This is a genomic window from Paenibacillus sp. J22R56 (assembly GCF_056269375.1).
Map to the genome: position 1 here is coordinate 346,030 of NZ_JBWDNV010000004.1, position 57,671 is coordinate 403,700.

47 protein-coding genes (1 of these 47 running past the window's edge) are annotated in these 57,671 nt (G+C 49.9%); 34 read left to right on the forward strand and 13 right to left on the reverse strand.

Annotated features, from left to right (window positions below):
- The 10 genes from AC0YNT_RS12275 to AC0YNT_RS12320 all read left to right on the forward strand — a co-directional run.
- Positions 1-33 carry the 3' end of a carbohydrate ABC transporter permease gene (locus AC0YNT_RS12275; protein WP_441893140.1) on the forward strand. Its footprint begins 849 nt before the window's first position, so the window shows 33 of its 882 coding nt (coding positions 850-882); the start codon falls outside the window, past its left edge; the stop codon is at positions 31-33.
- Between the two features lie 58 nt (positions 34-91).
- Positions 92-1,684 carry an extracellular solute-binding protein gene (locus tag AC0YNT_RS12280; protein ID WP_475804814.1) on the forward strand — a complete coding sequence of 531 codons (1,593 nt, stop codon included), beginning with the start codon at positions 92-94 and terminating at the stop codon, positions 1,682-1,684.
- A gap of 110 nt (positions 1,685-1,794) precedes the next feature.
- Positions 1,795-3,735 (forward strand): glycoside hydrolase family 2 TIM barrel-domain containing protein, encoded by a 1,941-nt coding sequence (locus tag AC0YNT_RS12285; protein WP_475804815.1) that lies wholly within the window; start codon positions 1,795-1,797, stop codon positions 3,733-3,735.
- Positions 3,736-3,753: 18 nt separating this feature from the next.
- Entirely contained in the window at positions 3,754-5,151 is a 1,398-nt protein-coding gene (locus tag AC0YNT_RS12290; RefSeq protein WP_475804816.1) for a glycoside hydrolase family 30 protein, read from the forward strand.
- A gap of 848 nt (positions 5,152-5,999) precedes the next feature.
- A complete protein-coding gene (locus AC0YNT_RS12295) occupies positions 6,000-6,161 on the forward strand; it encodes a hypothetical protein (RefSeq protein ID WP_475804817.1) in 162 nt (53 codons plus the stop codon).
- Positions 6,162-6,205: 44 nt separating this feature from the next.
- Complete coding sequence (locus AC0YNT_RS12300; protein WP_475804818.1) at positions 6,206-7,060, forward strand: hypothetical protein; 855 nt, start codon at positions 6,206-6,208, stop codon at positions 7,058-7,060.
- Between the two features lie 37 nt (positions 7,061-7,097).
- Positions 7,098-7,550: a flavodoxin gene (locus AC0YNT_RS12305; protein ID WP_475804819.1), complete on the forward strand. Its 453-nt coding sequence runs from the start codon at positions 7,098-7,100 to the stop codon at positions 7,548-7,550.
- 127 nt (positions 7,551-7,677) lie between these two features.
- Positions 7,678-8,355 (forward strand): hypothetical protein, encoded by a 678-nt coding sequence (locus AC0YNT_RS12310; RefSeq protein ID WP_475804820.1) that lies wholly within the window; start codon positions 7,678-7,680, stop codon positions 8,353-8,355.
- Positions 8,356-8,543: 188 nt separating this feature from the next.
- Positions 8,544-9,395 carry a helix-turn-helix domain-containing protein gene (locus AC0YNT_RS12315; protein WP_475804821.1) on the forward strand — a complete coding sequence of 284 codons (852 nt, stop codon included), beginning with the start codon at positions 8,544-8,546 and terminating at the stop codon, positions 9,393-9,395.
- A 70-nt stretch (positions 9,396-9,465) separates the two neighbouring features.
- Positions 9,466-10,137 carry an SOS response-associated peptidase gene (locus tag AC0YNT_RS12320; protein ID WP_167278475.1) on the forward strand — a complete coding sequence of 224 codons (672 nt, stop codon included), beginning with the start codon at positions 9,466-9,468 and terminating at the stop codon, positions 10,135-10,137.
- A gap of 336 nt (positions 10,138-10,473) precedes the next feature.
- Here AC0YNT_RS12320 and AC0YNT_RS12325 read toward each other — a convergent pair whose 3' ends face one another.
- Complete coding sequence (locus AC0YNT_RS12325; protein ID WP_475804822.1) at positions 10,474-11,454, reverse strand: electron transfer flavoprotein subunit alpha/FixB family protein; 981 nt, start codon at positions 11,452-11,454, stop codon at positions 10,474-10,476.
- Positions 11,455-12,795: 1,341 nt separating this feature from the next.
- Complete coding sequence (locus tag AC0YNT_RS12330) at positions 12,796-13,611, reverse strand: electron transfer flavoprotein subunit beta/FixA family protein (RefSeq protein ID WP_475804952.1); 816 nt, start codon at positions 13,609-13,611, stop codon at positions 12,796-12,798.
- Positions 13,612-13,875: 264 nt separating this feature from the next.
- Between AC0YNT_RS12330 and AC0YNT_RS12335 the strand changes: the two genes are divergently transcribed.
- From AC0YNT_RS12335 to AC0YNT_RS12395, 13 genes are all read left to right on the forward strand, one after another.
- Entirely contained in the window at positions 13,876-16,122 is a 2,247-nt protein-coding gene (locus tag AC0YNT_RS12335) for a (Fe-S)-binding protein (protein WP_475804953.1), read from the forward strand.
- Positions 16,123-16,256: 134 nt separating this feature from the next.
- Complete coding sequence (locus AC0YNT_RS12340; RefSeq protein ID WP_475804823.1) at positions 16,257-18,677, forward strand: 3-hydroxyacyl-CoA dehydrogenase/enoyl-CoA hydratase family protein; 2,421 nt, start codon at positions 16,257-16,259, stop codon at positions 18,675-18,677.
- A gap of 936 nt (positions 18,678-19,613) precedes the next feature.
- Entirely contained in the window at positions 19,614-20,825 is a 1,212-nt protein-coding gene (locus AC0YNT_RS12345) for an acetyl-CoA C-acyltransferase (protein ID WP_475804824.1), read from the forward strand.
- Between the two features lie 86 nt (positions 20,826-20,911).
- Positions 20,912-22,687, forward strand: coding sequence for an acyl-CoA dehydrogenase family protein (locus tag AC0YNT_RS12350; protein WP_475804825.1), 1,776 nt, complete (start codon positions 20,912-20,914; stop codon positions 22,685-22,687).
- Positions 22,688-22,702: 15 nt separating this feature from the next.
- Positions 22,703-24,961: a long-chain-fatty-acid--CoA ligase gene (locus AC0YNT_RS12355; RefSeq protein WP_475804826.1), complete on the forward strand. Its 2,259-nt coding sequence runs from the start codon at positions 22,703-22,705 to the stop codon at positions 24,959-24,961.
- A 22-nt stretch (positions 24,962-24,983) separates the two neighbouring features.
- Positions 24,984-25,415, forward strand: coding sequence for a PaaI family thioesterase (locus AC0YNT_RS12360; RefSeq protein WP_475804827.1), 432 nt, complete (start codon positions 24,984-24,986; stop codon positions 25,413-25,415).
- A gap of 147 nt (positions 25,416-25,562) precedes the next feature.
- Entirely contained in the window at positions 25,563-25,757 is a 195-nt protein-coding gene (locus AC0YNT_RS12365; protein WP_475804828.1) for a hypothetical protein, read from the forward strand.
- Positions 25,758-25,953: 196 nt separating this feature from the next.
- Positions 25,954-26,142 carry a hypothetical protein gene (locus AC0YNT_RS12370; RefSeq protein WP_012772497.1) on the forward strand — a complete coding sequence of 63 codons (189 nt, stop codon included), beginning with the start codon at positions 25,954-25,956 and terminating at the stop codon, positions 26,140-26,142.
- A 188-nt stretch (positions 26,143-26,330) separates the two neighbouring features.
- A complete protein-coding gene (locus AC0YNT_RS12375) occupies positions 26,331-26,477 on the forward strand; it encodes a hypothetical protein (protein ID WP_475804829.1) in 147 nt (48 codons plus the stop codon).
- A gap of 39 nt (positions 26,478-26,516) precedes the next feature.
- Positions 26,517-27,263: a response regulator transcription factor gene (locus tag AC0YNT_RS12380; RefSeq protein WP_475804830.1), complete on the forward strand. Its 747-nt coding sequence runs from the start codon at positions 26,517-26,519 to the stop codon at positions 27,261-27,263.
- Complete coding sequence (locus AC0YNT_RS12385; RefSeq protein WP_475804831.1) at positions 27,260-28,309, forward strand: sensor histidine kinase; 1,050 nt, start codon at positions 27,260-27,262, stop codon at positions 28,307-28,309. The genes AC0YNT_RS12380 and AC0YNT_RS12385 overlap by 4 nt, the downstream gene beginning before the upstream one ends.
- Before the next feature lie 12 nt (positions 28,310-28,321).
- Positions 28,322-29,572 carry a molybdopterin-dependent oxidoreductase gene (locus tag AC0YNT_RS12390; RefSeq protein ID WP_475804832.1) on the forward strand — a complete coding sequence of 417 codons (1,251 nt, stop codon included), beginning with the start codon at positions 28,322-28,324 and terminating at the stop codon, positions 29,570-29,572.
- Positions 29,573-29,701: 129 nt separating this feature from the next.
- Positions 29,702-30,694 carry a hypothetical protein gene (locus tag AC0YNT_RS12395; protein WP_475804833.1) on the forward strand — a complete coding sequence of 331 codons (993 nt, stop codon included), beginning with the start codon at positions 29,702-29,704 and terminating at the stop codon, positions 30,692-30,694.
- 62 nt (positions 30,695-30,756) lie between these two features.
- Here the strand turns inward: AC0YNT_RS12395 and AC0YNT_RS12400 are convergent, their stop codons facing one another.
- The 4 genes from AC0YNT_RS12400 to AC0YNT_RS12415 all read right to left on the reverse strand — a co-directional run bounded on the left by AC0YNT_RS12400 (position 30,757) and on the right by AC0YNT_RS12415 (position 33,169).
- A complete protein-coding gene (locus AC0YNT_RS12400) occupies positions 30,757-31,440 on the reverse strand; it encodes a DUF4386 domain-containing protein (protein WP_475804834.1) in 684 nt (227 codons plus the stop codon).
- Between the two features lie 2 nt (positions 31,441-31,442).
- A complete protein-coding gene (locus AC0YNT_RS12405; RefSeq protein ID WP_475804835.1) occupies positions 31,443-31,673 on the reverse strand; it encodes a helix-turn-helix transcriptional regulator in 231 nt (76 codons plus the stop codon).
- A 3-nt stretch (positions 31,674-31,676) separates the two neighbouring features.
- Positions 31,677-32,123 (reverse strand): hypothetical protein, encoded by a 447-nt coding sequence (locus tag AC0YNT_RS12410; protein WP_475804836.1) that lies wholly within the window; start codon positions 32,121-32,123, stop codon positions 31,677-31,679.
- Positions 32,124-32,305: 182 nt separating this feature from the next.
- A complete protein-coding gene (locus tag AC0YNT_RS12415; RefSeq protein ID WP_475804837.1) occupies positions 32,306-33,169 on the reverse strand; it encodes a hypothetical protein in 864 nt (287 codons plus the stop codon).
- Positions 33,170-33,354: 185 nt separating this feature from the next.
- Here AC0YNT_RS12415 and AC0YNT_RS12420 point away from each other — a divergent pair, with 185 nt between their 5' ends.
- Positions 33,355-34,209, forward strand: a complete 855-nt coding sequence (locus AC0YNT_RS12420) for a sulfurtransferase (RefSeq protein WP_475804838.1) — start codon at positions 33,355-33,357, stop codon at positions 34,207-34,209.
- Between the two features lie 353 nt (positions 34,210-34,562).
- Here AC0YNT_RS12420 and AC0YNT_RS12425 read toward each other — a convergent pair whose 3' ends face one another.
- On the reverse strand, positions 34,563-37,676 hold the full coding sequence (locus AC0YNT_RS12425; RefSeq protein WP_475804839.1) for an amidase family protein: 3,114 nt from the start codon (positions 37,674-37,676) through the stop codon (positions 34,563-34,565).
- A gap of 470 nt (positions 37,677-38,146) precedes the next feature.
- On the reverse strand, positions 38,147-38,980 hold the full coding sequence (locus tag AC0YNT_RS12430) for a phytanoyl-CoA dioxygenase family protein (RefSeq protein WP_475804840.1): 834 nt from the start codon (positions 38,978-38,980) through the stop codon (positions 38,147-38,149).
- A gap of 289 nt (positions 38,981-39,269) precedes the next feature.
- Between AC0YNT_RS12430 and AC0YNT_RS12435 the strand changes: the two genes are divergently transcribed.
- Together AC0YNT_RS12435 and AC0YNT_RS12440 are read left to right on the forward strand one after the other, a co-directional pair.
- Positions 39,270-40,169 carry a helix-turn-helix transcriptional regulator gene (locus AC0YNT_RS12435; protein ID WP_475804841.1) on the forward strand — a complete coding sequence of 300 codons (900 nt, stop codon included), beginning with the start codon at positions 39,270-39,272 and terminating at the stop codon, positions 40,167-40,169.
- Positions 40,170-40,395: 226 nt separating this feature from the next.
- A complete protein-coding gene (locus tag AC0YNT_RS12440) occupies positions 40,396-41,436 on the forward strand; it encodes an NADH:flavin oxidoreductase (RefSeq protein WP_475804842.1) in 1,041 nt (346 codons plus the stop codon).
- A gap of 79 nt (positions 41,437-41,515) precedes the next feature.
- Here AC0YNT_RS12440 and AC0YNT_RS12445 read toward each other — a convergent pair whose 3' ends face one another.
- Together AC0YNT_RS12445 and AC0YNT_RS12450 are read right to left on the reverse strand one after the other, a co-directional pair.
- Positions 41,516-42,427, reverse strand: coding sequence for a glycoside hydrolase family 43 protein (locus AC0YNT_RS12445; RefSeq protein ID WP_475804843.1), 912 nt, complete (start codon positions 42,425-42,427; stop codon positions 41,516-41,518).
- 168 nt (positions 42,428-42,595) lie between these two features.
- Positions 42,596-43,666, reverse strand: a complete 1,071-nt coding sequence (locus AC0YNT_RS12450) for a YheC/YheD family endospore coat-associated protein (RefSeq protein ID WP_475804844.1) — start codon at positions 43,664-43,666, stop codon at positions 42,596-42,598.
- A gap of 153 nt (positions 43,667-43,819) precedes the next feature.
- Between AC0YNT_RS12450 and AC0YNT_RS12455 the strand changes: the two genes are divergently transcribed.
- The 4 genes from AC0YNT_RS12455 (at position 43,820) to AC0YNT_RS12470 (ending at position 49,129) form a co-directional block, all read left to right on the forward strand.
- Complete coding sequence (locus AC0YNT_RS12455; protein WP_475804845.1) at positions 43,820-45,157, forward strand: YheC/YheD family endospore coat-associated protein; 1,338 nt, start codon at positions 43,820-43,822, stop codon at positions 45,155-45,157.
- 2 nt (positions 45,158-45,159) lie between these two features.
- On the forward strand, positions 45,160-46,518 hold the full coding sequence (locus AC0YNT_RS12460) for a YheC/YheD family endospore coat-associated protein (RefSeq protein ID WP_475804846.1): 1,359 nt from the start codon (positions 45,160-45,162) through the stop codon (positions 46,516-46,518).
- 134 nt (positions 46,519-46,652) lie between these two features.
- Positions 46,653-48,044 carry an MATE family efflux transporter gene (locus AC0YNT_RS12465; RefSeq protein ID WP_475804847.1) on the forward strand — a complete coding sequence of 464 codons (1,392 nt, stop codon included), beginning with the start codon at positions 46,653-46,655 and terminating at the stop codon, positions 48,042-48,044.
- A 461-nt stretch (positions 48,045-48,505) separates the two neighbouring features.
- A complete protein-coding gene (locus AC0YNT_RS12470) occupies positions 48,506-49,129 on the forward strand; it encodes a flavin reductase family protein (RefSeq protein ID WP_475804954.1) in 624 nt (207 codons plus the stop codon).
- 77 nt (positions 49,130-49,206) lie between these two features.
- Here AC0YNT_RS12470 and AC0YNT_RS12475 read toward each other — a convergent pair whose 3' ends face one another.
- Together AC0YNT_RS12475 and AC0YNT_RS12480 are read right to left on the reverse strand one after the other, a co-directional pair.
- A complete protein-coding gene (locus tag AC0YNT_RS12475; RefSeq protein ID WP_475804848.1) occupies positions 49,207-50,811 on the reverse strand; it encodes a hypothetical protein in 1,605 nt (534 codons plus the stop codon).
- Complete coding sequence (locus AC0YNT_RS12480; RefSeq protein WP_475804849.1) at positions 50,795-51,508, reverse strand: ABC transporter ATP-binding protein; 714 nt, start codon at positions 51,506-51,508, stop codon at positions 50,795-50,797. The genes AC0YNT_RS12475 and AC0YNT_RS12480 overlap by 17 nt, the downstream gene beginning before the upstream one ends.
- 186 nt (positions 51,509-51,694) lie before the next feature.
- On the opposite strand from AC0YNT_RS12480, the gene AC0YNT_RS12485 reads away from it, so the two are divergent.
- Together AC0YNT_RS12485 and AC0YNT_RS12490 are read left to right on the forward strand one after the other, a co-directional pair.
- Complete coding sequence (locus AC0YNT_RS12485; protein ID WP_475804850.1) at positions 51,695-53,803, forward strand: GMC family oxidoreductase; 2,109 nt, start codon at positions 51,695-51,697, stop codon at positions 53,801-53,803.
- Between the two features lie 59 nt (positions 53,804-53,862).
- A complete protein-coding gene (locus AC0YNT_RS12490; protein ID WP_475804851.1) occupies positions 53,863-55,077 on the forward strand; it encodes an RCC1 domain-containing protein in 1,215 nt (404 codons plus the stop codon).
- A gap of 49 nt (positions 55,078-55,126) precedes the next feature.
- Here AC0YNT_RS12490 and AC0YNT_RS12495 read toward each other — a convergent pair whose 3' ends face one another.
- Positions 55,127-55,459: a hypothetical protein gene (locus AC0YNT_RS12495; protein ID WP_475804852.1), complete on the reverse strand. Its 333-nt coding sequence runs from the start codon at positions 55,457-55,459 to the stop codon at positions 55,127-55,129.
- A gap of 139 nt (positions 55,460-55,598) precedes the next feature.
- Here AC0YNT_RS12495 and AC0YNT_RS12500 point away from each other — a divergent pair, with 139 nt between their 5' ends.
- Together AC0YNT_RS12500 and AC0YNT_RS12505 are read left to right on the forward strand one after the other, a co-directional pair.
- Entirely contained in the window at positions 55,599-56,558 is a 960-nt protein-coding gene (locus tag AC0YNT_RS12500; protein WP_475804955.1) for an MraY family glycosyltransferase, read from the forward strand.
- 199 nt (positions 56,559-56,757) lie between these two features.
- Complete coding sequence (locus tag AC0YNT_RS12505; RefSeq protein WP_475804853.1) at positions 56,758-57,414, forward strand: SDR family NAD(P)-dependent oxidoreductase; 657 nt, start codon at positions 56,758-56,760, stop codon at positions 57,412-57,414.
- Positions 57,415-57,671 lie beyond the last annotated feature (257 nt).

Below are 57,671 nucleotides of genomic sequence, written 5' to 3' on the forward strand. Positions count from 1 at the left end.
AAGGGCCTCACAATCGGCGCGGTAAAAGGTTAGTACCGGCTTTAAGCCGGCTGACATATAGGCGTACCAAATAAAAGGAGGAGTCATTACCATGAAAAAGATAAAAACGATGGGCACGCTGCTCGTATCGACAGCTGTGATGGCTAGCATGCTCGCAGCATGCGGTTCCAACAATTCCAACAACACGAATGCAAGTTCAAACACAGGTACAGAAGCAAGTGCAAACACGGGTTCCAACAAGGCTGATGCAAAAGCACCGGACACTTCGAAAAAGGTTGAATTAGTCTGGTATCTGCTCGGCGATCCTGCAAAAGATCAAGCAAAGGTTACTGCTGAGCTTAACAAAATGCTCGAGAAAGATCTGAACACAACGATTAAGCTGAACTTTACAACTTGGACAGACTGGCAGACGAAATACAACCTGCTTCTTGCTTCCGGAGAGAAAGTTGATATGCTCTTCGCATCCTCGTGGGCGGATTTCTATAAATTCGCGAACCAAGGTGCGTTCATGCCTCTGAATGATCTCTTGCCAACTTACGCTCCTACAACTTGGAGCAGTGTATCCGAGCAAGACTGGAAAGAAGCAACAGTTAACGATAAAATCTACGCGGTTCCAGCAACTTATCCGGAATATACACCAGATGGCCTTGTATACCGTGAGGACTGGAGAAAAGAGCTTGGTCTTCCTGAGATTAAAGACCTTGCTTCCATCGAGGCTTACCTCGAAGGCGTAAAGAAATCCAAGAACGTAACGCCAATCAATGGCAAAGCATACAACGAAATCTTTACCATGTTCAAATCTTATGAAGGCTTCCAACAAATCGGCGGCGACAGCGGCGTCATCGTATCGAAATCATATGATACTCCTCGTGATATCGTAGCTTATCCATTCACTCCAGAGTTTGAGGAGTGGGCGAAAACAATGAAAACTTGGGCACAAAAAGGCTTCTGGAAATCCGATACGCTGTCGGACCAAAAAGAAGCTGGTGACGCAATTAAAACAGGTCAAGGCGCTGCATACTGGCGTAATGCTCCAGGCGCAGGGGGCTTCATTACAGGTCTGCAATCTTCGAACCCTGAAATTACAATGGGCTACTTCCCGTTCAGCCGTTTCAAAAACCTGACAATGCCTACACTGTCGGTTAACAATGCAATGGCGATTCCGAAAAGCGCACCAAATGCAGAACGTTCCCTGATGGTATTGGACAAACTGCGTAACGATCCGAAGTACTATGACCTGATTAACTACGGTCTTGAAGGTACTCACTACTCGATGGACGCTGATGGCAAACACATCGTTACACCTCCTGCAGGCGTAGCTGCTAAAGGCTTTATCGGCTATGATATTGCAACTTGGGGCTTGCGCGTAGAGTCGATGGAACGTAAGAAACAAGCTGGCGGCTGGGAAGGCTTTGACGCTTTGCTGGAAGAATTCAAATCGCAAAGCAAACCAAACATCTTCGCTCAAGTTATCATGGACTACAATCCGGTTAAATCGCAGCAAGCTGCTGTAAACTCGGTTATCCAGCAGTACGGCATGCCTCTGATGATGGGTCTTGTTCCAGACGTGGATAAGGCGATCGCGACTTACCGCAAACAGCTTGAAGCGGCTGGCGTGAATGAGGTACTGAAATATGTTCAAGAGCAAGCAAACGCTTCTTTTGATGCACAAGGAATAAAGTAATAGGCTTTGTATGACCAAGGGGGATGTGTGACCTGTGCGTAGGGCGAGAAGTCCGTGCGCATTCGTCCTCATCCCCTTTTTATTTTGAGAATAGAGATAGGAGAGACATCATGCTGAAAACAACTTTAACGTTAGAAACGATTAACGGCGTGAACATTCCGTTCCAGAATGGGATGCCTGTGCCTTCCTTTGAACCACAAACAAGAGCGAAGATCGCTTTGAATGGGGAGTGGCTGAAACGCCGCCTGGCTATGGATCATGATTTCTCAATGGCACCACGTGGTGCTGACTGGCTGGCTGAGCTTGAACAGCGGGAAGGGGAGTATGTAGGCGAGGCTTCTACAGCGCAATGGCAGAAGCACGCAATACCTTCACCGGAAAATACCTTGACTGGATTGCCGGAAGCGAACGCAGCTGAAACGTATGAAGACGGCGTTTGGTACCGCAGAACGTTCACGGTTGCGAGTAAAAATGAAGGATATGCCTACACGCTCAAGGCGCTTGGTATTAGCTATGTTGCAGATATTTGGCTGAATGGGCAATGGATCGGCAATCACGAGGGCGGATTTACTCCGTTTGCCTTCGATATTACAAACTTGCTCCGCGCAGGTGATAACGAGATTCGGATTCGCGTTGATAACCCGCCATGGGGCAGCAGAGTCGATACCATTCCTGCCGTTGCGGGTACAGATTTCTTCAATTACACCGGTATTATTCATGATCTCTATATTGAGTTAACGCCTAATGCTGCGATTGTTCGGGCAGATATTATCCCGCAAGACGTGCAGGGCAAGTTGGACGTGAAGGTTGTCTTGCATAACCGTGGGAACGATGCGGTGCAGGTGGGACTAAACGGCAGCTTACTTGAAGCCGATCCGGAAGCACCGAATTTCCTTAGTTCGCCGCTGGCTTCCACGCTGACCGGCGTGACGGCGGTTACGGACCAGCCCATGACAAGTGAACTGCTGCTTCAGCCGGGCGAGGTGAGAGTTGTACGGTTCGAAGTAACGGTAGAGAACCCGAAGCTGTGGTCGGTATGGCAGCCGAATCTGTATGTTGCGACGTTTACATTGACGTCTGTTGGTACAAACCTGCTGGCACAGGATATGTTCAGCACCCAGTTTGGTATTCGGACGGTGGGTACGGATAAGACAAAAATTTTGCTGAATGAACAATCCATCTTCTTGGCTGGTATTGCTCGCCATGAAGAATGGCCGGATACAGGCCGGACAGCAGCGTGGAATCGGATCCGGGAAGACCTGGAACAGATCAGAGCTCTGAACGTCAACATGGTAAGAACGGGGCATTATCCGAACCATGTCTACACGTATTTGCTTCTGGACCGGATGGGACTGCTTGCGATGAGCGAAATTCCGCTATGGCAGTTCGAGACCGAGCATTACGAAGCACAGGCTGAGAAACGTCTCGCCGATCAAATGTGGCGGGAGATGGTATTTTCCCAGTACAACCGCCCATCCGTCATCATGTGGAGTACACAAAATGAATCGAAGGATGTATGGCTGCGCCTCGCTTATAACGAGCGTCTTGCAGCGGATCTGAGAGAGAACTACAACGATGGACGTCTGCTGACGCAAAGCTCGGCGGCCGATCAGCCAGGCCCGCATGATCCGTCGATGGCTCCGTTGGATGTAGCAGCATGGACAATGTACTTTGGTATTTTCCACGGCGGCACGTATTACGAAGGTACAAAGCAGTTCCTTGAAGAGGCTCATCGCATTTTCCCCGACAAGCCGATTCTGAATACGGAATTTGGGAACTGGTCCTCTGGCGGTAATGAAGGGGAGCAGGTTGTTACTTATGAAGAGACGATGCGAGCTTTGATGGAGCAAGGGACGGTCAATGCAGAAGGACAAGTGAATCCGGATGGTTATGTAGCGGGGATCGACTTCTGGATTGTGTATGACTGGTATGTGAACCACAATAACTGGATCGACACCTTTGGCATTATTCATATGGATCGCAAGACCGAGAAGCCGGTAGCTTCGCTCATACGCCGTGATTACGGAGTTATTACCCAGCAATATTTATAAGCTAGAGGAGGAAACGGAATGTCTACTTTAATCAAATCTGCCGTAACAACGCTTGAAGTTGAAGCATGGCTTAGTTCAGAAATGACTCCAGGGGACACCCGCTGGTTTGAAGGGCCTGCAGATCCTGCGTATGCTCTAAGTTTGCAGCCAAAGCTTAAGTTAACGGCACCTTCTGCATCGGATCTGCCAACCATTCTCGTCACGCCTGCCCACACTTATCAGCAAATGCTAGGGATTGGTACATCGGTAGAGGACACCACGATTAATAATCTATCGAAAATGGATGCGGCAACCCGTGCCAGCTTTATTCAGCAGCTCGCTGATAAGGAATCGGGTCTTGGCTTTAATCTATTCCGGATTACAATCGGGACGTCGGATTTTACGGCTCAGCCTTTCTATACGTACAATGATCTTCCTGAAGGAGAGACGGACTTCGATATGAAGCATTTCTCTATTCAGAAGGATGTTGACCTCTCTATTATAGAGACGGTGCAGGCACTGCTTCAGGCAGCGCCAAATGCGAAGATTTTTGCTTCGCCTTGGAGTCCGCCTGCCTGGATGAAGACAAACGGTGATTTGAAGCGAGGAAGCCTGAAGGAAGGCGCGGAGTATACGGCGGCATTGGCAAAGTATTACCGCCTTGCTATTCAAGCCTTTGAGGAGCAGGGGATTCCTGTTGGTGCGATGACGATGCAGAACGAGCCGCTTCTTGAGACCGATTATCCAAGCTGCTATATGTCGCCCGAACGTCAGCTTGAGCTGGCGATTGCACTGAAGCGTGAATTTGACGAGCATGGCCTATCGACAAAGCTGTGGATCTTCGATCATAACTTTGCAGATGCTATGTGTTATGTGACGCCGATTCTGAATGATTCGGAAGGATATAACGTGGTAGACGGGATCGCTCTGCATGATTATGATGGTTCGCCGGAAGTCATGAGCGAGATTCATGCCGCTTACCCAGAGAAGCCGATCTATTTGACTGAGCGCTCGCTGTGGGGTACAGCCGGAGCTGACCGTATGGCACAGTATTTCCGCAACTATGCCAGCAGCTACAACGCATGGGTGACGATGCTGGACAGTCAGATTGGCACTCACCAATGGCTGGGACAGCCGGGACCAACCATGTTCGTGCAGGATGCTGCCCAGCCTAACCGCTACTGGCGGACACCGGAGTTTAACTTGCTTGCCCAGTATTCCCGGTTTGTTGAACCAGGCGCATACCGGATCGGCAGCACCTACGGCTCAGTGGAGACCGTAACCAACGTTGCTTTCCGTAATCCGGACGGCAGCCTTGTAACAGTCGTGATCAACCAGACGCAAGAAGAGCAGTCGTTCCGCGTATTGTGCGATGGCCAACAGTTCATCGCAGCACTCCCAGCCGGCACAGTTGGCACGTACCGCTGGAATCAATAGAAGTTGTAAGCCGATCTTGAACCCCAGGTTCAAGATCGGCTTTTTTTGTATGTAATCACAGTAAGGAATAGGGAAAACACGATGCATGTCTTCCAATGCAGATTATTCATCGTTCATTACCTAACGCGTCACAAGACATTGCTTAACGCCTACCGCATACGGCTACACCACCATCCTACAAACACCACATACCGCAACTGCCACGCAGCCCACACTCATCACACGACGACTCTCCCTCAACCCTAATGGGCTGCATTGCATAAAATACAGTATATTCCGCCTCAAAAGTCATGTTTAAGCTAGTGCGTTGTATTTTTTACAGTATAATCTGCCCAAATGAGCGCTTTAGAGGTTCATGCGGCCAATTACACTGTATAAACTGCAATCAGGCTTACTCGGACAGTGCGATAGCGGAGATTATCCTGTATAAAATACAGCCTAGCTGACAAGTTATTTATGAAATTTGTCAGGAAGACAAATATTTTGGCGGGAGCGGGCATACATTGTAACATTACGCACAGCAACTGCGAGCGGGAGTAGTCACGCTATATGCATTGCTGCTTCTCGCGTCGAAATAATTGCAGATAGAATGCCTCTAATAATATTAAGCCAGCCACAGGAATAGGTACTTGGGTACAGTTGACAGTGCCATTGAGAATGGTTATCATGAATATAACGAAACTGATAATCATTATCAATAGCATATAATGGAAGTTTGGTCCCAGTGGATAGTCGGCAGAGATCAAGAGGACAAACTGGAGCGTTGCTAGACAGCATGCAGCTTGTAACTAATGCAGCAATTACTTATCGGGCAGAGGCCTAGGTGCAGCATAAAGGAGGTTCTGACATTGGGTTTGTTGTATGAAATGGTTGTGAAGAAAAGACAGTTGATGACGCAAAATAAGCCAAACCAAAGTAGAGAACATGAGGAGCGGGTAAGCAGCCCATGGACGGTGAAGTCGATCACGATTCATGCAGCTGATCAAGAACGGAAAGAACATAACAAGTAAGCCTAAACGATAGGGCATCACATAGCATTGGAGCTGGTTCAATAATGAAGGAAAGTCGATTTAACGCTAACGGGCAGCAGCCGGAGCAAACAGAAGAAGTGATTAATCACGAAGGGAAGCCATGGAACTGGATGCTGTTCCCCTTTTCCTCCGTGCGGGTGGGCCAGGAATCCATTCTTGCTGCCTCTGTTGGTTACGGAGTGTATGAGATCAGTGAATTTGGAGAGTGGAACAAGCTGGGTGCCGGGATGCCGGAGAATGCCACTGTGAACCGGCTCCAGCTGCACAGCGGTGTCCTGCATGCGTGCACGAGCGAAGGGCTGTATATGTTCGATGAGGAAGAATGGGTAGATACGGGACTAGCTGTCCCTTGCTCCCAGTATCGCCTGTTAGGCGGGACCGGTTATGCGGCGACGGAATATGGGCTATGGGCGGAGATTCGCGGAGAATGGCAAAAGTTCGCCTGCCCGGAAAAAAGGGTGTACGATTTTATGAATTTGCCGCAATATCTGGTTGTTGCTCATGAGAGCGGCATTGCGCTCTATGACCGGTTTATGGATGAATGGGCGGAGTTCGAACTGAATCGTGCGGTTACAAGTCTATCTGTATTTCGAGGGTACCTAATTGGAGCAAGCGATAAGGGAGAGCTGCTGGTCGGGGATAAAAGAGGCCGGTTCGACCGAATCCGCTTCAGCGGCAAGTTTATTTTCTCCGTCGTCTCTATTGGTATCGATACTTATGTGTGTACGGATCACGGTTTATTCCGGCTCAGCCAGATTCAAAGTCATTTCTCGCTGCTCTCGGTTAAGCTTGGAGTTCCTGTGACGGATGTAGAGCTTCATGATGGAAGGCTATATATGGCGACCTTATTTCAAGGCATTCAATATTTAGATATTTAAATTACTTTCTTACAGGGGAAATAGGAGGTACGGGAGATTGGCGAAAGTCATTGTACTTTATGCAAGTATGACGGGGAACACCGAAGAGATGGCAGGTGCGGTTGCCGTTGGGGCAAGAGAAGCAGGGGCTGAAGTTGTCCTGCGGGATGTTTTTGACGCGACAGCTTCTGAGCTTGTGAAATATGACGGCATTGCCATTGGAGCCTATACCTGGGGAGACGGCGAATTGCCTGATGAATTCCTTGATGTCTATGAAGCGATGAGCGCTCTTGATCTAAGCGGGCGAAAGGCTACTGTATTTGGCTCAGGAGACTCATCCTACCCGATCTTTTGCGGAGCGGTTGATACGATTGAGGAGAAGCTGAAGGAGCTGGGCGCGGAATTAGTAGCGGAGGGCGTGAAGGTAGAGTTCACCCCCTCGAAGGAAGAGTTGACGAAATGCCAAGCAGCTGGGCGACTGGTTGCAGGCGCTGTGCCGGCGTTGAATTAGATCCATCTGGAAGAGGTGACCGGCTATTAGCGCAATAGCAAAAGGAACGATCATCGAGGATTATAAGCTGGAAGAGTTATTAAAATGCCCTTACCGCTACATAAAACGGCAGGGTGCCGTACCGTCAATGAAGACGGAAGTGAACTGGATGCAGCTTTCTCAGCTTGCCGTCAGCCATGTGGTGAATGCTTTTTATTCGACGCCAGTGATGGAACGGCCCTGGTTCTCCATCCCGGCAACTTTGGAGCGCTGGTGGACGAACAAAATATCCAAGTTTGAGTCGGAAGAGCATTATTGGTCAATTAAGCAGCGCCTTCTCGATGGCCTTCATTTATTATTAATGGAAAATAAGAGCGACTCCCCCCTTATCCTGTTCGAACAGCATCAAGTATTCGTGCAGGAGCTTCAGGTGGAGCTGATGCACATTTTGCAGCTTGTGCTTAGAAGTGAGAATGGAGAACCGTCTGATTATATGGTGCGCAAATATATCGTTGATGAGGACGAAGATATGATTGCTTTGTTTCAGCATTTGACGACTTTTTTTTGCGCGAATGCATTTGGCAGGCTGCCACTTCAGATCGAGGTGTTGTCTGTACTAAGCGGCAATCGGGTCGTGACGAATCCATCGTCAGAATCGCTCCAAGGATCAATTGATTACATGAAGCTTGTTACAAGCTTAATGCCTGAGGCGGCTTCGGAGCCGATGCAAATTCGTAAAACACAAGGATCAGCAGAATGCCGCCGCTGTCCGTTTTTGGAAGAATGCATAAAACCGGCAGAGACAGCTGAAGCCGTTATGATGTAAAGATAATAGCCTTGCTCTTCTAATAGAGGAGCAGGGCTATTTTTTTCATAGAATGACAGGGATGAGGAGACTTCTAGAGCATCTGTCGAATATTGTAGACAAATAGGGTTGATTTATGTAACATGGCAATAGCTTTAGGGATTTTTTGCATACATACACACACAACTAGACAACGAGGAGAGGTTTTTGTGTCGGAGGAATTGCTGCTGACTTTTCGGTCGCCGCCGCTGCCGTTTTTCATAGAGTCAAATAGAAGAACCTATCACGCGGGGGAGGAGCATCCGAACCGGACGAATCTAGGCGTGTTTGATCTGTTATTTGTCCAGCAGGGGTCGCTTTATATCGCGGAGGAGGACAAACGGTGGACGCTGAATGCTGGGGATGTGCTCATTCTTCGGCCAGACCGCTGGCATCATTCCTTTAAGCCTTGCCAAGAGGATACGGTGTTTGACTGGGTACATTTTCAGACCGTTGGGGCCTGGGAGGAAACCGAGGGAAGTCAGCAAGGCTCGCTGCGCGGAGATTATTACACCTATGCCATCCGCCTGCCGAAAAAAATGCATTTATCGTTCCCGGACGAAGCTAAGCTTCTGTTCTCCCAGCTGCATGAAGCAGCGCAAAGCTCTTCGCATGGCGCTTTCTGGGAGCGTCAGCAGCGTTTTCTTCACTTGCTGCAGATGCTTGATGAGGGCTGGCGTTCGGATGCGGCAAAAGCTGGCGTCTCCGTCGCGGAGCGGGCTGCTGCTTATTTGAAAATGAACTATCGAAGCATCATTACGAATACGATGCTGAGCGAAGCGCTTCAGCTTCATACCAATTACATAACCCGTTGTATGACGGAGGTATTTGGATGTACGCCGCAGCAATATTTGCTGTATTACCGTCTAGACCAAGCGAAGCTGCTGCTGATCAAGACAGATTGGCCAATCGCAAGGGTAGCAGAGGAGACCGGATTCAGGCAGACGCCGCATTTCTCAAGACTTTTTGCTGCTCAGACCGGCATGCCGCCGCTTAAATTCCGCAAACGTTTTACGAATTAATGGGATATTAACGCATAATCGACCTGTGCTTAAGCAAATACTTGGTAAAAAGCACAGGGGGTTATATTGCATGATAGAACGTTATTCCATTACAGCAGATGTTGGAGATATGATTGAGTCTTTTAAGGTGGAACAGTTAATTAACTGTTATACGAACCGATTTAATGTGGCACCGACCCAAACGGTGTCGATCGTAATGACGGATCGCTGGGGCCTGCGCACGATGCATGATGCAAGATGGGGGCTGTTCCCGTTCTGGGCAAAAGATTCGGTGAATGCGGACAGCTCGATGCTGTCGAACAAGCCTTTCTTCGAGCGGATGCTTCGGAAGCAAAGATGTGTTGTACCTTGCAGCGGCTTCTTCGGCTGGCAGAAGGGTCAGAAGGAAAAGGATTCCCGTGCGATGCACATCGTCGTGCCGAATCAGGGATTGTTTGGTATCGCCGGCTTCTTCGATGTATGGCGGAATTACAGCGGACAAGAGGTGCGCGCTTTTACAATGATTACGGCGCCGGCTTCGGGTACGATGTCGCAATGGCAGCCTAATGTGCCGATTATTATGGACGAAGAGGGCATAGAGGACTGGCTGAATCCGCGTATTTCGGATTTCCGCTCGCTGCGCAAGCATCTCGAGCCGATGGACAGCTACCGGATGCGGGCTTATCCGGTGACGAATGCGGTTGGCGATGAAGCTTATGAGTCGCCGGATTGTATCCGGGAGATTCGTCCGGATTTTGCCTGATTGATGAAGAGGCGCGTTCCCAGGGGGGGACGCGCCTTTTTTGTGGGTGGTGGGCTGTGAAGGCTGTTAACCAGGCAGGCAGGCTAGGCCATCGGACTGGGCTGGCCGGCTAACGAATCCTGGTATCGTTATTTACCCGTTTGGGGCAGTTTTTGGAATCTAACGAATCCTCGTATCGCTATTTGGTGATTTAGGTGAATCTGGTGGGCATTATTACGAAAATAGCATTATTACGATTCGTTAGAATTCTGCGAGCGGCGTTTGAGGCGGAATAAGCGACTGAGGATTCGTTAGAGTTGGGTGATTAGCTTGTAGGATGATTAACTTACAGAATGATTAACCAGATTGCGTTCTCCGGAACTCATCTGTTAATAATGGAACAACCTCGAATAGATCACCGACGATGCCATAATCAGCGACGCTGAAGATGGGAGCGTCGGGGTCTTTGTTTATAGCGATGATCACGCGCGACTGGCTCATGCCGGCTAAATGCTGGATCGCGCCGCTGATGCCGCAGGCGATGTAGAGCTGCGGCGTGACGACCTTGCCGGTCTGCCCGATCTGCAGGGCATAACCGCAATAGCCGGCATCGCAGGCGCCGCGGGAGGCGCCAACTGCGCCGCCGAGCTGGCCCGCCAGCGCTTGCAGCGGCTCGAAGCCCGCTGCACTGCGCACGCCTCTGCCGCCGGAGATGACCACGTCGGCTTCGGCGAGATCGATCTGACCGCCGGCGCGGCGCACAAGCGAGCGCACGGCGGTCAGGAGCGGCGGCACCGTGAACGGCAGCGCCTGCACGGTGCCTTGGGCTTCGCCGGCGGTGGTCTCGGCCGGCTCGAAGTTGTTCGGCCGGACCGTGACGACCCACGCCTGGCCTGGGGTGAAGCTGCGCCGCTCGAACGCCTTGCCGGCGTAGATCGGCCGTGTAAATACGCCACCCTCTTCATCGATGGCGGTCACGTCTGCGACGTGGCCGGCGCCGCAGGCCGCGGCCACGCGGGGCGCGAGCTCGCGCCCCATAGCGGTATGGCCGAGCAGCAGCGCGTCCGGCCGAACCGCCTCCATCGCTGCGCGCAAGGCGGCGATGTACGCCTCGGGCGCGAAGGCGCGAAGGGCTGGGTCGTCCGCAACATGGACGACATCTGCCCCTCGCGCAGCCAGCTCGGCCGCTTCATCGGCCGCGCCGCCGGCTGTGGCGAGGACGGCATGGACCGAGCCGTCTCCGCCAGCGAGGCGCCGGGCTGCGCCAAGCGCCTCAAGCGCCACACGGCGCAGCTTGCCGTCCCTGCTCTCGGCGAAGACGAGTATTGTTCTTCCCATTCGTAATTCCTCCTTTGTTGCAGTTATAACTGCAGCTTCTCTCTGAACTCAAACGTTGCTAAAGTAACCTTTTGTTTAGTCACTCGCCTTCTAGGGGCAATAAGACCCTGCGAGGGTCTTATTGCCTCAGTTCGGGTAGTCGTTGTGTCGAATAAGACCCTCATAGGGTCTTATATCATTAGTTTCTTCTAGTATTCGATGTATTCTCGGCTGTTGCGGTCGAGATAAGACCCCGGCAGGGTCTTATCTGAGTGGAACTAGCAGAAGAATAGGGCGATAAGACCCTGGCAGGGCCTTATCACTATCTCTGGCATCGCAAGGTGGGACGCTTGACTAGTAGCCTGTTTCTGTGAGGTTAAGGTCCTTCAGGGACCTTAACTACCCGAATAAACGTGACGCGAGCCAGGTTAAGGTCCTTAGGGACCTTAACCATTGCCACAGCAGCAATATTACCGCCAAAGTGGTTTGTTCACCCGAGTATAGGGCCCTTCAGGAACCTTAACTAGCTGAAAAAGTGTTGCTCGAGCCATGTTAAGGTCCCTTAGGGATCTTAACCATTGCCACAGCAACAATATTGCCGCCAAAGTGGTTTGTTCACCCGAGCATAGGGTCCTTCAGAGACCTTAACTAGTTGAAAAAGTATTGCGCGAGCCAGGTTAAGATCCCTAAGGGACCTTAACCATTGCCACAGCAGCAATATTACCCCCAAAGTGGTTTGTTCACCCGAGCATAGGGGCCTTCAGGGACCTTAACTAGCTGAAAAAGCATTGCACGAGCCATGTTAAGGTCCCTTAGGGACCTTAACCATTGCCACAGCAGCAATATTGCCGCCAAAGTGGTCTGTTCACGCGAACATAGGGTCCTTCAGGGACCTTAACTAGCTGAAAAAGCATTGCACGAGCAATGTTAAGGTCCCTTAGGGACCTTAACCATTGCCACAGCAGCAATATTGCCGCCAAAGTGGTCAGTTCACGCGAACATAGGGTCCTTCAGGGACCCCAACTGCTGAAAAAGCGTTGTGCCAGCCATGTTAAGGTCCCTAAGGGACCTTAACCATTTGCCACAACAGCAACATTACCGCTCAAATGGTCTGTTCACGCGAGCATAGGGTCCTATGAGGACCTTAACTAGCTAAAAAAGCGTTGCACGAGCCGTGTTAAGGTCCCTAAGGGACCTTAACAATAGATGAAGGAGCAAAGCTGCCGCCGAAATGGTCTATTCCCGCAAACTTAATGCCGATTAATCGACTTAACTATTAACGGCGGCATTCACCAAGCGAGTGCTACAATCCCGTCACACCTACACCTACACCTACACCTACACCTACACCTACACCTACACCTACTGCGGCAGCTGCCCCTCCGCCTGTAGCAGGCGGACCAGCTCGAGCGCCTGCTCGCCAGGCGTTCCGGCGATACGCCGGCCCGCCGTGCGGGGCGCCGGCGGAAAGAGCTCAACGCGCGATGTTCTCGCGCCTTCGTCTGCGCTCGCGGCAGCCGCCACCCTGGCGAGTGGCTTGCGCTTCGCCTTCATAATGCCCGGCAGCGACGGATAGCGCGGCTCGTTCAAGCCTTGCTGCGCCGTAACTAGCGCGGGCAACGGAATAACGACCATCTCCGTGTCGCCTTCCACGTCGCGCTCCACGACAGCGAACCGTGCCGCCACCGCAGCTCCGGGCGGCAACTCGCCGGATGCCTTAGCCTCATCCGGCCCAACAATGCCTAGCTTCACCGCAGATGAAGCATGCGGCAGACCCAGCCGCTCTGCGACCTGGAGCGCAACGCTGCCGGAGCCGCTGTCGACGGCGAACAAGCCGGCCAGCAGCAGGTCCGGCTTGAGCGGCTCGATCACCTTCGCTAGTGCAGCAGCCAGCGCAAAGCTGTCATCTCCCGGCACAGAAGCAATATCCAGCCGAATAGCTTCATCCGCGCCCATCGCAAGCGCTGTACGCAGCGCCTCCTCCGACCGGTCTCCGCCGCAGGAGACAACACGCACCTCACCGCCATGCTGCTCGCGCTGGCGCAACGCTTCCTCGAGGGCATATTCGTCATAAGGATTAATGACGAGTTTGGCATCTGCCTCCGATATCGAGCCATCCTTTACCGCAATTTTTTCTTCCGTATCAAACGTCTGTTTTATTAGAACGACAATATTCAGCACCGCAGCATAACCTCCTCCAAAACTGTAATTCCAACCTCTCGATCCCTCTCCAAATCCCAAGACGTAAGGCTCGGCTTACCCAACTTCCATCAGTGCTACGATATGAGGCAACACGGCCAAATAGACCGTCCAAAGCGGCGAAAGGGGCGGCATGTTCATGCTAACGGGCTCATATACTGGAGCACCGCGGTATTTTGAAAGAAAGCGCTTATGAACTTGTCCGAATGAAGGGCTGCAAAAGGGGGCGAAGCGCGTATGGGCATGCTGGATTGGTGGTCGGCAGATGAGGTGACAACGGGAGTTCGATGGATATTTTTCGCTGTAGTAACAGGGCTGGCTGCAGTTACTTTTGCAACCGTTGTACTGCGCAGAGTCGGGTATATGAAGCTTGGCCGGGCGGCTCCGCTTGAAGAGATACCGGCCGATGAGCGACACAAGAAGAGAGGCCGTTCTTCCGTAGCAGGTCAAGTGCTTGGGCATCGCAAGCTGCTGCGCGATATTAGAAGCGGCATCATGCATTTCATTTACTTCTACGGCTTTATTATCCTGCAGTTTGGGGCGGCAGATCTGATCTGGAAAAAGCTCAGCGGTCACCCGATACCTTTTCCTTACTACGGACAGTTTGCCTGGTCTCAGGAGTTGACCGTTTCCCTAGTCTTCCTTGCTGTTTTATACGGGGCATTCCGCCGGTATGTCGAGCAGCTGCCAAGGCTGAAAAGAGGCTGGAAGCCTTCTCTTGTTCTATGGTTTATTGGCGGCTTGATGCTTACCGTTCTGCTGACCCTAACCTTCGAGCGGCTGTCGGGGGACGCTCATTCTGTAGCTGAACGTTACGCACCTGTCTCCTCCGTACTTGCGGACTGGATCGGGAAACTTGGCATGCCGACAGAAGGTATCGCAGCGGAAGCAGGCTATGAGCTGTTCTGGTGGATGCATTTACTTGTGCTGCTGTCTTTCCTTGTGTATGTGCCGCAGTCGAAGCATTTTCACCTCATAACGGCTCCCGTTAATTTGTGGCTGGGGCGGAACGCGCCAGTAGGTCGTCTTGTGCCGCTTAATTTGGAGGATGAGGATGCGGAGTCGTTTGGTGTGGGGAAGGTAGAGCATTTTACGCAAAAACAACTCCTCGATCTGTACGCCTGCGTCGAATGCGGCCGCTGCACGAATGTGTGCCCTGCCTCGAATACCGGAAAGCTGCTGTCGCCGATGCATCTGATGACGAAGCTTCGTGATCACCTGACGGAAAAAGGAGCCGCCATTACGTCGAAGTCACCTTGGATCCCGTCAGCTATGGGTGGGCAGTTGGCAGGAGCCCATGTGATGGGCGCGGTTATTCCGATTTGGGAAGAAAGCCCTGAAGGCAGTGTCACTTCCATTATTCCAACAATGACGGCGCAAAAGCAGGCCTGGGGTGTTCGGGAGACCACGAAGGTGGAAGAGTTGGAGCTGATTGGGGATGTGATGACGGAAGAGGAGCTGTGGGCTTGCACGACCTGCCGCAACTGTGAAGAGATGTGCCCTGTTGGCAATGAGCATGTCGACAAAATCATTGATATGCGCCGCTATCTCGTGCTGATGGAAGGACGGATGCCGTTCGACGGCCAGCGCGCCTTGCAAAATATTGAACGTCAAAGCAATCCATGGGGGCTGCCAAGAGCGGAACGTGCAGCATGGATCGATGATTGCGAGACCCGCACAGGCATCCGTGTCCGGACGATGCAGGAGATAAAAAAGCAAGGAGCCGCCAAGCCGGAGTTCCTCCTATGGGCAGGATCAATGGGCGCGTACGATACACGCAGCCGGCGTGTACTCTATGATTTCGTGCGGCTGCTGGACCGGGCGGGGGTGTCGTTTGCTACGCTAGGTCTGGAGGAACGGAGCTCGGGTGATACCGCAAGGCGGATTGGCAACGAGCTTTTATTCCAAGAGTTATGCCGCGAAAATATCGAGACCATCGCTCGTTACGGGGTAACCCGGATCGTTACGGCATGCCCGCATACGTACAATGCATTCCTTAAAGAATACCCGGACTTCGGTTTGCCAAAGAGCATCAAGATCGAGCATCATACGGAGCTGCTTGCCCGTCTCTTGAAGGAAGGTCATCTGAAGCCTGCGTATGTGTTGAAAGAACGGGTTACTTACCATGATTCCTGTTATTTAGGCCGGTATAACGGTGTCTATGATGCACCTCGGGAAGTGCTGAAGGCTATTCCTGGCGTTGAGCTTGAAGAAATGGCTCGTTCACGCGAGAACGGTATGTGCTGTGGTGCAGGCGGCGGGCTTATGTGGATGGAGGAACAAAGTGGTGTGCGCGTTAACAGGGCGAGAGTCTCGCAAGCGCTGGAGGTGCGTCCGACGATTATCGGTTCTGCGTGTCCGTACTGCTTAACGATGATGGAAGATGGATTAAAGCTGCTCGAAGCGGATGAAAAAACGTCAGCCAGGGATGTTGCAGAGCTGCTTGCAGCAAGCGTATTCGGCGGGGAGACTGTAATGCTTACGAAGTAAGAATTGCCAAAGCGGCTAGAGGTGGCAGCCATTAACGTGGTCATTCTTTAAGCTCATGCTTACGAAGTAAGAATATCCACAAATGGCCAAAAACGGCCATTAATGTGGCCATTCTTTTGAGGAGGTACTGTCGAATGTCGATGAATCGAACGGGTACAGTGAGGCGCGCGGCGGTAATCGGGTCTGGCGTTATGGGCGCCGGGATTGCTGCGCATTTGGCGAATGCCGGTATGCGTGTACTGCTGCTTGATGTCGTGCCGCAAACCCTTCTTCCAGAGGAGGAAAAACGAGGACTTACCCTCGCTTCCCCGCAGGTGCGGAGCCGTCTTGCACAAGCAGCAATCGGACGTATGGTGAAGGCGCAGCCTGCACCGCTGTATGAGCCGTCTTTTGCGGCGAGGATTACGGCAGGTAATCTGGAGGATCATCTCACCGCCTTGTCTGAGGTAGACTGGATTGTGGAAGCGGTAGTCGAGCGGCTGGATGTTAAGCGGAGTCTGTTTGAGAAAGTGGAGTCGGTATGGAAGCCGGGAACGCTTGTGACTTCGAATACGTCGGGCTTATCCGTGGCTGAGATGGTGGAAGGCAGGAGTGAGGCGTTTAGGCAGCATTTTGCAGTGACTCATTTCTTCAACCCGCCTCGCTATATGAAGCTGGTGGAGGTTGTGCCGACGGCAGATACCGATCCTGCGGTTACGGCTCTCTTGGCTGAGCTTTGCGAGGAGCGGCTTGGTAAAGGTGTTGTTGTAGCGAAGGATACGCCGAATTTTATCGCGAACCGGATTGGCACTTACGGCATGCTCGTAACGCTGGAGGAGGTTCTGAGGTACGGACTTACGGTGGAGGAAGCCGATGCGCTGACAGGTCCTGCCATGGGCCGTCCAAAGACGGCGACCTTCCGGATGCTTGATCTGGTTGGCCTTGATACACTGCTTCATGTCGTAGATAACGTCCGGGATAAAAGCTCAGATCCTGCGGAGCGCGAGACGTTCGCCAGACCTCCGCTGCTGGAACAGCTTGTAGCTGCAGGCAGGCTAGGGGAGAAGAGTGGAGGCGGCTTTTATCGGAAAATCAAGGGGCCAAAAGGCGGCAGTGAGATCGAATCATTAGATTTGCAATCGCTTGCTTATAGAGCTCGAAGCTCGGTTAAGGGGCCGATCATAGACGCAGCGAAGGCAGCGAAAGGAACGGGAGGAAAAGTGAAGGCGCTGCTGGGCACCGATCCGAACCATCGTTATGCCCAGTTTGCCTGGCAGACCATTAAGCGGACGCTGCTCTATTCGGCCAACCTTGTTGGAGTTATTGCCGATTCCATCTCGGATATCGACAAAGCGATGAAATGGGGCTTTAACTGGGAGCTTGGACCTTTTGAGTTGTGGGATGCGCTTGGGCTGCAGAAATCCGTTACCCGGATGAAGGCTGAAGGGGACGTGGTGCCGGAGTATGTGGAGCAATGGATTGCGGGAGGTCATAGCAGCTTTTACGCGGTGCAGGAAGGCAAGCGATTGGTTTACTCAGGTGCGAGCGGTAGTGGATATGCCATAGAGGAACAATCGCCGGATGAAATATCGCTTGGTGCTTTGAAGGAAGCGGGCAGGACGGTACTGCGCACCTCAGATGCCAGCTTAATCGATCTTGGCGATGACGTCGTCTGCCTCGAATTCCACTCGCAAAATAACGCCATCGGAGGAGAGATACTGACGGCCATCCGGCGGACAGCCGATGAGGTTAGCCGCAACTGGCGCGGACTGGTTATCGCTAACGATGGACGTAATTTCTGCGTAGGTGCCAACCTGCTGCTTCTGCTCATGGAGGCGCAAAACGGCGAATGGGATGAAGTCGAAGACATCATCCGGATGTTCCAGAGCAGCATGCTCTCGATAAAAAAATTAGACCGCCCCGTCGTCGCCGCCCCTCATCGGATGACGCTTGGCGGAGGCGTCGAGGCTTGTTTGCCGGCCGATCAGATTATTTTCTCGCCGGAGACATACTTTGGCCTCGTCGAGACCGGAGTCGGCCTGATCCCAGCGGGCGGCGGCTCGAAGGAAGCCGCCGTTATGGCAGCAGCGCGTGCTGGAGGCGGCGAAATTCAGCCGCATCTGAACGCACTGTTTGAGACGGTTGCGATGGCTCGCACCTCCACAAGCGGCTTCGATGTTGACCGCATTGGGCTGAAGCGTCCGCAGGACCGTGTCATTATGCGGCAGGATGCCCGCATTGCTGAAGCCAAGCGAGCGGTGCTAGAGCTTGACCGTGCGGGCTATACGCCGCAGCCGGAAACACGCGTCCGTGTTGCTGGCCGCGAGGGCAAAGCGGTGCTGCGCATGGGCGTGCATAGCCTGCTGCTTAGCGGCCAAATTAGCAAGCATGACGCGCTGATCGGTAATAAGCTCGCTCATGTGATGGCCGGCGGTGATGCCGCGCCAGGAGCAGAAGTGAGCGAGCAATATTTGCTCGATCTGGAATGCGAAGCCTTCCTCAGTCTCTGCGGAGAACGCAAGACGCAGGATCGCATGAGCCACATGCTCACCACCGGCAAGCCGCTGCGGAACTAGGCAGGTCGGCGCAGGACGTAGTGTGGCTGTTGCCTAGAGTCCATGCCCGACTCAGAGGTGCGTCGCATTCACACTCCTAGCAACATTCACACATACTCTCATACCTACTCTCGCACCTACATTCTTATCTACATCCAAACTTACATCTAAACTTACATCTAAACTTACATCTAAACTTACATCCACATTCCTATCAACACTCATATTCACACTCAAATCTGCACTCATCTATACGCTAACTTCAAAGCTCATTCCGCACCCAGACTGTATTTCGTACAGCCTAATGCCGCGCTATCAACAAGTAACTAGTCCTACAGTGGATTCCATCCAGCATAATCAGTAACTTCTCTGCGGGGATGGTATGAACGAGCGAATGTTACTGTAGAGAATCCAACGTAGGTGCGTCATACGAGCTTCTGCTGGACTTTTACTGGAGTAATTCCAACGTACATCCGAATCCAGGCAGTAAAGGGGAGAAAAGTGTTGGCTTCCAGATACTTAAGATCCTTCAGGGACCTTAAGTATCCTGAAGTTCACCGTTTGGAGCATGTTAAGGCCCCAGAGGGACCTTAAATCTCAGGATCCACGCTGAAAAGCAGCAGTAAACGCTCAAGTACTTAAGGCCCTTTAGGGGCCTTAAGTATTCAGTAGCTATTCATTTGAATAACGATAAGGTCCCTAAAGGACCTTATCTCTCAAGATCTAAGAAGATAGCTAGTCGAAAACGTGGGCCGAAGGGGCAAATAAGGCCCTGGGAGGGCCTTATCCTCCCGAACTCAAGCAGAAAGGTAGTCGAAAACGCGGGCTGTGGAGCGAATAAGGCCCTGCGAGGATCTTATCTGCAACGCACCAAGTTGTTCGGAGTGAATCGGCCGGTGAATGACACGGCGCTGCGCGTGAATGCCGCGCGCGGCGCCAAAAAGAAGGAGGACGCTTATGGGAGCAGCGGGCAAGTTTGTGGATAGTGACCGCGATGCCGTTATCGTATCCGCGGTACGCACCGCGGTTGGCAAGGCGAAGAAGGGGAGTCTGGCGGAGACGAGGGCCGAGGACCTTGGACGGGCCGTGCTGACAGCGGCGCTGGAGCGGGTACCGGGCTTGAATGCAGCAGATGTCGAGGATGTGATCATCGGCTGCGCGATGCCGGAGGGCGAGCAGGGGCTGAATATGGCGAGGATCATCTCGCTTTATTCAGGCTTCCCTGTGACAACGCCAGCCGTAACGGTCAACCGATTCTGTGCATCGGGGCTGCAGTCGATTGCTTATGCGGCGGAACGGATTCGCCTTGGCGAGGCCGACATCCTGGTGGCTGGCGGCGTGGAAAGCATGAGCCATGTGCCGATGACCGGCTTCAAGCTGTCGCCTCATCCGGGCATTGTAGATGCCATGCCTGAAGTGTACATGGGCATGGGTCATACCGCCGAGGAAGTGGCCCGCCGCTACAATGTCACGCGTGCCGCACAGGATGCATTCGCAGCATCGAGTCATCGCAAGGCGGCAGCGGCGATCCAGGAAGGACGCTTCAAGGATGAGATTGTACCGGTTACCGCTACACGATCCGATGTGAATGCAGCTGGACGTCCAATCGAAAAAACCTTCATCTTCGACACAGATGAAGGTGTCCGCACAGAAACCTCGCCGGAGACGCTTGCTCCGCTGAAGCCTTCTTTTGCAAGAGAAGGAACGGTAACAGCAGGTAACTCCTCACAGATGAGCGACGGCGCAGCCGCAGTCATTGTGATGAGCCGGGCAAAAGCAAGGGAGCTTGGGCTAACGCCTTTGGCTGCTTTCCGCACCTATCGTGTTGCAGGGGTCGCCCCGGAAGTGATGGGTATCGGCCCAATCGAGGCCGTGCCAAAAGCGCTTCAAGCTGCTAACTTAACGGTTAATGACGTTGATATTTTCGAGCTGAATGAAGCTTTTGCCGCCCAATGTGTACCGATTATTGAGCAGCTAGGCATCGACCCGGAGCGCGTAAATGTGAACGGCGGTGCGATTGCACTTGGCCATCCACTTGGCTGTACAGGGACGAAGCTGTCGGTATCACTCATTCATGAACTGAAGCGGCGCGGCGGCGGAATTGGTGTTGTCACAATGTGTGTCGGTGGAGGCATGGGAGCGGCAGGAGTGTTCGAAGTGTACGCATAACATAGCGCGATAGCCGGATAGCCCGATAGCCCGATAGAGCGAAGGTGGAGGAAGCAGGAAGGCCAACTGAAAGGAGAGCTTAAGGCATGGGGGAAAACATTCGTTTTGGCGGCAGATTCGTCATCGAAGACGCTTTGCCGTCGGCAACGGTGACGCCGGAGGATTTCAATGAGGAGCAGCGGATGATGGCGGATGCGGCACAGCAGTTTATGGAGGGAGAAATTTTCCCTGTTGATGAACGGCTTGAGGGCTTAGATTATGAACTAACCGTGAAGCTGATGCGCCAAGCAGGAGAACTTGGGCTGCTCGGAGCTGATGTACCTGAGGCCTATGGTGGACTTGGGCTCGATAAAGTAAGTACAACGCTGCTGTCGGAGACGCTTGCCCGCGCCTCCTCTTTCGCGCTGTCCGTAGGTGCACATACGGGGATCGGCACGCTGCCGATCGTCTTTTTCGGGACAGCTGCGCAGAAACGCAAATACTTGCCGAAGCTTGCTACCGGTGAGTTAATCGCAGCCTATTGCTTGACGGAGCCGGCCTCCGGATCGGACGCCTTAGGTGCCAGAACAACAGCACGGCTGTCGCCTGACGGCAGTCATTACTTGTTGAATGGCTCCAAGCTTTACATCACAAACGCGGGATTCGCGGATGTGTTTATCGTGTATGCGAAGGTGGATGGAGAAGCTTTCACCGCGTTTATCGTGGAGCGGGATATGCCGGGGTTCAGTGTTGGTCCCGAAGAGCACAAGATGGGGATCAAAGGCTCATCGACTCGTCCGCTATTTTTCGAAGATGTGGCTGTTCCCGTAGATCATGTGCTTGGCGAGATTGGGCAGGGACATAAGATTGCCTTTAACATTCTGAATATCGGACGGTTCAAGCTTGGAGCAGGCTGCCTTGGCGGGTCGAAAGAAACGATTGAACTAGCCTCCAAATACGCCAACACGCGAAAACAATTCGGCCGCGCCATCTCCTCCTATCCGTTGATCGGCGCTAAGCTCGCGGATATGAATATCCAGACGTATGTGCTCGAAAGTATGGTGTATCGTACCGCTGGCTGGATTGATGCGATGCTCAGCGCAGAAGGAGCAGGCGCTGATGCGCCGGATTCTGGCGTGCGGGCTGCGAAAGCGATTAGTGAGTATGCGCTGGAATGCTCAATTATTAAGGTGTTTGCGTCGGAGACGCTGGATTTTGTGGCGGATGAAGGCGTGCAAATTCATGGCGGTTACGGCTATATCAAGGAGTACAAGGTCGAGCGTATTTACCGGGATTCGCGGATTAACCGGATTTTCGAAGGGACCAACGAGATTAACCGGATGCTGATCCCAGGAACGCTGCTTAAAAAAGCAATGAAAGGCGAGCTTCCACTCCTCGAAAAAGCGCAAGCCCTGCAGGCGGAGCTGCTTCAACCGATGCCGGTGCCGCCGTTTGACGAGCCGCTGAGTCGTGAGGCGTACCGCGTTGCACAGGGGAAAAAAGCATTTCTTGCAGTCGGTGGCCTCGCCGTGCAAAAGCTTGGAACTCGTCTGGATCAGGAGCAGGAAGTGCTCTGCTCGCTATCAGATATCATGATCCAGCTGTTCGCTGCCGAAAGCGCGCTGCTGCGTACACAAAAGCTCATGCAAAGCGGAGCAGAAGCGAAGAACCCAATTCAAATGACTGAAATATTTGTTCAGGAGGCTCTGGAGAAGATCGAATCGATTGCGAAGATTGCTCTTGCAGCACTCGCCAAGGGGGATGCCCTGCAAATGCAACTTTCTGTCTTGAAGAAGCTGATGCGTGCTCCGCTGGTGGATACGATTGCCGCCAAAAGAGAGGTTGCCGCACGCGTCATTCGCGGGGAGCAATATATTGTGTAGGAGGGGGAACGCCTTATGGATCCGTCAAATCCGGAACGCCCGCTTGTACCCGAGGATCGGCAAGAGCCGACCAATTCCACACCTATCGAAACGTCACTTCCGCCACAGCAGGAGGAAGCCGCAGCCTCGCAGCTCGTAGATGCAGCACAGCCAGAAGCAGAGTTATCTGTAATGTTGGAAACAGAAGATCAGCCTGGGCAAGATACCGTACTAGCAGAGGAAACTTCAGACGAGGAGCCTGCTGAAGCAGGTTTCGAGCAGACTGTCGAGGAGGCTGCCCCAATTGGGGAGCCTCTCGTTGCTGCTCTTAATGCCGAGGCTGAACCGCCGTCCGACACAACCGCTGAAGCTGTTTCATCTGATGAACCGCAAGAAGCGGAGCCTGCTCCGCACACCGAGGCAAACTCACTCGATGAAACTCCTGCCGCCCAGCCTGAACTGTCGTCACAACCGCAATCCGACTCAACCGCCGAAGCATCCTCTCTCGAGGATTCCTCTGCGGAAGCCCCAGCAGAAGAAGTCGTCGCTTCCGCGGCTTCGCCTACGGATGAGCCCGCCGCTGCAGCGGAAATCCCAAAACCATGGCTGCGCCATTATCCGCTGGAAATTCCGGCTACTCTTGATTATCCGAACTATGGCATCCCTCAATTTCTGATCAATGCCGTAGAGAAGTATCCGGCTAATGAAGCTGTTCATTTTCTAGGCAAATCCATCACTTACCGCGAGTTATATGATCATACCTGCCGCATGGCGAACGGTCTTATCACCCTTGGTGTGAAGCGGGGAGACCGCGTCGCCATCATGCTGCCGAACTGTCCGCAGGCGGTTATCTCCTACTATGCTGCTCTAATGGTGGGAGCTGTTGTTGTACAGACGAATCCGCTGTATGTCGAGCGGGAGATCGAGCATCAGCTGTCCGACAGCGGTGCTACGACTATTATTACCGTGGATCTGTTCTATGAGCGTCTCGCACGCGTTCGTGGTGATTTCCCTGAGGCAGGTCCTCTGCCAAATCTTAAGAACGTGATCATTACGTCACTTAAGGATGGACTTCCTTTTCCGAAAAACCTGCTTTACCCGCTCAAACAACGCAAAGAAGGCTTCAAAGCAGATATTCCTTATGGCCGCCAAGGTGTTGTGTCTTACAAAAAGCTGCTTTCCTCCAGCTCTAACCTGCCTGTCATCACGGACATTCACGGCAGCGATCTTGCGCAGCTTCAATATACAGGTGGTACGACGGGAACGCCGAAAGGGGTGATGCTGACACACCGGAACCTTGTTGCCAATACGATGCAAATTGCGGCCTGGTGCTACAAAGCAAAGGATGGCTACGAAAGATTTCTAGCGGCACTGCCGTTATTCCACGTATTTGGTTTGACCGTCATCATGAATTTCTCGGTGCTGCGCGCATCTTCGCTTATCCTGCTGCCGCGCTTCGAGACCGAGACTGTGCTGGAGACAATCAGCCGGCAGCAGCCCACTATATTTCCCGGTGCTCCAACGATGTATATTGCTCTTATTAATCATAAGAACGCAGCAAGCACAGACCTTTCCTCCATTGAAATATGTGTAAGCGGATCTGCGGCTCTGCCGCTTGAGGTACAGGAGCAGTTCGAGAAGATGACGGGTGGCAAGCTGATTGAAGGTTATGGTCTGACGGAGGCTTCACCTGTCACGCATAGTAATCTGCTCTGGGGCAAACGCAAAATCGGTACGATTGGCTTTCCGTTCCCGGACACGGAAGCAGCAATCTTCAGCCCGGAAGGCAAGCCTCTCCCTATACGGGAGGTTGGGGAGATTGTTGTAAGGGGACCGCAGGTGATGAAAGGCTATTGGAACAATCCCGAGGAAACCGCCATTGTGCTGCGCGACGGCTGGCTGCATACGGGCGATCTTGGTTATATGGATGAGGATGGTTTTTTTACAATCGTAGATCGCATTAAAGATATCATTATCGCAGGCGGCTTCAACATTTATCCGCGTGAGATTGAAGAAGTGCTGTATGAGCATCCGGCGGTGATGGAAGCCTCTGTTCTGGGAGTCAAAGATCCCTATCGGGGCGAGACCGTGAAAGCGTACATTGTGCTGAAAAAAGGCTCCTACATCTCGGCTGCTCAGCTGGATGTGTGGTGCAGACAACGGCTTGCTGCGTTTAAGGTGCCACACCTGTATGAATTCAGGGAGTCGCTTCCGAAGACAATGATCGGCAAAGTATTAAGGCGAAAGCTGCTTGAAGAGCTGGAGAAGGAAAAGGAACAGGAACAGGAAAAGTAATAGTAAAGGCGGTGAGCGAGGCGTGTCGGAGGATTTTGTCGTGAAGCAGGTGGACATCGAGGAGCACTTGGCAAGACTGGAGGAGCTGGCTCGTGGAACCTTCTGGAGTGAGCTTGGCTGTGAAGTCGTATATGCGAATGCTGAAAAAGCGGCGATCCGTCTGCACGCAGAGCAGCGTCATCTGAATTTGATTGGGATCGTGCATGGCGGAGTGTTAATGTCTATGCTGGATAATGCGATGGGGCTGGTCGTAATGGTCGCTTGTCGGGAGAAAACGGTAACCGCCCAGCTCAATACGCATTTTTTGGAGAGTTCAAGAAGTGGAATTCTGGTGTGTGAAGCCGAGATTATACATCGTATCGGCAGGACCATTACGCTTCAGGCAACGGTGAAAGATGAGGACGAAAAATTTATCGCATGGGGCAGCGGTTCTTACCGAATTGTATCGAGGTAACACGGAAATAGTCTGATGGTCCGAGTTGCTGCCCGGCCGCTGCTTCGATATAATATATCCTATATATGGAAGAAAATTTTATGGGCGAATGAACTGTAACGAAAGCATCGATTTGCCGATAAATATAAGAAGAGAGGAGGCGGGAAAATGGTCGACGGTTGGATTACGGCAGTAGTGTTGATATTCGGTATTGCAGTTGCATTGATCGGTGTTTTTGCTTATTTACGAATGTTTAATAGAAACGAGACGCATCATTCACCTACAGACATCCCGCCTCCACCCGTGAAACCGGCTCCTACAGAGGAAGTAGTCCCTGCTGTGAAGCCGCCCGGGGAGAGCTAAGGTAAGGATTGGATTAATATTTGTTTATTTTACAATCTTGCCCGAAATGTTATAATAGTAAGAAAAATGCAAACATTGTGACTCATTGACCATGGAGTTGCCTGCACCGAATGGGGGTAATTGCGGTGTAAGTGCCGCATCCGTTCTCGGATTTGTTGTTTAGGACGACCATCCAACGTATAGGGGAGGAGATTTCATGGCGAAGCATAGCCAGAATGAGGTCAAGGAAAGCCTGAAGGAACTCACGAGAATTTTTCAACCTAAGGACCCGCGTAAGTTTGTAAAGGATTATATCCGGAAGTACAGAATTACGGGTGGTTACGAGGATGAATTAACAATTTTAGTGGAAGACGAGATGGGTAAGATCAACTCCTCGGTCAGTTGAGTGACGTAAAGATGGCTTTGCATCTGTGGCATACAGATGCAAAGCCTTTTTTGTGCTTGGAAAATGTAATTCTTTTGTAAGGATTTGATAATGCTTTTGCAAGGACCTCGTTCTTGGATGGTTAGTTTTGTCCGCTAAGCTATGTCTCGTAGGCAAGTTGAGGGCGAAACAAACCATTCGAGGGAAAGATGATGATGAAGAAAACACTATGGAGTACCTTAATTATCGGAGGAATGCTGCTGATCAGTGCAGCATACAAGTCCTTCGCCTTGCTTGGCGAGGGATTGTTCTGCATTCAGGAGGAAAGTCGTATCTGGGATGAACAGGCCGTATAATAGAAGCAACTAGTACTACTTTTGACGGGAGGACATAAAATGGGCGCATGTATTGTTGTCGCGGACGATGAACGGAATATAACGGACGTGTGCCGACGGTATCTTGAGCGGGAGGGCAATACGGTATGGGTTGCTGAGAACGGGGAAGAAGCACTCCGATTATGGCGAGAGCATCGCCCGGACTTGCTTGTCCTCGACCTGATGATGCCGAAGGTTGACGGACTTGAAGTCTGTGACACGATCCGGCAGACAGACGATACGCCTATTATTATGCTGACAGCCCGCGGAGAGGAAGCGGACCGGCTGCTTGGTCTGACAATGGGCGCCGACGATTATATGACAAAGCCTTTTAGCCCGAGAGAGCTTGTGCTTCGGGTCAATAATATTTTACGAAGAATGGGCTGGAAGAACGACGCTGCGGTCGGTGAACGGGATGTTGGCAGCAAAGCTTTGGAAGAGGACGATGGCGAAAAGGCTATCCATTATGAAGGATTATCGATCTTTCCGCAGGAGAGAAGAGTCACTGTGCAGCAAGTGGATATTGAGCTGACAGTAACGGAGTTTGACCTTCTCTATTTACTAGCTACATATCCGGGAAAAGTATTCTCGCGCAGCCAGCTGCTGAACCAGGTGTGGGACATCGCCTATGACGGCGATACGACGACCGTGACCGTTCATGTCCGACGTCTGCGGGAGAAGATTGAACCAAATCCTTCTGATCCGAGATGGATTAAGACGGTGTGGGGCATCGGGTACAAGCTCGATAGTAAGGGGAGTACTACATGAAGCTCCGCTCCTATTTGCTGCTAGCGAACACGATTAGTATCGCTTTTATTATTATTCTGCTGCTTGTTTTCTTTCAATATATGCTCGTTACGCGGGAACAGCTGATTTGGCTTGGCATTGCGACAGTTGGGGCAGGTATCGTCTCGTCGCTGTTGTTCTTCCTTCTCGTGCGACCTCTTGAGGCATCTGTTCGCAGAGTGAGTGAGGGGGCAGCAAGGATTGCTGCAGGTGATTTGGAAGCAAGAGTTGAGAATACCGGCTTGACGGAGTTTAAGCTGCTTGCTGACCAGTTCAATACAATGGGAACCAATCTGGAGCAAAGCTTTCGTCAGGTGAAAACTGCAGAAGCGGCTCAACGTGAGCTTGTTGCAAATATGGCGCATGATCTACGTACGCCGCTAGCTTCCATGCAGTCTTACGCAGAGGCGCTGGAGGATGGTGTGATCCAGGACGAATCAACCTATCGCCGTTATGTGACGACAATTCGTTCGGAGACAGTAAGGCTCAGCGAGCTTATACAAGATTTGTTTGAGCTCTCGACGCTCGATGCGGGGGCGCAAAGCAGAGAGGAAAGCCAGCCGGCGGTAGTAGAGGATGTGCTGCTAGAGCTGCATCCGAGATTTTCGCTTCAGCTTGAGGCGAAAGAGCTTCAACTGCGGGTGAGGTTGCCTGACCGCTCGCTGCGAGTGAATATGCTGGCTAGACATCTTCAACGTGTACTGCAAAATTTAATCGAAAATGCGGTTCGTTATTCCCCTCAGGAAGGGCTTATCGTCATTGCAGCTGAGGAGCTTGAGGGAGAACTCATCCGAATATCCGTCATCGACGAAGGAGCGGGTATTGCGGAAGCGGAACGCGAACGGATCTTTGAACGATTTTATCGAACGGATCGTTCTCGAAGTCGTCAAGGCGGCGGGGCTGGAATCGGGTTGTCGATTGCCAAGCTGCTGGTCGAGCAATATGGCGGACGTATTGGTGTAGAGCAGGCGGAAGGGCAAGGAAGTCGGTTCTGGTTCACCGTGCAGGAAGTGAAGATGGTCCAATAAGGAGGAAGATGAGTGGGCGAGTTGTTGAAGCGGCTGCGTAAAGGGTTTGGCAGGAAGCTGGTTGTACTACACACGATAAACGGCTGGATTGTCGTAATCCTGGCATTGTCCGGAGTCATGCTGTTCATGAATTACTGGCGGGGTACGCTTGGAGAAGGCCGGGTGTGGTTGAAGGAGCTGCATATTATTGTTGGGCTGCTCTCTCTTGCACCGGTCATCTTCTATCTCCTGCTCGCGGCCAAGCACTGGAAGCAGCTGAGGGGTAAGCCTTGGCAGAAGTTTAATGTATTTGTCGTGCTGGGTCTTCTGGTTGGATGGTTGATCTCAGGCTTACTGCTGTGGCAGTTCCGTACAGTAGGTCCATGGTGGTCCAACCATGCCCTGACGGTTCATGATCTATTGACCTGGGTCGGGCTTCCTTACATCATCTATCATTCGATTACGAGAGCGAAGTGGCTGAAGGAACCAAACCGCCGGACGGTGCGGACAGAGCGAGAGTTAAAAGAAGGTGGGACAGTCATTCATCCTGCTGCAAGTCCGCAATCGTATTTATCCCGGAGAGCCTTTGTAAAATGGGCAGTGGGCGGGGGCATTGCGATAGCGGTAGGGCCGTCTTTCCTCAAATGGACCGTGAATACGCTTGGGGTTAGCATCGGCAGCCCGTCCTATGAGGAAATCGTGACGAGGGATGGCAATCAAATGGTTCCTCTTCCGCAGCCAATGCCAGCATCTGCCCCACCTGTGGGTGGGGGAGCGAAAGGGGATTTCCGCATCTATTCGGTGACGCCAATTCCTTCGTTCTCGAATGCGACTTGGTCCTTTAAGATCGACGGCCTTGTCGATAAGCCAATGTCATGGAACTGGGAGCAGTTCGTGAAGCTGACCCGGAAGGTACAGGTGAGTGATTTTCACTGTGTAACGGGCTGGTCCGTATACAAAAACACGTGGGAAGGCATTCCGCTGAAGCAGTTCCTTCAAGAGGCGGGAGTTAAAACTAACGCGAAGACAGTTAAGTTTTATTCCGGAGATGGCGTATATACCGATTCGCTCACGCTCGAGCAGGCGCAGATGGACGATATTATGGTCGCGGTGCTGCATGACGGCAACCTGATTCCGAATGATCTTGGCGGACCAGTCCGGTTAATCGTACCGAAGATGTACGCGTACAAGTCGGTGAAGTGGCTGAACCGGATCGAGCTGATCGACAAGGATCATGTGGGGTATTGGGAAGAGCGCGGCTATGATATTGATGCTTGGGTGTAAGAATATCTTGAAACAAGGTGTACTAAAATAGACGCTTTGCTCAGGGGCAAATATCGTGCCATGACGGTTGACCATCCAATACACTGTTAACCAGGGTAGGTAAGTTTGGATGGCAGGAGGAATGGAACTTTGGCTAGAAGAAAAAGGCTCACCATTGAACAACGGGTCAGCAAATTGGAGCTACCCATAACCGCAAGAAGAATTGCTCCAAGAGCAATAACGACCACTAAATTAGCAAGAAATGCGGTTACTTCAAGCAAAATTTCTGCAAACGTCGTACCGGCTTTGATTGCGAGCCCAAGTTTTAACCGATCGATCGTCTCCGCTTTACCGGAGGTGTTAGCAACTCCTGCATTCGATAGGGTCGTTCGTACGGTTCTGCCGCAAGTGATTGCCCATCCCGTATTTGATAACGCTGTTCGGTCTGTGCTGCCCACGCTTGTATCAACCCCGGCATTCGTGCAAGCCATTCAAGCGGCGAATATAAGAGGGACTGCGGTGGCTTCAGATATTTCCGGTGCACAAGTAGAAGCGGGAGTGCAGGGAACACAAGGTGCACAGGGAGCTCAAGGCGCTCAAGGATCGCAAGGTGCGCAGGGCGTGCAAGGTGTGCAAGGCGTTCAGGGCGCGGTCGGAGTACAGGGGGCAACAGGTGCAGATGGGCAGCAAGGTGTGCAGGGTCTATCTGGTCCTCCAGGTATTGTGGATATCCGGTTCGCCGGCAGCAATACACCGATTCCTCTAGTAAATAACCAGGTCACGGTGGAGTTAACCTTAACGCCTATCGTTCTTGGAGCTAACCAGGTCGTGAAGCTGGATGCTATTACAAACGTTGATTTTACCTTTGTCCAAAGCTATTCCGTTAACAGCTTCCTGTCCAGAAACCCGGCGGATGTTATTACTACTAATAACGAAGCTATTATGCAGCAAGCGAATCAGACGGACTTCTCTCAAGCTGCCGTATCGACTAGTCTAAGTTGGGTAGACAATCCGGGTCCAGGAACGTATACCTACTCTCTTACAGTAACGGGTCTTGCCACATCACAAGTGCAATTAGCCGGAGGGGCAATTAATAGCCGGGGCCTTACAGCTACGGTCATCAATACGAATGGAACCTTATGAGCTAAAAAGCCAAATATATAATCGAGGCCGGGATCCCTAGTGGAATTCCGGCCTTTCTCGGGTCAGAGTACAGACTTATTATTAAATCCTCTTGCAATAAGCCATACAGCTAGAATCATTTCATTCGCCGCAACGGGAACAGCGAGCAGGGCACCCCACACGGAAAGTTGAGGGAATACACCAAACATTTCTAATATGGATGCGATGAAAATGAGGGTAGCGCCAGTCATACCTAGAATAGCGATTGGCCGCGGTACGAGACCGGAACGATAGAAAATGTAACTGTACAGCATAGTATTAAGGCCAAGCATGAAGTTGGGGCCAAGCAGGAAGGTCCAGTCGTGGATCGCTTTTAGTACGGTGCCGGAAGCCTGGAATATCGCTATATCTGGGGAGCTTGCTGCGGTGAATTCCTGACCTAAAGTTAGCAGGGACAATACACTGAGGATACCAACGGTAATAATTATGGCTTCAAGAAAACGAAAACAGACATGCCCTAGTGCAAGGGTTTCATTGTATTTGCGTAAGTGTGGAAACATCGTAATAGATGTACCAACCGCAGATATGACAAGAATTAATTCCATTAATGCTCCGGTAATCACCTGATTGGCATGTGAAGCGCCGTTTACCAGGTAATCAGAACCGTTAAGGATGGGGTCGTACAACAGAAGTCCAATAATGGAAGAAACCGCCGCAAGGATAAATAGTACACCTGTCACTTTCCCTGTTGATATAGCTGATCTCATAGTTAACCTCCCAAATTAGATTCATCCCCGTAAAAGAATACCTCCTCAAGTGGTAAGCCAAAGGCGTGTGAAATGCGGAAGGCCAATTCGAGAGACGGGGAATAATTGCCCTTTTCCAACGCTACAATCGTTTGTCTCGTTACGCCAACCTTGTCAGCCAATTGCTGCTGTGTCATTTCATTATGATTGAATCGTAATTTGCGGATGTGATTGCCGACAAGATTTTTGCTCATAGCTTAGACTCCTCTCCTGTAGTGATAAAGTTTTGTGATAGATCCGGTAACATCGGATAGGAAGCCGGAAGCGATAAGAATGACGAACATGACAGATAGCGGCTGATCGGTGACCAGTGATCCCATGGCAAGCAGAAAGCCGAGGATAAAGAGGAAGAAAGAGTTCCGGTGTGCTTTTAACTCAATTAATTTATCCAGTTCATCGGCGAAGGTGGGTTCCTTCTCCCCAGTGGTGATCCGGAAAATGATGTTAAAGATGATGCTGATGATGATATGAGCCACGATGGATACCAACGTCAAGACAAGGACGAAGGAGCCCCAATAACGGAAGCTTTCTTCGAGCTCGAGCCCCTCCTCGGGGTACTGCAGATACATGTACAAACAATAGGATGCGAAAATAAGTACGGCGCTGATTAGTGTCGTGATGCTCTTCTTCTCCTGGTAGGTCAAGCTTGCACCTCCTTAAATGGTAAAAATAGTTAAGTTCTACATACAAAATGTAATTCAAACTATACTTTATGTCAAGTAAACTTTACACGTTGGTGAGCCTAAATTAAAAAACAGCCTTCCTTCGCTTAATAGCTAAGCAGAGGAAAGCTGTTTGACAGGTTGACAGGCGATAATTCATTAGATTAATAACGATCCATAATTAACTGCGTTTTCAACGAATCCTGAGCCAGGAACCAGCCTTTGCTTTGCAGGTAAGTGACGAGCTCATCATGTTTAGTTGAAGCAGTTGTGGCGCTGGTTGTTTTGAAGGAAGCCTCAACCACATATTCCGTGCCAGTGCCTGCAGCGTTCTTGATCGGCCATACTTCGATATAAATCTGCAAGCCGCTCCATGTACCGATGGAACGTTTGGCAAGTACCGGACCGAAATAACGGGAGGATTGCAATTTGTTCGTACCCCAATCATTAGACAGCCAATCATTAAATTTGTCTGGTGCGTTGTTAATCATCAGGCTGCGGGAGTCACTAATCGATGGGAGATCCATGCCGCTGTAACCGGATTTGCTGCCGCTTTTGGTCCGAGTGATGCTGAGTGTTTTCTTCTGGTAGCCCCATTCCACTTGAGCCTCATAGTTGGTATCGCCGGAGTTAAAGCCATCATTGTTTGCCTGCGTTAGAGCTGCATTAATATCGTTATTGGTGATGGTGTAGCGCTTCTTGTAAGACAATTCGAAGTCATCTTCGCCTTCTGTCTTGCGGATTCGAGTGCTCCATCCGTTGTTGTAGATGTCTTTGGTGTTGGTGTCCAGGAAAGCTACGTTCATCTTCGTAACGGTTGTTGGCATCGCGAAGGCACTTAATACGGAGCTTGTCAGCTTATAATCCGAGCCCAGTGTGGTGCTTGGATTCATAAGCAGCTTCACTTCATAATCCGGAACCATGTTGCTAGCCGCATGAGCTGGCGATGGCGCAACCCCGGCTTCCGTAACGAGCGCTGCACCTAGTGCGATAATAACGGCCGCCGTACCGATGACACGTTTAAACATAAATTCATCTCCTTTGATAAAATGTTGGACAAACCTGTCCAAAGAAGATTTTATCTATGAAGTATTTCTACATGATTATGGAAATATGCGATATTTGTAAACGGAAACCACCTTGGTTAGAAGATAGGGGGAGGATTCATGTATAATGCACATATAGCATACATACGAAAGGCGGTTATTCCTAAATGAACAATATCGTATCGTTGAAATGGCTTCTTGCCCGCTTATATGAGACAGACATCGTAATCGTAGACTGCCGGTTCCAGCTTGGCAAACCGGACTTTGGCCGCGAAGCTTATGAAGCTTCCCACATTGCAGGTGCTGTATTTCTTGACTTGGAAAAAGATCTGTCCGCTCCGGTTGAAGAGCATGGCGGACGCCATCCATTGCCGGACATTACGGCGTTGACCGTTGCACTTAGCAAAGTTGGCATCAGCAATGAAACCCGCGTTATCGCTTACGACGATCAAGGCGGAGCGTTCGCTTCGCGTCTGTGGTGGCTGCTGAAATATTTGGGCCATGAACAAGTATTTGTTCTGGATGAAGGCTATACGGCTTGGCAAAACGCCGGCTTCCCAGTGAATGCCGAGCAGAAAGTGCTGATCCCAGCACGCTTCCTTGCAACAGTGCAGCATAACATGCTGGTAGAGATGGACGAAGTCCATGAGAAGCTTGGCAATGAGAACGTTACGCTCATCGACTCCCGAGATGGTGCACGCTACCGCGGCGAGGTAGAACCGCTGGACAAAAAAGCAGGTCATATTCCAGGCGCTATTAACCGCCTCTGGTCAGAAGCCAAGGGAGAAGAAGGTAAGTGGAAAAACGCGGACGAGCAGGCTACTCGGTTCGAAGGATTAGATAAAGATCGTGAGACAATCGTCTACTGCGGCTCCGGAGTAACCGCTTGTCCGAATGTACTGGCTTTGCAGGATGCTGGCTTTACGAAGGTAAGGCTGTATGCAGGAAGTTGGAGTGATTGGATCTCCTACGAGGAGAATCCGATTGCGGTTGGGGAGAAAGAAGAACGGAAAAACGGATAGCAGTACATCGATTTTAGGTACAGAGCATGGTGAGCTAATTGCCATGGCTCTGTATTTTTTTATAGCTCCGTGTCAACACGGAGTCAACAAGCGGTTCTTGAATAAGCCATGAAAGCATATACACCACCTAGGGACGCTGTGGCTCGATCAACATTCGGATAAGAATAAACCTCCCGTTCACTTTGAATACATCGCCATGCGGTCAATGTGACATGGCCGCTCCTATCTTCACAGTGCCCTGTACAGACGTAAAAAGGGCCGGGTACGCCCAACCATTAAGGTGAACTCCCCGGCCTGTCTTACATAAGTTAACAATATTAATTTCTGATGAAGAAGGCGCCTGTTTCTATTGTCTAGCGTTGCAGTACTCTGGCTATAATTGTGGCAAATTCAGCTCTGGTTATTTCTTGAGCAGGGCGGAATGTACCATCAGCATATCCCTCGACGATCTTATTGGCTGTCAGGGCGTTGATATAGGTGTATGACCAGGAGCTTGCCTGGACATCCGAGAATGAAACAGCAGCACTGCCGCTTAGTTTGAATGCTCTGGCAACCAGGGCAGCCATCTCTTCCCGATTAATTCTGTCGTCCGGCCGGAATGTGCCGTCAGTATATCCGGTCATGAGGCCTGACTTTTCTGCTGCTCCGAGATAGCCTGCAGCCCAGTGCCCAGCAGGCACATCGGTGAAGCTGCTCGTTTGCGGCTCTAAGCCAAGCTGAGTTACTAACACCTTCACGGCTTCGGCGCGTGTAGTGCCAAGGTCAGGACGGAAGGTTCCATCCGGGAAACCGGACAGCAATTTTTTCTGAACCAGGAAGTCAATGCTATTCTTGGCCCAGTGTCCTTTCGTGTCGGCAAACGAAATCACTTCCGGGGACTGCTCTCCGTCATTGCTGTTATCTGGCGTGGACGGTCCGTTACCCGGTGTGGATGGGCCATTGCCTGGATTTGTTGGTCCGGTGTTATCTGGCTGATAGCTCAGCGCTGGCGCAAAGGTTGTTACACTGCGAGCCAAAGTGTGCTGCTCCAGTGCGTAGCCCATGCCCAGAATGTTGGCATCATCCCATGCCTTGCCTACAAGCTGCATGGAAATGGAATAGCCATCTGGATTTGTGCCTACAGGTACGACAACAGTTGGCAGTCCGACATTAGATGTCAGTACGCCGGTACCTCTGTCCGAGCTCAGCTGAGAGGCGGCGCTGTCGTTATTGTACATGTCGCTGATAAAGCCAGCATAAACGACGCTGTCTACATCGTACTGATCCATCCAGTCTGCAATAATCTTCTTGTAGTTCGTTCTATAAGCAATGTAGTTCTGTACTTGGCTTTCAGTCATTCGAGGGCGCACTTGTAAGCTTCCTTGATTGTATAACAGTACCTTAGGCGAGGCGAGCAGTTCGTCGCCGGTGGCGTAAGGGAAATCTTCATGCAGCTCGATGTAGCGTGCCCAGCCCTCGGAACCGGCATTTCCCGAGGGTCTTGTTCCGCCCCCAGGGGGTGCGCTCATCTCAACCATGGTAGCTCCTGCTTCCACCAGATCTTCAAAATGTTGCATGACGGCTTGTCCCGTGCCGTCATCGGCGTATGAGGAAACGAATGAGGATGGAATATAGCCGATACGCTTGCCTTGCAGGGCATTGCGATCGAGAGCTTCCGTCCAGTCGCTAGGCCTTCTTGCATCTGCTTCCTGTGTCAGCATATCCTGCGGATCGGTGCCTGTCGTTGCATTAAGCAAATAAGATAGGTCGGTGACGGTGCGGGCGATGGGTCCTGCATAGTCTTGTCCCCATGTGAGCGGCATAACACCGCGCGTGCTTGCCATGCCGTCCGTGCCACGGAAAGCCGTCAGACTAGCGCCTGTAGACGGTGCGTAAAGCGATACACCAGTTTGTGTACCCATGGCTGCTGCTGCAAAACTTGTTGCAACGGATACTGCTGGGCCGCCGCTGGAACCAAACGAGGTTTTGGACGGATAGAGCGCATTCCAGGTTTGCATCCAGCCGCTGTCGCTGAAGCTGCCACTATTGGCAAATTCTGAAGTATTGGCTTTGCCGATAATGATGGCTCCTGCTTCCCTCAGTTTCTGAATCTGGTAAGCGTCAGATTTGGGCTGCCAGCCTTCAAGCGCTTTGGTACCGCCGGTGGTCGGCATATCCTTGGTGTCATAGAGATCCTTGACAGCAATTGGAATACCAAGTAATTGGCCTGTCTTCCCCTCCTTGCGCGCTTGGTCTGCTGCCTTGGCCTGCTGGATAGCCGTTTCAGAGACGTGAAGGAAGGAATGGAAGCCTAACTGTCCGAAATCATACGCTGTAATGCGATCCAGATAAGCTTTTGTGATGGCTTCGGAAGTAGTGATGCCTTTCTCCATATCATCCTGCATTTGCTCAATGCTTTTGTTAATTACATCGTAATTGGAGGTTGTCACCATAGGTGGTACTGCCGGAGCCGCCGGAATGTCAAGGCTGGTAACGTCTGCGCATGCAGCAGAATCAAAATCAGTGAGGCTGGATAAGTCCCAGTTGCTAATTGTGCATACCTGCGCTGGAGTCAGCTGCGTAAGATCAGGCTTCTTCGCCAGTTGATCCAGCGAATCGGCGGTTTGGGTTAGTCCGGCTTCGCCTGTTTCCCCGGCCAGCACATATCTGGCAAGCGATTTGGTGTGGCCAGGCTCAATCGTCAGGTGGTGGATAAAGCCGTAGAAGTTTGCGTCATTGCCGGAAGTGGCGAGCGGGGTAGTGAAAGGGTCTTCTTGCTGGTTGCCGGTGCCTTGCAGCCCTCCTTCAAACGGAGCAGGCGAACCAAGAACGACACCAATGGGGCGGTCTGTTGCTTTCGTATTACCTATCAACGCCCATGAATCGTCGGTAGCGATGGCAGTGTCTCCGCTAGAGGTCATTTTTACAGCGCCGTAATTTTCGGCAGTGCCGTAGCCGAGCGATCCGCCGAAAGATACATTGACCGAGACGGGCGAAGAGGCAGTGTTGGTAAAGGTGTCAAAAAATCTTGTTCGGTTGTTTTTGCTATCAAAGTAAATATCGCGTGTAATAAGAACATTGCCCAAATTAACGGATTGCGTAGTAGCAAATGTATTATTGCCGTCGAATACAAGTCCAAAGCCCCGCATCATTTGATCGTTCATCCGAGGTGCCGGCGTGGTGGACACTTGTACAAAAATATTGCCAAAGCCTTGCGCGGGCGTATTGCTTGCTCTGCGAATACTGCCTGAATCGAGGTTAGGTGCGAAGGAGTCGTGGAATTCCCATTCCGTCCCGGCTTCCGATGTCAGCTTAGTTAACGCGTATGCGCTATTGGACGGGGCTACTCCTGCGATGATAATGGAAAAAGCGAGGATTGCTGCAAATGTCGACTTTTTGCTCTTGGTGTGCTTTACAGCTTGTGAGGCGGGTAAATCTAAAGCAGATTGATCTTTACTGAGCTTTAAAATATTCCTGATCTTAAACAAAGTGCTTCAACTCCCTCTAGTGAATATGGTAGAGACTCTATCATTATGAAAATATAGAGTCAAGTATAGTTTCATATTATGTTAGATAAATTAACGTAAAATATAAAATAATGATATAAAAGGACGGAAAATAATCGGCATGGTATTGATATGTTAAGTTTTTATTAAGATTATGTAAATATTAATCACACTAAAATGATCCTTCTTGAGCAGGTTAACTTATCAATCTTCCAAATGAATGTTGCTCTGTAATTTTTATGTTTCGTTGTCAATACCAGTTCAACAGGCGGCATTTAGAAAGTGAGTACAACATGACTTTGTATGATCTCCTGCAGCACCAGCAATGGTGCAAACAACAATCGTTTCTTGGTGAACATCCATACCTGTTTGTTTCTATACACCATACGAGCCGGATATGCGCCACAAAACAAAAGAGCCGCGCAGTCAGCGCGGCTCCCACATAAAAATCGTTAAACCTTTACTCCCTGCTTCCGGTACACCTCTGGAAAATGATCACCCACAAGCAGCTCGCCCGGCTTTACGTTGACGTAGGAGAGCATGACGTGCTCACCCACAGGCTCGTAGCGGGTGTGGCCCGGCATGTAGTGTACGGCGATGGCGCGGCGCTTCATCTCGGAGCGGTTGTGCGGGCTGCCATGCCAAGTCAGGCAGTGGTGGTACCCCACTTGGCCCTTCTTGATCTCGAAAGGCACGGCATTTACTACTGCGTTGTTCGGCAGCATCTCCGGCTGCTTATGGTACGGCATGAAGTCCTGCGTGTTCGCCAGATAGCGCTGATGATTGCCCCACTTGTGGCTGCCCGGCACCATCCACATGCAGCCGTTTTCGATGACGGCGTCGTCAAGCGCGACCCATGCACTGACGAGGTCGGCAGGCTGGATGATCGGCCATAGTGGATGATCTTGGTGCCAGTGCGTAGGTCCACCTGTAATAGGCGGCTTATATTGCACTTGGTCGTGCCAGATGCGAAGTGAATTGGAATGGCATAGCTGGGCAATTTCCTCGCAGATGACCGGATGCGCGGCGTGCTGGAGGAAACGATCGCTGGCGAGCCAGATATTAACGATCTGGACGACACTCTCGCTCGCGATCATTTTCATATTGTCATACGGGGAATCCGAACTTAGCATGTTATGATTTAAGGCAGGTTTATTGACGGTCTCGCCGTTCATCACCTTGTCGAGCTCCTCGCGAAGCTCATCTACCTCGGCCTCGCTCAGTACAACCCCACCTTTTAGAAAACCGTTGTTTTCAAACTCCGCGATTTGTGCTTGACTTAACATAGAAACCATTCCTCCTAAAAAGAATTGTCACCCAAACAGCCGTATGGCTGTTCTTGATGATTCTTACTTCGAAAGCATAAGCTCAAAAGAATTGTCACCCAAACAGCCGTATGGCTGTTCTTGATGATTCTTACTTCGAAAGCATAAGCTTAATAATCAGTGGATTTTGCGTTATTGCTTGATGTGCTAAGCATAGCGGAGTTTGTAAGCGGTGTATTTACAGATACGAAACAGGTCTTTGCACTTTTCAAATATCCTTTATCATTCCTGCCATGAGGTGATTTGCCTTATGTTCCAAGACCCGCCGCATCCACCGTATTCAAATCCGGATATCGTCCTGGGCGCGATCGATGATCTTCAGCCAACGGTTAACTTTGCGAGCCAGGCCGAAGTGCCTGCCTTCGAGCAATGGGGGCCTCGCATCATCCCGGACTATCAGCTGTTCTGCCTGCTCTCGGGCGAAGCCGAAATAAGGATCGGCCAGGAGCAATATACTCTAACAGCAGGAGACAGCGCGCTGTACGGACCCCATTGTCCGCACCGGATCATCACACGAACGGGTGCCGTCTTCATCGGCATCCATTTTGCATATCGGCAGTCATCGCTAGAGCCTGTCCACCCCGCATTCTCGATCGAAGCATGCAGCGAGGAGAAGCTTAAAGCCAGTATCCGCCCTAGTTACAAGCTTGAGCTCCACAACAAAGAGCTGCTGGAGCTGCCGCCTTACTTTACCAAGCCCGACCTCAAGCCGATCTTGATGCGTATTGTAAAAGAATATATGAACGAGCAGCCGGGCTACCGCATCGTGCTGCGTTCATTAATGACAGAGCTGATCGCCACCATTGTTCGCAATCAGCTGACGAAGCGGCCGAGGTCGCCGGAACAGGGCAAGATTGATCCTGCCCTCCAGGCAATTAACCAACAGCCGGAGAAGAATTGGACCGTGAATGAGCTCGCTGCGCTGTGCGGCTATCACGTCATCTATTTCTCATCGCTATTTCGCAAATGTACCGGCGATAGTCCGAAGCAATATCTCATCAACGAACGTATCCGTAAAGCGAAATATTACCTGCTGAGCGGCGAGAAGATGGAAGTGATCGCAGAGCGGCTTGGTTACGCCAGCGTTCATTATTTCTCCCGAAATTTTAAAGAGGAGACCGGTTTGACGCCTACGGAATTCAGAAATTGATTTCCAGCTGGAGCGATTGGAGTAGCTATGAGGGGAATCCGATTGCGGTGGGGGAAGAGTAAGGACTGGAGTTTATAACAGCATTATGTGAAAATGAATACAGAGCACGGCTAGCGAGATGCCGATGTGCTCTGTATTTTTTTATGTACTGAAGTCAACAAGTGGCTTCCAGCACCTGCCTTTGCTAATTTTAATGACATCCAACTCTTGATCGGAGGTAAACACATTGTCAACTTCAACAGCAGTACAATCCTTGTTCCGTCCGTTTACTCTTGGACAACTTACACTGGCCAATCGCATTGTGATGGCGCCTATGACGCGAGCTATGTCTCCGGATGGGGTACCTGGAGCAGACGTGGCCGCTTATTACCGCCGGAGAGCCGAGAATAATGTGGGCCTTATCATAACTGAAGGAACGGTGGTGAACCATCCCGATTCCTCGAACTCTAAGGATGTGCCTCACTTTTACGGTGAAGAAGCTTTAAAAGGCTGGGCTAAGGTCGTAGCCGAGGTTCATGCTGCAGGAGGAAAAATCATGCCTCAAATCTGGCATATGGGTACGAAGAAGCAGGTGAATGACTATATCGAAGCCGAGATCGCCGCTATCGTACAAGCATTCGCCGACTCGGCCTTTGAAGCAAAGCGGCTCGGCTTCGACGGCATAGAGATCCACGGAGCGCATGGTTATCTGATCGACCAGTTCTTCTGGGAGAAAAGCAATCAGCGTACGGACCGCTACGGGGGCAGTCTGGTTGCCCGTACCCGGTTCGCCGAGGAGGTCGTACGGGCTTGCCGCGAATCTGTGGGGCCGGACTTCCCAATTGTGCTGCGGATTTCGCAGTGGAAAGAAAGGGAATACAACGTGAAGCTGGCTTATAATCCTGAAGAGCTGGAACAATTTTTACAACCGCTGGTGGATGCAGGCGTGGATATTTTCCATTGCTCGACCCGCCGGTACTGGGAGCCTGAATTTGCCGGATCGGATTTGAATCTGGCGGGCTGGGTGAAGCGGATCACTGGCAAACCAACGATTACGGTCGGCTCGGTTGGACTCGACAGTGATTTCATGACTTTCTTCACCGAAGGAAAAAGCTCTGCCAATACAGGAATTGAAGGGCTTGTGCAAAAGCTCGAAAATGATGAGTTTGATCTGGTAGCGATCGGCAGGGCACTGCTAGTTGATCCAGCATGGGCCTGCAAAATCCGTGATGGTAAATTGGATGAATTGGTGCCTTTCACGCCTGAAGCGCTCAAGAAACTATTCTAATGTAAAGTAAAAAACACATCGTCACATGTGACGATGTGTTTTTTATGCTCCATATGAACACGAACGGAACGCTAACACGTTATTTCAGAACTCTTTCGGGAGCTCCCTCGAACGTAAGCTTAACAGGCGCTATCGTACCATCCTCGTTGAACGTCATCTTGTCGATGCAGGTCACTCGGTGATTAGCATCTGTTTCTTCAAGAGGCCTCCGGTGATAGACGATCCAATATTCGTCCGTTCCCGGTATCTGAAGAAAGCCATGGTGACCTGCGCCGGTCGCCACGTCATCCTGCTTGGCGAGCACGACACCAAGCCGCTCGAAAGGCCCCAGCGGATTATCCGATATGGCGTAGGCGACGCAATAATTCGGACCGCCCCAGCCGCCCTCTGACCACATGAAATAATACTTTCCGTCTTTCTTGATCATGCACGGACCTTCGACATAGTTTGCCGGAGTAACCTCTTTGAATGTCTCGCCGTCTTCGAATGTTCCAAGGCTAATCATGTCCTCGTTTAGTTTTGCGACGACGCAATGGCCCCATCCGCCGAAATAAAGATAGGCCGTTCCATCTTCGTCAATGAACGCATGCGGATCAATTGGCTGCGCGTTGTGTTGGAATCTATCGATCAACGGCTTGCCTAGTGGATCGAGGAATGGGCCTTCCGGCTGGTCAGCCACCGCCACGCCGATTCCGCCTAGTTCATTGTTGCTTTGAATGTCGTTGGCGCAAAAATAGAAATAGAATTTGCCGTCTCGTTCAATTGGCGAAGGTGCCCACACGGCGCGCTTAGCCCAAGTGACCGTCGAACGGTCCAATACTTTTTCGACTTTATGCCATTCGACGAGGTCTTTTGAGTAGAATGCATCAAAAAACGTTTGTTCATCGTATGGAGCAGAATAAGTCGGATACACCCAATAGGTATTATTAAACACGCGGGCTTCTGGATCAGCATACCATCCTGGAAAAATCGGGTTACCTGAATTTTTCATCGTATTGTTCCTCCGAAAATAAAATATGAGAGATATGTACCTCCTGAATAGTACCATAAAAAAGCGTCTTGAAAACGCTCACAGACAGGAATAGGGCATAGGGCATAAGAAAAGAGCCCCGGAAGGAAGCATTTCCAAGGCTCTTCTAACTTTCTTACTCATTGTTATTCATGGCTTGCGCCGCGTTTTTCCTCCCGATAGCCTTGTATGCAGGAAGCCTGCATAATAAATCGGAAGCTGCAGGCTTTGTTTGAACACTTTTGGAGTAGCTGCCCGCTTAAACACCTCTTTGCCAGGTATGGCGTTAGCTTCGATGATCCAGATATGGGACTGGCGATCAATCCCGAAATCAAGTCCAAGCTCTACCAGCCGTTTGTGATAGGACCGTTCTAATTGTACGGCAATTTCAAAGGCAAGCTCTCGAAGCTTTTGCTCAAGCCTTAATGCCCTCGTATGACCAAATTGTTGGGATAAGAAAGAGATAATTTCCTTCGCTGTGCCTTCCGTAGCTAGATTTGAAGTAATATTGCCTGCTTTCCCTAAACGCACACCCATCCCGGTAAGATACCATCGTCCAAGTGCATTTTTCTGAATAAGCACGCGAATATCGTAGACTCTATTCGTAGAGTCGGTTATATCTACCCATTGTTGAACAAGATAGTTCCTTTTGCTGCGCAACTGAGCAAGCTTCCCCTGTAATCCCTCTTTAGATAAGTGGATTTTCTTCTTTTTATTTTCCTCTATCACATATTTCCCATTCATATAGGACAGCTTCAATATGCCGGTTCCTTTATGGGTGCCAAGAGGTTTAATAATGAGTTTTCTATATTTACGCAGCATCGTATGCACGGCTTGATTATGGTTTAACAGCAAAGTAGGGATAAGATAGGGACGGAGCCTGCTATTTACCGAGAGCTTTTTATGAATGTTCCATTTATCATTCTCCAGCCAATCCCCTGCAAATGGAATTCCCGTGTTTACTTTCACTTGTCTAGCTTCCCGGAGCATTCGGCCGCTATAGATGCCGCGGTCATAGATGATAGCAGGATACGGGGATCTTGGCTCATAGCGCCAATGATTATTCTCATATACCCATCCGGCAATGGTTCGATATCTTCGATCGACATGGTCAGGCTTAAACAATAATAACTTGTCAAACCCAGCTGCCTGAATGGCCTTGGCCTGCCATTTAAAAACTCCCCTGTTCATTCGATCCCACATGATTCCGAGAGTTGCCACAAAAAAAGCCTCCCCTCCTTGATTTAATTTCAGTGTATGAATGTATGAGCAAAAGGACACAAAGCCCATTTATGATCAACCAAGTAACACTGCAGAACACGAATAATAGACTAATGCATAGCTGATTTTTAATGGAAGGAAAGGTTCCTAACCATGATCAAAATTCGCAGTCGAACCTCTCTACCGTCCGATACGGTCCTGGTCGCCCCAGCATTCCTGAAGAAATGGAATTTATCTCGAAATCAAAGTCTCCTTCTCCAATTCGGCATTACGACCATTCCAATCAAATTGACGACTTCAGAGAAGGTAGCGCAAGGCCAATTGCTCGTCTCTGATGCATGTATGAACAAATTAAAGACACCGGCAGAAGGACAATTTCAAGTACGCAAGGATGGAAATACGCTGATCGTGGGTCCTTATATCGGCATTCTTGTTGATAAGATAAAAGGCAGGCTCCCATTTCAGAATTTAATCCATTACACGAAGATGTACCGTCACATAAACGGAGCACTATTAGCTTTTTCTCCTGAGGATGTTAATCTTCGGGCGAAGACGATTCGCGGGTTTATGTATTCGCCTGCAAAGAAGACATGGATATCCGGTCAATACCAATATCCTTCGTCTATATTCAATAAATCGTTGACCAGTCATCCATTAATGAGCCATTTTCAACACAACCTTGGGAAAACCATATTTAATGACTTTCGGCTGGATAAATGGAGCATGCACAGGCTTCTCTCCCGGAATGTAAGCGTCAGAAACCATCTGCCTAGAACCATTCTGTATCAGAGGCCGCAGGATATTACCCGAATGCTTGAACACAGTGAAGAGTTATATATGAAACCTGTCCAAGGATCATTTGGGAGTCATATTCTCAAGCTGTCCAAACAAAATAATAAAATAACGGTTACGCATAAAGGCTCGTTGAAGAAGCATTTTCACAATGTGCAGGAGCTGGGCTATTTTCTTCAGAGACAAACCCATCAATCCGGCTATTTAATTCAAGAGAGAATAAAGCTGGTCTCTTCCAAGGAGCGTCTAATCGATTTCCGGTTAATCCTGGTGAAAGACGGGCGTGGGAAATGGAGGCGGATGGGGATTATCGCAAGGCTTGGACCTCGCAGATCAATTGTAAGCAACATATCCAAAGGCGGAACGGCAATAGAAGGGAAACGAACGCTTCGAAGAATCCTGCATAGGGGAGAAGCCCAAGCTGGAGCTACTTGTCTCAGGATGGAAAAGATCGCTCGTAATATTGCTAAGCAGCTGGCGTCATCGGGCTATCATGCCGCTAATTTGGGCTTTGACTTTGCTCTAGATACACAGAACAAATTATGGATTATCGAGGTTAATCATAATGATCCCAATCCTACCATCGCTTTGGACGCAGGGGAGAAACAAATGTTCCACCAAACGATTAAAGCCAATATGCAGTACGCAAAAAAACTAGCCGGCTTCGGCACAAGCCATCCATTGAAAGGAAGGCAATGATTATGGCTATGTATGTTAAAAAGCTGAATCTTGTAGAGAAAGACAGCCTACATGTAAATCAAGCTTTTTTGCGGAAATTCGCAAGCAGGCCATCAACCGTCCAGGTGCATTTCGGAGGCTGGAGCAGACAACTAAAGGTGAGAGTATCTCAAAGCCTGCCAATCAATACAATTGGTATTTCATCGTCATCGCTGGAAGGGTATAGCCTTCCTCCGTTGCAATATAAAGTATTGGTCAAAGGGAAAAACGTCCACATCGGTCCAGTGCTGGGTATAGTCGCTTTTAAACCAGGCGCGGATATAACAATAGAGAAAGTAAAGAATTACAATGATTATTTACGTCCTTATTCTCATATACAGGGCTTAATCTATATTTGCCGGGCTGATGATATTTCCTTGCACGCGAAAAAAATTCGAGGGTACTATTATTTTCCAAATGGTACGAAATCGAATTGGACCCTGGGTACTTTCCCGTATCCATCCGCTTTATATAGAAGAGCAGCGCTGAATCCGCCTACTTACAAAGCGCTCAAACGGGTGCTTGGCAAGCGTTTGTTTAATGGTTATTTCCTTGGCGACCATTTTAACAAGTGGAAATTATGGAAATGGCTTTCCCCTCATCCGGCGATCCGCAAACATTTGCCCCATACAAGAAAGCTGCAGAGTCGCAAAGATCTGGATGAAATGTTATCCCGATATAACGCCGTCTATCTGAAGCCCACTATGGAATCTATGGCCAGGGGGATTATTAAAGCGGTTCGTTCGGGTTATGGCTATCAGTTCATTTACCCTGAAAATAATAAAAAGGCCCGCGCTTATCGATTTGTACCCGTTAGAACCAATGAGGTAGCTGGTTTTCTAGCGAATCTCCTGCGAGAACAACAGTATATCGTGCAGCAAGGGATAGAAATGAAACGAAAAGACAGCAGAGGCATCGACTTTAGGGTCATTATGCAAAAAAACGAACAGCTTCAGTGGTCCTGTACAGGGGTTATTGCAAGGTTCGGCAAGAAAAACGGCATTGTTACAAACTTTACCTCTGCCGGATTTGCCTCCAAAGGTTTGAATGCGCTGCAAGGCACTTATGGCTATAGCCGAAGTCAGTCGCTGCAGATGCAGCAACGAATGATAGGGATCTGCACCAAGGCCTGCAAAGTATTTGATGCCAAAGGCGGGAATTATGCCGATATTGGCGTCGATGTGATGGTGGATAAAAACGGTCATATTTATGTGTTGGAAGTGAACATTTTACCCGATCATCATCTGGCGTTGTATGCAAAGCAAAGGGACTTATACCTTAAGCAAGTGGCTAAGCCATTGCTATATGCCAATGCACTTGCCGGCTTCAAAACCTCTAATTGAATGAAGTATCCTCCTGGCGCCCCATTTGGCGCTTTTTCTTTTTGCTACGACATTATTTCCCCCGTAGACGTATCCACTAACGAGCGCTACACTAGGGAAGGCAACAGAGAAAAACATAGTAGGAGCTAGTAAACGTGACCTTATCCGATAATACTCCATCGTGGAAGAAACTTAGTCTTTATGCTGTGACATGGCCCATATTCGTAGACTTCGTGCTGCGGATGCTGCTGGGTACAGTGGATGTGTTTATGTTAAGCCGCATCTCCGATAAGGCGACAGGGGCAGTAGGCTTAGCCAATGAAATTATTTATTTTTGTATTCTGATGTTCGGCTTTGTTGGGGTAGGCACTAGTGTTGCGGTTGCCCAGTATATCGGCGCAGGGCGGGCGAAAGAGGCGAGCCGTATATCGGCGCTGGCGATTACGATGAACCTGATATTCGGGATCCTCGTCAGCATCGTTCTCGTAAGTTTTGGGGAATCTCTGCTGCAGCTATTGAAATTAAATCCTGAACAAATTGGAATTGCTAATCATTATTTGAAGATCATTGGCGGTTTTATTTGGATCGAGGCGCTTTCTTACGCTGTGTCGTCGGTCATCCGTTCGAGCGGAAACACTAAGAGCGTTATGTATGTAACGCTAGGTGTGAACATTATCCATATTGTAGGAAACTATTTGCTAGTCTTTGGCAACTTGGGCTTCCCCGAATGGGGTGTTACAGGAGCGGCCATATCAACGGTCGTGAGCCGTTTGCTCGGCATTATCGTTTTATTTATCCTTTTGTATCGCCGGATTTCTGAACCCATTCGTCGTAAGGATTACGTGACCTGGAACGGTTCTTACGCGAAACAGATCATGAGCATTGGCTTGCCTGCCGCGGGGGAGCATATCTCTTATCAGTCGCAGTATCTGATGATTATTAGTTTTGTTAATATGATTGGTATCACTGCATTAAATACGCATGTTTATGTTATGAATATATCGAACTATTTTATGGCGTTGGGATTAGCAATCGGGATGGGGACGGAAATCATCGTCGGACAAATGGTTGGTGCGGGCGATATGAAAGCAGCCTACCAGAGACTGATGAAAAGCTTGAAGGTTAGCTTTTTATTAACATTAGTTATCGTCGGTGTGGCAGCGATATTCCGGCATGAGCTGGTCGGCATGTTTACAGATGACCCTGAGATCATTGCTGCTGGATCGAGTATTTTTTTGCTTTCCATCATACTTGAACCAGGCAGAACCTTCAATACGGTCGTCATCAATTCGCTGCGTGCCGCCGGGGATGCGCGGTTTCCTGTCTTGATGGGCACTATCTCCATGTGGGGGGTCTCCGTACCGCTTGCCTATTTGCTAGGTGTTCATTTCGGAATCGGACTGCTTGGCATATGGATTGCCTTTACGGTTGACGAGTGGCTGCGTGGACTCATGATGCTGCTTCGCTGGAGAAGCCGAGTCTGGGAAAAGAAAGCGCTAGTGAAGCCTGCTTCCGTTTCGGATAACGGCGTGGAAGCGCAGGCTTAAAGGCGGAGGGGTTCGCCTCCACCTGTCCCATCATAATCAAACTTAGCAAAGCGTTCTGAATCTTATAATCGATTCGGACGCTTTTTTTCTTTCATTATTTACCCGTATCTTATTATGAATTTTTATCGTTAATAGATTGAAAATTTTTATTCCTGTAACAGATATTGCACTTTCAGCGGAGTGGTACGTTCGAATGTTCGATCTGGAACCAATTGAAGAGCTGGCAGGGTTACCCGAAGACTGCAACTCCTTTGCTGCTATTAACACAGGTTGAGATGCATGAATTTCATCACAAGGGTCAAATCGTATCGGACTTTTTTAACTAAAGGCGGCTACCGAATTGAATGGAGAGCTCATTCTTTCGTGTTCTTGCTGTCTCATTCCGAATTCGTATAAACGCCTAATGATCTGTGCTACATTAGGAATATAATACGACTCGGAAAGGAGTCAAACGCATGACCATGCATGTGGAAATCGAACCTAAAATCTTGTATTTCGGCTCGCCTGTCGTGCTGATTAGCACGATGAATGCAGACGGAACACCCAATTTGGCGCCAATGTCGTCAGCGTGGTGGTTGAATCGATCTTGCATGCTCGGATTAAGCAGTAGATCTCAGACCGCTCTGAACTTGATTAGAGAGGGAGAATGCGTGCTAAACTTGCCGTCTATCGACCTGATTCCTGCTATTGAAAGTCTCACCTTGGTAACCGGACGAAACCCCGTTCCGGAATCCAAGGCAGCTAGAGGATATCATTTCGAGCCGGACAAATTCGGCAGGTCGAAGCTCACTCCCTTACCATCTCGAGAGGTCAAAGCACCTCGCGTACAACAATGCCCTGTTCACTTAGAGGCAAAGCTTATAAAGGTACATCCGTTCGAAGAACCGAGTTCATTGGTTGCATTGGAGGTCCACATCGAGAAGATTCACGTGGATCAAGATCTGACGATGAAAGACCATCCCAATTACATTGATCCGTCCAAATGGAATCCAATGATTATGAACTTCTGTGAATATTTCGGCCTAAGCGAACAGCTTTCTAATTCCCGATTGGCCCCAGTATTTGGGCCAGGTGCGGCGAAATAGAGGGCGTTACAGAGCACGGCGAGAGGAATGCCGTTGCTCTGTATTTTTTATAGCCCCTCCTATCACTAGTAAATCTCTCACTTCACTCTGAAAGTGCGAGGTCCCCACTTCTTAACAAGAGTAAGCGCCGTTACGAAGTAAACGATCGTTATGGCAGTTATGGTGATCGCGAGTGTCGCGGCATCAGCTTCCAAGATGAGGGCCAAAACGAAAGCGATGGAAACGACAAAGTTTACGACAAAGAAGAAAGGATTTTTCATATTTAGCTCGGTCGAATAAGGCTGCAGAATGTAATACAGGAATAGATGGTGGATGGAGAAAAACACAGACAGCGCAATTAAAGAGACTAATGTCAGAAGCAATTCTTCCGATGATATTCCCCCGGCAGTCAGTGCAAATCCGGTCAATGCGGCTCCAAGTAAGGCGGCAAGCGCTAAGTTATACCCGCAGATGCGGTATAGCCGCTCTCGGAAATGCTGTTCGGCGGCATTTCGATAGAAGCTGTAGCGCATCAGGCTGAGATCACAGTTATAGAAAATAGCCTTGCACGCTTTTTCTCCAATGGACAGAAAGTTCATGATCCAGATCAACCATGGAAGTCCCGTGCTCCATTTTGCAGCCAGGGAGGAGGCTTCTTCCGGATCGAAGAGAGCAAATGCTATGCCGATTACCCCTATAGCACCAATAATTGCCATTCTGTTCCACAGAGGTCGTAACAGGAGACTGCGATGCCTTGCGAAAAACAACGCATTCAGATACGCATAACCTTCCCGGCTCTTATATTTGGCTGACTGCCCGGCCATAGACGTATAGTCGACGTCCTTTGACTTCACTTGCTTTTTATTTGCTTCCACAAACATACGGCTAAGATCGAGCAGCGGATCATCCCTTTTTGTCGCTGCGTCAACTGCCATTCGATAGTCAGAATATCGTTTTAACTGCACCGCAGCTATTGCGCCAAGCACCGCAATGACCAACGTAACGGGCCACAGGAGCAGCAGCTCGCCGCTTGTCGGCGTCCAATTTAGCAAAAGAGGCACATAAGCAGCACCATAGCCAAGTCCTATCGCAAGCCACACTGCCACGTTATTTTTGATGAGCACGATTCCCTTTTTCTGAAACAGTTTGAGATGTAGATATTCGCACAGTACCCGCCAAAGCGTGACCGACAAGGCCAGCCCCATCCCTTTAAGAATTGGGACATCCAGCAAGGAGGTGAAGATCAGCATAGCCGGGATATAGTAGATAAAGTAAGAGCAATAACGATAGCCCAGCGACGCATGCATATAGGCGGCAGGCTTCATCCGCATGAGCTTTACGGCAATGTACTTCTCTCGTTTCGTCTCGAGCACCATGACGCTGGCGACACCCGCCACCCCAAAGCTAATCAGCAAGAAGATATGCAAAAATAGTGAAAGCTGATCCTCCTTTGGCAGGGTCCCGTTCATGGTGACAGCCGGCATGTAAACCATCAATCCTAGAAAAGCCAGCTTGGATACGAAGCCCCAAATGACATGCAGAAGGAACGCGACGACAGCAATCGCCTTTTTCCCACCCAAATTAGCATACTGCGTATCTTTAATTGCTTTGCCGATCAAAGGTAGCTTCTGAGCGTAAAAAATCAGACGATTGACGGTTGAGGAAGTCCGAATGGAAAACAGCGTGCTAAATGTTGTCAGCATGACTGTCATCCTTTAACAATGAAATTATGTTTTGCTCGAACTCCGCGCTATGCAGCAAATCGGCCGGCACGGCGGACAACTGACCGTTGTTCAGTACGACAATCTCATCACATAAATCGGCGGCTAACTGCAAAATGTGGGTAGAGAAAATGAGGATATGATCGTGTTTCATTTCGCGCAGCATATTTTTCATCTCATGTGCTACGATCACGTCGAAGGAGGTCAGCGGTTCGTCAAGCAAAATGACCGGCGGTTTTGAAATGAGAAAAAGCAGCATCTGAATTTTGTTTTTCATGCCATGGGAATAGTTTTTAATAAGCCGGTGACGATCTTCCTGCGACATGCTCATCTTATCGAAGTAAGCGTCAATATTGGAGCCCGGACGCTTGTCACGGTTAATATCAAGGTAGAACTTGATGAATTCATAACCGGTCAGAAATTCGGGCAGGATCGGCAGCGAATACACGTAACCAATATCCTCCTCGACCAATTTCCGCTCGTCTTCCTCATCCTTTAACCACGCATGTCCGCTATCGATCTTGGTTTCACCGCTTAAGCAATTAAACAATGTTGTTTTCCCTACGCCGTTGCGACCCAGCAGTCCGTATATTTTACCCTTTTGAAAATGGAACCCTGCGCCCTGGAGCACTTTCTTATCCCCAAAGCTTTTCGTAATTCCTTGTAGGATCAATTCCATGCTTGTGAACCTCATTTCTTTCATACTTAGAATATGGTTACTCGTCTATTACGCAATTGTGACTAGACCGTTGCGGAGATTCCTAATTTATTCTGCCATTTCTATAATAGGTAGAGATAGGTCTTGAAAAACTATAAGATCAGATTATGATGAAGAGGTAGCTAGAATCAGGGAGGGGTCAAGGGAATGAGTCAATATGATACAGATTCTCTTTTGAAAGCGGTTACGGATCGAATGATTCCTAAGGATGATTGGCAGTCAGCGAGTGAAGCGGGCGCTTTAACCTATTTGGAGCAATATGCCGCGACAGGTGCAGCAGATTGGACGAAGGTGATTGAACCGGGACTCCGCTCCATGGAGGAGGAAGCATTAAAGCTTCATGGGAAGCCATTTTCAAATTTGTCGGCTAATGAGCAAGATGAACTTTTAAAGAAGGCGGAGCTTGATGCCTTTCAGGACTGGCCTGTTTCGTCAAAGCTATTTTTTGATACGTTATTGAATCTATCCGCAGAAGGTTACTATGGAACCCCGGAAGCGGGAGGTAATATAAAAGGTCAGTCATGGGACATGATAGGTTTTCGTCCAGGCCCCGTGGAAGGAACGGCTGCGCCAGCTCCCGAAGCTGAGTTGCCGCAAAAATCAATTGAGCAGCTGCGATACCGGTATGATGCTGTTGTAATCGGATCCGGAGCAGGGGGATCGGTAGCTGCGGCTGTTCTTGCCGAAGCGGGAATGCAGGTGCTTGTCGTCGAGCGAGGCAGTTGGCTGCAATACGATCAGGTTGGCAGGGATCACCTGCGGAATCATCGGATTAGCAAATATGGGCATAACACAGGACCGGATGTGGAAGGCAATCCCCGCACAATTGCGCTAGCGAATGGCAGCGAGCGAATGACGCTACCTATTGATGGTGATTACCACAATAACGCGATGACGGTTGGGGGAGGTACACGGGTTTATGGGGCGCAGGCGTGGCGGTTTCATTCGGATGATTTCCGTATGGCAAGCCGTTATGGAGTGCCAGAAGGTAGCTCGTTGAGCGATTGGCCGATCCATTATGAAGATCTTGAACCTTATTACGAGCGTGCGGAATGGGAGGTTGGCGTATCCGGTGATGGGAATGCCCATCCTGGTAGAGGCAAACGTCACAATGCTTATCCCATGCCGGCTATGCCTCTGACGCTGGAAGCCGAACGGTTAGCCCATGCTGCCCAAAAGCTGGGATGGCACTACGGGGCGGTACCGCTTCTTATTAACTCTATTGAAAGAGATGGCAGGCAGGCTTGCGGCAGATGTGGTCAATGCGTTGGATTTGCTTGTCCGACGAACAGCAAGAACGGCGGACACAACACCATGCTGGTAAGAGCACTAGCTACGGGCAATTGCGATCTGATCTGCGATACGATGGTCGAGCATATCGACACCGAAGGAGGAAGGCATGCGACCGGAGTCCGCCTTGTGCAGCAATCGAATGGTTCGACCCATCGGCGGCAAATACGGGCAGAGCACGTTGTAGTAGCCGCGGGGGCAATCGAAAGTGCAAGACTTCTTCTGAATTCCACAAGCGATGCGGAGCCAGACGGAATCGGCAATCGGAACGGCCAAGTTGGCAGGAACCTGCAAGGTCATGTTTATTCCGGCGCTTATGGGATTTTTGACGAGATCGTTCAAGACGGCCTTGGTCCAGGGGTCAGCATAGCGAGTTTCAGCTCTGAACATAGCAATAAGGGGATTATCGGCGGGGGACTGCTGGCAAACGAGTTTACCCGGCTGCCTCTTATTCACTGGTATCGAGCACTTTCGCCGAATGCGGCAAGATGGGGAATTAAAGGCAAGGAGACGATGCGTGATACCTTCTTGCGTACGAGTCAAATTCAAGGCCCGATTCAGGAGATTCCAAACGCCGATTCCAGGGTGCTGCTGTCGAAGTCGGTTAAGGACCGTTTTGGCATACCGGTTGCAGCGCTTTCTGGCAGCGTTCATCCCGAGTCCCTTCGAGCGTCGGCAGTAAATGGAGAGCAGGCTGAGAAGTGGCTTTGGGCTGCCGGAGCGCGTGAAGTGTGGCAAACCAAGCCCGGTGGAGGGTTAAGTGGAGGACAGCATCAGGCAGGTACACTTCGTATGGGGAACGATCCTGCGACATCTGTCACCGATCCATCAGGCCGCGTGCATGGCTATGACAATCTATGGGTTAGTGATGGTTCCGTTCACGTAACAAACGGCGGCGTTAACCCGGTGCTGACGATTATGGCCTTGGCTTTCCGCACTGCGGATAACCTGGTGAAGCTAGGCTAGCCAATCTATTTAAAAAGCTATTATGCTCGTAAAAACGGACCTACATAGGAGGATCGAGCATGGCATTTAAGCTATGGACTCGTTTGACGGCGTTATCTTTACTCTCCTTACTTGTATTAAGTTCTTCGCCACTTGGGTTACAGAAGGCTGATGGAGCGGAGAAACGGGAGGTTGGCATGTCGGCGGGGGATTCCTTTGCCATTGTTTTGCAGAGTGACGGTACCGTATGGGGCTGGGGAAGTAATGCTGCGGGTCAATTAGCAACGGGTCAAATCTCCAAGAAGGCATCGACGCTGCCAATCCAAATTAAAGGGATTAAGAGCATTAACAAAATCGTCGCCGGCGGGTCACATGCCTTTGCAATGGCGAATGGCAAGGTCTGGGGATGGGGGCTCAACCACTCAGGACAAGTAGGCATTGACTCCAGAGCGGAATACATTATGCAGCCGACTCTAATCCCGCAATTGAAAGACGTCGTCTCTATTAGCGGAGGTAATTCTTATAATCTAGCCTTAACGAAAAAAGGCGCTGTACTCGCTTGGGGAGATAATACATCGGGTCAGCTTGGCATAGGGAATAATAAACTTAGCCGGGAGCCGGTAGAAGTGCCGGAATTAACGCATGTTATCTCGATTTATGCCGGGTATAAGACCTCCTATGCGATCCGTGATGACGGTACATTGTGGGCATGGGGAGATAATTCAAGCTATCAACTAGCGGACGGAACAAAGACTAACCGGAATAAGCCTGTACAGGTGAAAAACATTTCCTCCGTGCAGCAAGTAGCCAGCGGTTCATCTCCGCATACGGTCGTGCTGAAAAAGGATGGAACGGTTTGGACTTGGGGAGTAAATGGCAGCGGACAGCTTGGTAATGGCGGTGTCTCCGCTGAGCAGGTTCAGAAAAGCCCTGCCAGAGTTCAAGGGATCAGCGGTGTTGTTAAGGTTGCAGCCAGCAAGGGTAATACGCTTGCACTGACCAAGAACGGCGCGGTGTATATCTGGGGCGGCAACGAGATAGGACAGAGTGGTGGCGGGAAGAGCAGTCGAACAACACCATATCATTTTCCTGGGTTAACCGGCGTTGTTGATGTGGCAGCTTCCTCTTCGAGAAGCTTCTATGCTTTTGATACGAATGGTTACGTATGGGCATGGGGAGATAACGTGAATGGGATGATTGGGAACGGCAAGGAGACAATCAATGACCCTAAGAACCCGGCAAAAATCATTACTAATCATAATCAGACGTCAGCTTATAGAGTGATGAAGTTATAACAACAGTTAAGTACAAACAGGGAGAGTCACCTATCTGGTGGCTCTCCCTTTAATCTGTGAGCAGACGGATCTCAAGCAATTCATAAGTTCCATCCGCTTGTTCGACGTAATGGACGGTGTACTTTCGGTTGATCGCAACCGTACTCCAGAGTGCTTCTTTCACATTCAGTTTAATGGTGCTTTTGAACTTCTTTTTATCCGGATATACAGCGAGGATCCAATAGTGTCCGTCATCCGTTGTTCCCTTATCTGTAACTACAACATTAGAGACAATCGCTATCGCTTCTGCGGAATGATCTTTATGCCGGGAACAAGCAGCAAACAGCAGACTAGCGACAAATAGAAGGATAAAAGCGCACCATAAATTTCTTTTTCGAAGCAATAGTCGCACCTCCTGTCGATCCTTATACATTGCAGATACTTATTGACGTCAGTGGATAGTCAGTGAAACATCAGTCGACAGCCTTCGAGCTAAAGGTATAATTAATAGATGAGGTATTTCTACAAATGGTGGTGATAGTATTTTATATTTTGTTGCTTTTCTGCTGTCTTTTGTGACGGTTCTCGTGTTAATTCCTCCATTCAGCAAGCTTGCTTTTAGAATCGATTTTGTGGACAAGCCTAGAAAAAATGTTGAGCGTAAACTGCACCGAAAGCCTATTCCGCTTACGGCTGGTTATGCTATTTTTATTGGCTTTTTTGTTGCTTACTTAGTTGTCGTTCGGGATTTCTCTATGGAAACAGGGGCTATTTTTCTAGGCGGGCTATTGTTGCTAGCGATAGGTACACTAGATGATTGGTATAAGACAAAAGGGAAAGACTTCCCTGCTCTGCCCAAACTGATTGTTCAGCTTTCCGCTGCTATATTAGTCTATGCCGCAGGTGTTGTGTTTACCGGCTTCGTTAATCCGTTTTCTGGCGAATATATTGAGCTTCCTATCTTCTTGCAGTTTATTTTAACTACGCTGTGGATATTTGGTGTTACGACAGTTATCAACTTCTCGGATGGATTGGATGGACTAGCGGGTGGGCTGTCTGCTATATCTGCGATGACCTTGTTTATTGTGGCGTTAACAATGGGGCAGTCGAACTCTGCTAGTATGGCTATTATTTTAGTAGGGATAACATTAGCGTATTTAAGATTCAACAAACCTCCGGCTAAAATATTTATGGGCGATGCGGGAGCTACTTTTCTTGGATTCATGCTCGCTGTTATTTCACTCGATGGGGCTTTCAAGCAAGCAACGGCTCTCTCTATCTTCATTCCGATCCTTGCATTAGGCGTACCGATATTCGATAACCTGTATGTGATGATCAAACGATTTTTGCAAGGAAAAGCGATCTATCAGGCAGATGCTAGCCAGGCTCATTATCGTTTGCTGAGGGCGGGACTTAATCATAAACAGGCTCTAATGGTACTATGTTTAATGGGTACATGCATGGGCTTGTCCTCTATTATTCTTATGCTGGTACAGGTGTAAGAGGTAATCAGTAGGAGCGAAAGCACGAAAACAGAGTACGGCGAGAAAGACGCTGTACTCTGTTTTTTTTATTTTGGCACATACTTAATTCACCATATGTTCTGGAAGACATAAACATCGAGCATTGCTCAATGTTTTATATTGTTAAATTCCGATAGGGATGGTAGTATATAGAAAAATATGTAAGGGAGTGGATGGAATGAGTAAGCCGCTTTTAGTTATTGTTGGAGCAGGACAGGGAGTGAGCGCGGCCGTCGCGCGTAAATTTGGATCCAATGGGTTCCGGGTTGCACTTATCGCACGTAATCAAGGCTCTTTGGATACGTTAGTGAATAATCTTAAGGATGAGGCTGTCGAGGCGTTTGCTATAACTGCTGATGCAACGAACACGGAGTCAGTCGAAAATGCGTTTCAGGTTATTAGAGAACAGTTCAGTACGCCAGATGTATTGCTCTACAATGCGGCTGTCATTTCACAATCCACGGTTTCTAAGTTAAATGAACAGCAATTGATTGATGAATTTAAAGTAAATGTCGTTGGCGCGTTGACGAGCGTTAAGCAGGTAGTACCGGCATTCGTGGAACGCAGAGAAGGGACGATTCTTATTACAGGTGGTGGAATTGCGATCACTCCGAATCCTGAATATGCTTCATTATCAATCGGTAAAGCTGGGGTCCGCTCGCTCGCTTATTCTTTAGCTCAGGAACTGAAAGCTCACAATGTCTACGTTGGTACAGTCTCAATTGGCGGGCATGTAGCTAAAGGCACGTTTTATGATCCGGATCAAATTGCCGAGAAGTACTGGGAGCTGTATCAAGAGCGTAATGAAGTGGAGTATGTGTTCGCTCAATCTTAAAGTGCTGGGGTACATCACACATGTAGTGATGTACCCTTTATTTATGAAACATTTGATACAAAACGTATCGAAAAACCATCATTATCCTGTATAATGCAAATGTATGACGGCCTATTAATCCGTTAAAAGGGGGATGAGCTTGATCGTTCTCTTCTTTGGGTTGGCAGAATATTTTAGTGATTCAGTTGAGTGAACATTCATGGTTTATGCTTACGAAGTAAGAATCATCACAATTAACCATTGATCATGGTTAGTTG

What these genes read in the sequence shown, in the direction of transcription:
- AC0YNT_RS12455 (WP_475804845.1), top strand. Translation starts at nt 43,820, where the DNA reads ATGATCAAAATTCGCAGTCGAACCTCTCTACCGTCCGATACGGTCCTG.
- AC0YNT_RS12460 (WP_475804846.1), top strand. Translation starts at nt 45,160, where the DNA reads ATGGCTATGTATGTTAAAAAGCTGAATCTTGTAGAGAAAGACAGCCTA.
- AC0YNT_RS12325 (WP_475804822.1), bottom strand. Translation starts at nt 11,454, where the DNA reads ATGGGAAGAACAATACTCGTCTTCGCCGAGAGCAGGGACGGCAAGCTG.
- AC0YNT_RS12290 (WP_475804816.1), top strand. Translation starts at nt 3,754, where the DNA reads ATGTCTACTTTAATCAAATCTGCCGTAACAACGCTTGAAGTTGAAGCA.
- AC0YNT_RS12340 (WP_475804823.1), top strand. Translation starts at nt 16,257, where the DNA reads ATGTCGATGAATCGAACGGGTACAGTGAGGCGCGCGGCGGTAATCGGG.
- AC0YNT_RS12420 (WP_475804838.1), top strand. Translation starts at nt 33,355, where the DNA reads ATGAACAATATCGTATCGTTGAAATGGCTTCTTGCCCGCTTATATGAG.
- AC0YNT_RS12405 (WP_475804835.1), bottom strand. Translation starts at nt 31,673, where the DNA reads ATGAGCAAAAATCTTGTCGGCAATCACATCCGCAAATTACGATTCAAT.
- AC0YNT_RS12365 (WP_475804828.1), top strand. Translation starts at nt 25,563, where the DNA reads ATGGTCGACGGTTGGATTACGGCAGTAGTGTTGATATTCGGTATTGCA.
- AC0YNT_RS12445 (WP_475804843.1), bottom strand. Translation starts at nt 42,427, where the DNA reads ATGAAAAATTCAGGTAACCCGATTTTTCCAGGATGGTATGCTGATCCA.
- AC0YNT_RS12430 (WP_475804840.1), bottom strand. Translation starts at nt 38,980, where the DNA reads ATGTTAAGTCAAGCACAAATCGCGGAGTTTGAAAACAACGGTTTTCTA.
- AC0YNT_RS12375 (WP_475804829.1), top strand. Translation starts at nt 26,331, where the DNA reads ATGATGATGAAGAAAACACTATGGAGTACCTTAATTATCGGAGGAATG.
- AC0YNT_RS12355 (WP_475804826.1), top strand. Translation starts at nt 22,703, where the DNA reads ATGGATCCGTCAAATCCGGAACGCCCGCTTGTACCCGAGGATCGGCAA.
- AC0YNT_RS12335 (WP_475804953.1), top strand. Translation starts at nt 13,876, where the DNA reads ATGCTGGATTGGTGGTCGGCAGATGAGGTGACAACGGGAGTTCGATGG.
- AC0YNT_RS12400 (WP_475804834.1), bottom strand. Translation starts at nt 31,440, where the DNA reads ATGAGATCAGCTATATCAACAGGGAAAGTGACAGGTGTACTATTTATC.
- AC0YNT_RS12285 (WP_475804815.1), top strand. Translation starts at nt 1,795, where the DNA reads ATGCTGAAAACAACTTTAACGTTAGAAACGATTAACGGCGTGAACATT.
- AC0YNT_RS12280 (WP_475804814.1), top strand. Translation starts at nt 92, where the DNA reads ATGAAAAAGATAAAAACGATGGGCACGCTGCTCGTATCGACAGCTGTG.
- AC0YNT_RS12380 (WP_475804830.1), top strand. Translation starts at nt 26,517, where the DNA reads ATGGGCGCATGTATTGTTGTCGCGGACGATGAACGGAATATAACGGAC.
- AC0YNT_RS12385 (WP_475804831.1), top strand. Translation starts at nt 27,260, where the DNA reads ATGAAGCTCCGCTCCTATTTGCTGCTAGCGAACACGATTAGTATCGCT.
- AC0YNT_RS12300 (WP_475804818.1), top strand. Translation starts at nt 6,206, where the DNA reads ATGAAGGAAAGTCGATTTAACGCTAACGGGCAGCAGCCGGAGCAAACA.
- AC0YNT_RS12505 (WP_475804853.1), top strand. Translation starts at nt 56,758, where the DNA reads ATGAGTAAGCCGCTTTTAGTTATTGTTGGAGCAGGACAGGGAGTGAGC.
- AC0YNT_RS12435 (WP_475804841.1), top strand. Translation starts at nt 39,270, where the DNA reads ATGTTCCAAGACCCGCCGCATCCACCGTATTCAAATCCGGATATCGTC.
- AC0YNT_RS12350 (WP_475804825.1), top strand. Translation starts at nt 20,912, where the DNA reads ATGGGGGAAAACATTCGTTTTGGCGGCAGATTCGTCATCGAAGACGCT.
- AC0YNT_RS12310 (WP_475804820.1), top strand. Translation starts at nt 7,678, where the DNA reads ATGAAGACGGAAGTGAACTGGATGCAGCTTTCTCAGCTTGCCGTCAGC.
- AC0YNT_RS12490 (WP_475804851.1), top strand. Translation starts at nt 53,863, where the DNA reads ATGGCATTTAAGCTATGGACTCGTTTGACGGCGTTATCTTTACTCTCC.
- AC0YNT_RS12345 (WP_475804824.1), top strand. Translation starts at nt 19,614, where the DNA reads ATGGGAGCAGCGGGCAAGTTTGTGGATAGTGACCGCGATGCCGTTATC.
- AC0YNT_RS12470 (WP_475804954.1), top strand. Translation starts at nt 48,506, where the DNA reads ATGCATGTGGAAATCGAACCTAAAATCTTGTATTTCGGCTCGCCTGTC.
- AC0YNT_RS12320 (WP_167278475.1), top strand. Translation starts at nt 9,466, where the DNA reads ATGATAGAACGTTATTCCATTACAGCAGATGTTGGAGATATGATTGAG.
- AC0YNT_RS12415 (WP_475804837.1), bottom strand. Translation starts at nt 33,169, where the DNA reads ATGTTTAAACGTGTCATCGGTACGGCGGCCGTTATTATCGCACTAGGT.
- AC0YNT_RS12370 (WP_012772497.1), top strand. Translation starts at nt 25,954, where the DNA reads ATGGCGAAGCATAGCCAGAATGAGGTCAAGGAAAGCCTGAAGGAACTC.
- AC0YNT_RS12475 (WP_475804848.1), bottom strand. Translation starts at nt 50,811, where the DNA reads ATGCTGACAACATTTAGCACGCTGTTTTCCATTCGGACTTCCTCAACC.
- AC0YNT_RS12485 (WP_475804850.1), top strand. Translation starts at nt 51,695, where the DNA reads ATGAGTCAATATGATACAGATTCTCTTTTGAAAGCGGTTACGGATCGA.
- AC0YNT_RS12480 (WP_475804849.1), bottom strand. Translation starts at nt 51,508, where the DNA reads ATGGAATTGATCCTACAAGGAATTACGAAAAGCTTTGGGGATAAGAAA.